Source organism: Actinoplanes regularis, assembly GCF_900188005.1.
In the GTDB taxonomy this organism is placed as follows: domain Bacteria; phylum Actinomycetota; class Actinomycetes; order Mycobacteriales; family Micromonosporaceae; genus Actinoplanes; species Actinoplanes regularis.
The window spans coordinates 1-57671 of record NZ_FZNR01000025.1 but is presented as its reverse complement, the minus strand read 5'-3'; the positions used below and the strand labels follow the sequence as shown (position 1 = coordinate 57671).

At 71.1% G+C, this 57671-nt stretch carries 48 protein-coding genes (1 of these 48 running past the window's edge); 14 read left to right on the top strand and 34 right to left on the bottom strand.

Annotated features, from left to right (window positions below; genetic code table 11):
- Positions 1 to 274: the 5' end (the start) of a heat-inducible transcriptional repressor HrcA gene (gene hrcA, locus CHC09_RS38355; RefSeq protein ID WP_089298186.1), read on the bottom strand. Its footprint begins 749 nt before the window's first position; 274 of the gene's 1023 nt are visible here — the first part of the coding sequence; it begins with the start codon at positions 272 to 274; its stop codon lies off the left edge, out of view.
- A 231-nt stretch (positions 275 to 505) separates the two neighbouring features.
- Positions 506 to 1708, bottom strand: coding sequence for a radical SAM family heme chaperone HemW (hemW, locus tag CHC09_RS38350; RefSeq protein WP_179277451.1), 1203 nt, complete (start codon positions 1706 to 1708; stop codon positions 506 to 508).
- 28 nt (positions 1709 to 1736) lie between these two features.
- Here hemW and CHC09_RS38345 point away from each other — a divergent pair, with 28 nt between their 5' ends.
- The 3 genes from CHC09_RS38345 (at position 1737) to CHC09_RS38335 (ending at position 5167) form a co-directional block, all read left to right on the top strand.
- Positions 1737 to 2504, top strand: coding sequence for an enoyl-CoA hydratase-related protein (locus tag CHC09_RS38345; RefSeq protein ID WP_089298184.1), 768 nt, complete (start codon positions 1737 to 1739; stop codon positions 2502 to 2504).
- Between the two features lie 60 nt (positions 2505 to 2564).
- Entirely contained in the window at positions 2565 to 3419 is an 855-nt protein-coding gene (locus tag CHC09_RS38340) for a hypothetical protein (protein WP_179277456.1), read from the top strand.
- A gap of 116 nt (positions 3420 to 3535) precedes the next feature.
- The gene (locus CHC09_RS38335) at positions 3536 to 5167 is read left to right on the top strand and encodes a PAS domain-containing protein (RefSeq protein ID WP_089298182.1); all 1632 of its coding nucleotides are present in this window, start codon (positions 3536 to 3538) and stop codon (positions 5165 to 5167) included.
- Between the two features lie 73 nt (positions 5168 to 5240).
- Here the strand turns inward: CHC09_RS38335 and CHC09_RS38330 are convergent, their stop codons facing one another.
- From CHC09_RS38330 to CHC09_RS38315, 4 genes are all read right to left on the bottom strand, one after another.
- On the bottom strand, positions 5241 to 5516 hold the full coding sequence (locus CHC09_RS38330; protein ID WP_089298181.1) for a GlsB/YeaQ/YmgE family stress response membrane protein: 276 nt from the start codon (positions 5514 to 5516) through the stop codon (positions 5241 to 5243).
- Between the two features lie 84 nt (positions 5517 to 5600).
- Entirely contained in the window at positions 5601 to 7478 is a 1878-nt protein-coding gene (gene lepA, locus CHC09_RS38325) for a translation elongation factor 4 (RefSeq protein WP_089298180.1), read from the bottom strand.
- A 98-nt stretch (positions 7479 to 7576) separates the two neighbouring features.
- Positions 7577 to 8308 carry an MOSC domain-containing protein gene (locus tag CHC09_RS38320; RefSeq protein WP_239138810.1) on the bottom strand — a complete coding sequence of 244 codons (732 nt, stop codon included), beginning with the start codon at positions 8306 to 8308 and terminating at the stop codon, positions 7577 to 7579.
- A 73-nt stretch (positions 8309 to 8381) separates the two neighbouring features.
- Positions 8382 to 8915 (bottom strand): DUF4240 domain-containing protein, encoded by a 534-nt coding sequence (locus CHC09_RS38315; protein WP_089298179.1) that lies wholly within the window; start codon positions 8913 to 8915, stop codon positions 8382 to 8384.
- Between the two features lie 83 nt (positions 8916 to 8998).
- Between CHC09_RS38315 and CHC09_RS38310 the strand changes: the two genes are divergently transcribed.
- Positions 8999 to 10003: a phosphotransferase gene (locus CHC09_RS38310; protein ID WP_089298178.1), complete on the top strand. Its 1005-nt coding sequence runs from the start codon at positions 8999 to 9001 to the stop codon at positions 10001 to 10003.
- A gap of 190 nt (positions 10004 to 10193) precedes the next feature.
- Positions 10194 to 10460 (top strand): 30S ribosomal protein S20, encoded by a 267-nt coding sequence (rpsT, locus tag CHC09_RS38305; protein WP_089298177.1) that lies wholly within the window; start codon positions 10194 to 10196, stop codon positions 10458 to 10460.
- A 232-nt stretch (positions 10461 to 10692) separates the two neighbouring features.
- Here rpsT and CHC09_RS48145 read toward each other — a convergent pair whose 3' ends face one another.
- The 4 genes from CHC09_RS48145 to CHC09_RS38285 form a co-directional block, all read right to left on the bottom strand.
- Entirely contained in the window at positions 10693 to 11310 is a 618-nt protein-coding gene (locus CHC09_RS48145; RefSeq protein WP_239138811.1) for a hypothetical protein, read from the bottom strand.
- Positions 11307 to 12290: a DNA polymerase III subunit delta gene (gene holA, locus CHC09_RS38295; protein ID WP_089298250.1), complete on the bottom strand. Its 984-nt coding sequence runs from the start codon at positions 12288 to 12290 to the stop codon at positions 11307 to 11309. Before holA ends, CHC09_RS48145 begins: the two co-directional genes overlap by 4 nt.
- Positions 12291 to 12536: 246 nt before the next feature.
- Positions 12537 to 14831: a ComEC/Rec2 family competence protein gene (locus CHC09_RS38290; RefSeq protein WP_089298249.1), complete on the bottom strand. Its 2295-nt coding sequence runs from the start codon at positions 14829 to 14831 to the stop codon at positions 12537 to 12539.
- A 44-nt stretch (positions 14832 to 14875) separates the two neighbouring features.
- Positions 14876 to 15652 (bottom strand): ComEA family DNA-binding protein, encoded by a 777-nt coding sequence (locus CHC09_RS38285; RefSeq protein WP_089298248.1) that lies wholly within the window; start codon positions 15650 to 15652, stop codon positions 14876 to 14878.
- A gap of 433 nt (positions 15653 to 16085) precedes the next feature.
- Between CHC09_RS38285 and CHC09_RS38280 the strand changes: the two genes are divergently transcribed.
- A complete protein-coding gene (locus tag CHC09_RS38280; RefSeq protein WP_089298176.1) occupies positions 16086 to 16859 on the top strand; it encodes a putative protein N(5)-glutamine methyltransferase in 774 nt (257 codons plus the stop codon).
- A gap of 8 nt (positions 16860 to 16867) precedes the next feature.
- Positions 16868 to 17905, top strand: a complete 1038-nt coding sequence (locus tag CHC09_RS38275) for a DUF1444 domain-containing protein (protein ID WP_089298175.1) — start codon at positions 16868 to 16870, stop codon at positions 17903 to 17905.
- On the opposite strand, the gene CHC09_RS38270 is transcribed toward CHC09_RS38275, so the two are convergent.
- The 18 genes from CHC09_RS38270 to CHC09_RS38185 form a co-directional block, all read right to left on the bottom strand.
- Entirely contained in the window at positions 17902 to 18750 is an 849-nt protein-coding gene (locus tag CHC09_RS38270; protein ID WP_089298174.1) for a DegV family protein, read from the bottom strand. The two genes, CHC09_RS38275 and CHC09_RS38270, sit on opposite strands and share 4 nt — an antisense overlap.
- Before the next feature lie 34 nt (positions 18751 to 18784).
- A complete protein-coding gene (locus tag CHC09_RS38265; protein WP_089298173.1) occupies positions 18785 to 19195 on the bottom strand; it encodes a hypothetical protein in 411 nt (136 codons plus the stop codon).
- 35 nt (positions 19196 to 19230) lie between these two features.
- Positions 19231 to 19863: a histidine phosphatase family protein gene (locus CHC09_RS38260; protein ID WP_089298172.1), complete on the bottom strand. Its 633-nt coding sequence runs from the start codon at positions 19861 to 19863 to the stop codon at positions 19231 to 19233.
- Positions 19860 to 20264, bottom strand: coding sequence for a ribosome silencing factor (gene rsfS / locus CHC09_RS38255; RefSeq protein ID WP_089298171.1), 405 nt, complete (start codon positions 20262 to 20264; stop codon positions 19860 to 19862). Before rsfS ends, CHC09_RS38260 begins: the two co-directional genes overlap by 4 nt.
- A 40-nt stretch (positions 20265 to 20304) precedes the next feature.
- Entirely contained in the window at positions 20305 to 20910 is a 606-nt protein-coding gene (gene nadD / locus CHC09_RS38250; protein ID WP_275407963.1) for a nicotinate-nucleotide adenylyltransferase, read from the bottom strand.
- Between the two features lie 14 nt (positions 20911 to 20924).
- Entirely contained in the window at positions 20925 to 22427 is a 1503-nt protein-coding gene (locus tag CHC09_RS38245; protein WP_089298170.1) for a hybrid sensor histidine kinase/response regulator, read from the bottom strand.
- A gap of 64 nt (positions 22428 to 22491) precedes the next feature.
- Positions 22492 to 24984, bottom strand: a complete 2493-nt coding sequence (pepN, locus tag CHC09_RS38240) for an aminopeptidase N (RefSeq protein ID WP_089298169.1) — start codon at positions 24982 to 24984, stop codon at positions 22492 to 22494.
- Positions 24985 to 25063: 79 nt separating this feature from the next.
- Entirely contained in the window at positions 25064 to 25513 is a 450-nt protein-coding gene (locus CHC09_RS38235; protein ID WP_089298168.1) for a GNAT family N-acetyltransferase, read from the bottom strand.
- A 57-nt stretch (positions 25514 to 25570) separates the two neighbouring features.
- Positions 25571 to 27067 (bottom strand): GTPase ObgE, encoded by a 1497-nt coding sequence (gene obgE / locus CHC09_RS38230; RefSeq protein ID WP_089298167.1) that lies wholly within the window; start codon positions 27065 to 27067, stop codon positions 25571 to 25573.
- Positions 27068 to 27147: 80 nt separating this feature from the next.
- Complete coding sequence (rpmA, locus tag CHC09_RS38225; RefSeq protein WP_089298166.1) at positions 27148 to 27405, bottom strand: 50S ribosomal protein L27; 258 nt, start codon at positions 27403 to 27405, stop codon at positions 27148 to 27150.
- Positions 27406 to 27413: 8 nt separating this feature from the next.
- Positions 27414 to 27728, bottom strand: a complete 315-nt coding sequence (gene rplU / locus CHC09_RS38220; protein ID WP_089298165.1) for a 50S ribosomal protein L21 — start codon at positions 27726 to 27728, stop codon at positions 27414 to 27416.
- A gap of 160 nt (positions 27729 to 27888) precedes the next feature.
- Entirely contained in the window at positions 27889 to 28410 is a 522-nt protein-coding gene (locus CHC09_RS45775; protein ID WP_143232814.1) for a hypothetical protein, read from the bottom strand.
- A gap of 109 nt (positions 28411 to 28519) precedes the next feature.
- Positions 28520 to 31642, bottom strand: a complete 3123-nt coding sequence (locus CHC09_RS38210) for an Rne/Rng family ribonuclease (RefSeq protein ID WP_089298164.1) — start codon at positions 31640 to 31642, stop codon at positions 28520 to 28522.
- Positions 31643 to 31772: 130 nt separating this feature from the next.
- Positions 31773 to 32507 carry a TIGR03936 family radical SAM-associated protein gene (locus CHC09_RS38205; RefSeq protein WP_089298246.1) on the bottom strand — a complete coding sequence of 245 codons (735 nt, stop codon included), beginning with the start codon at positions 32505 to 32507 and terminating at the stop codon, positions 31773 to 31775.
- A gap of 52 nt (positions 32508 to 32559) precedes the next feature.
- On the bottom strand, positions 32560 to 34503 hold the full coding sequence (locus tag CHC09_RS38200) for a TIGR03960 family B12-binding radical SAM protein (protein ID WP_089298163.1): 1944 nt from the start codon (positions 34501 to 34503) through the stop codon (positions 32560 to 32562).
- A gap of 21 nt (positions 34504 to 34524) precedes the next feature.
- The gene (locus CHC09_RS38195) at positions 34525 to 34869 is read right to left on the bottom strand and encodes an STAS domain-containing protein (RefSeq protein WP_089298162.1); all 345 of its coding nucleotides are present in this window, start codon (positions 34867 to 34869) and stop codon (positions 34525 to 34527) included.
- Positions 34866 to 37361 (bottom strand): SpoIIE family protein phosphatase, encoded by a 2496-nt coding sequence (locus CHC09_RS38190; protein WP_089298161.1) that lies wholly within the window; start codon positions 37359 to 37361, stop codon positions 34866 to 34868. The genes CHC09_RS38195 and CHC09_RS38190 overlap by 4 nt, the downstream gene beginning before the upstream one ends.
- 29 nt (positions 37362 to 37390) lie before the next feature.
- Positions 37391 to 38188, bottom strand: a complete 798-nt coding sequence (locus tag CHC09_RS38185) for an alpha/beta fold hydrolase (protein ID WP_089298245.1) — start codon at positions 38186 to 38188, stop codon at positions 37391 to 37393.
- Positions 38189 to 38424: 236 nt separating this feature from the next.
- On the opposite strand from CHC09_RS38185, the gene CHC09_RS38180 reads away from it, so the two are divergent.
- Entirely contained in the window at positions 38425 to 39624 is a 1200-nt protein-coding gene (locus tag CHC09_RS38180; RefSeq protein ID WP_143232813.1) for a hypothetical protein, read from the top strand.
- 3 nt (positions 39625 to 39627) lie between these two features.
- Here CHC09_RS38180 and CHC09_RS38175 read toward each other — a convergent pair whose 3' ends face one another.
- On the bottom strand, positions 39628 to 40296 hold the full coding sequence (locus tag CHC09_RS38175; protein ID WP_089298159.1) for a lysophospholipid acyltransferase family protein: 669 nt from the start codon (positions 40294 to 40296) through the stop codon (positions 39628 to 39630).
- A gap of 141 nt (positions 40297 to 40437) precedes the next feature.
- Positions 40438 to 43548, bottom strand: coding sequence for an isoleucine--tRNA ligase (gene ileS, locus CHC09_RS38170; protein WP_089298158.1), 3111 nt, complete (start codon positions 43546 to 43548; stop codon positions 40438 to 40440).
- Positions 43549 to 43954: 406 nt separating this feature from the next.
- Between ileS and CHC09_RS38165 the strand changes: the two genes are divergently transcribed.
- The 4 genes from CHC09_RS38165 to CHC09_RS38150 are packed head-to-tail and all read left to right on the top strand — an operon-like array spanning position 43955 to position 47522.
- Entirely contained in the window at positions 43955 to 44965 is a 1011-nt protein-coding gene (locus tag CHC09_RS38165) for a helix-turn-helix domain-containing protein (RefSeq protein ID WP_143232812.1), read from the top strand.
- A gap of 30 nt (positions 44966 to 44995) precedes the next feature.
- A complete protein-coding gene (locus tag CHC09_RS38160; protein ID WP_089298156.1) occupies positions 44996 to 45973 on the top strand; it encodes an ABC transporter ATP-binding protein in 978 nt (325 codons plus the stop codon).
- Positions 45974 to 45975: 2 nt separating this feature from the next.
- The gene (locus tag CHC09_RS38155; RefSeq protein ID WP_089298155.1) at positions 45976 to 46740 is read left to right on the top strand and encodes an ABC transporter permease; all 765 of its coding nucleotides are present in this window, start codon (positions 45976 to 45978) and stop codon (positions 46738 to 46740) included.
- Complete coding sequence (locus CHC09_RS38150; protein ID WP_089298154.1) at positions 46737 to 47522, top strand: ABC transporter permease; 786 nt, start codon at positions 46737 to 46739, stop codon at positions 47520 to 47522. Before CHC09_RS38155 ends, CHC09_RS38150 begins: the two co-directional genes overlap by 4 nt.
- A gap of 38 nt (positions 47523 to 47560) precedes the next feature.
- Here the strand turns inward: CHC09_RS38150 and ndk are convergent, their stop codons facing one another.
- Positions 47561 to 47989 carry a nucleoside-diphosphate kinase gene (gene ndk / locus CHC09_RS38145; protein ID WP_089298153.1) on the bottom strand — a complete coding sequence of 143 codons (429 nt, stop codon included), beginning with the start codon at positions 47987 to 47989 and terminating at the stop codon, positions 47561 to 47563.
- 149 nt (positions 47990 to 48138) lie between these two features.
- On the opposite strand from ndk, the gene CHC09_RS48620 reads away from it, so the two are divergent.
- Positions 48139 to 51762 (top strand): VOC family protein, encoded by a 3624-nt coding sequence (locus tag CHC09_RS48620; RefSeq protein ID WP_143232811.1) that lies wholly within the window; start codon positions 48139 to 48141, stop codon positions 51760 to 51762.
- 453 nt (positions 51763 to 52215) lie between these two features.
- On the opposite strand, the gene CHC09_RS38120 is transcribed toward CHC09_RS48620, so the two are convergent.
- The 3 genes from CHC09_RS38120 to CHC09_RS38110 all read right to left on the bottom strand — a co-directional run bounded on the left by CHC09_RS38120 (position 52216) and on the right by CHC09_RS38110 (position 56649).
- Positions 52216 to 52614 (bottom strand): DUF4233 domain-containing protein, encoded by a 399-nt coding sequence (locus CHC09_RS38120; RefSeq protein WP_089298148.1) that lies wholly within the window; start codon positions 52612 to 52614, stop codon positions 52216 to 52218.
- Positions 52611 to 53936, bottom strand: coding sequence for a bifunctional folylpolyglutamate synthase/dihydrofolate synthase (locus tag CHC09_RS38115; RefSeq protein ID WP_089298244.1), 1326 nt, complete (start codon positions 53934 to 53936; stop codon positions 52611 to 52613). Before CHC09_RS38115 ends, CHC09_RS38120 begins: the two co-directional genes overlap by 4 nt.
- A gap of 73 nt (positions 53937 to 54009) precedes the next feature.
- Positions 54010 to 56649 (bottom strand): valine--tRNA ligase, encoded by a 2640-nt coding sequence (locus CHC09_RS38110; protein WP_089298147.1) that lies wholly within the window; start codon positions 56647 to 56649, stop codon positions 54010 to 54012.
- Between the two features lie 74 nt (positions 56650 to 56723).
- On the opposite strand from CHC09_RS38110, the gene CHC09_RS38105 reads away from it, so the two are divergent.
- On the top strand, positions 56724 to 57458 hold the full coding sequence (locus tag CHC09_RS38105; protein ID WP_179277450.1) for a hypothetical protein: 735 nt from the start codon (positions 56724 to 56726) through the stop codon (positions 57456 to 57458).
- The last annotated feature ends 213 nt before the right edge of the window (positions 57459 to 57671 follow it).

The following is a 57671-nucleotide window of genomic DNA, read 5'->3' as shown; positions in this document are numbered from 1 at the left end:
CCCGGCGCTCGGCCGGGCTGAGCGGCTTGATCCGGGTGAGCCGGTCGACGAAGAGCCGATAGCCGGCGTCGGTGGGCACCCGGCCGGCACTGGTGTGCGGCTGCCGGATGTAGCCCTCCTCCTCCAGCACGGCCATGTCGTTGCGCACCGTGGCCGAGGAGACGCCGAGCTGGTGGCGCTCGACCAGCGCTTTACTGCCGACCGGCTCGCGGGTCTTCACGTAGTCCTCGACGATCGCCCGCAGAACCTCGAGCTTGCGGTCATCCAGACTCATATGACCCCTCCCTCTGGCACTCCCGCGGACAGAGTGCCAGTCTACGTCGCCGCTGCCTGCAGCGCGATGATCGAAAGGACGGACCGTCCGGCGGTTCTAACGGTGGCGGATCCACCGAGACAGCCAGGACGGAACCGAAACAGTACGGCCAACCGCCGCAACCGGCCATAGCGACCGGCAGAACCGGGCGATAACGGCACATTGGCGGATCATCCGGCGCCACCCGTGGCGTCAGGCGATGACGTCGCGGATCACCGCGTCGGCCAGCAGCCGCCCCTGGAGGGTAAGCACGAGCCGGCCGGCCCGGTAGGCCTCCGGTTCCAGCAGCCCGTCCGCCAGCGCCCGGGCGGCGGCCGCGGCGTCGACCCTCGCCAGGGCGATGCCGTCGCGCAGCCGGACCCGGAGCATCACGTCCTCGACGTGCCGGTCCTCGGCGGTCAGCAGCTCCCGGCCGTGACCAGGGGAAACACCGTCGGCAAGGCGTTGCGCGTACGCCGACGGATGCTTCACGTTCCACCAGCGCACGCCACCGACGTGGCTGTGCGCGCCGGGGCCGAGACCCCACCAGTCCGCACCGGTCCAGTACAAGAGGTTGTGCCGGCACTCCGCGTCCCGCCTCGCCCAGTTGGACACCTCGTACCACTGGAAGCCGGCGGCGGCCAGCGCCTGCTCGGCGGCCAGGTAGCGGTCGGCCGCGACGTCGTCCTCCGGGTACGGCAGCTCGCCGCGGCGCATCCGGACCGCCATCCGGGTGCCGTCCTCGACGATCAGGGCGTAGGCGCTGACGTGGTCCACCCCGGCGTCGATCACGGTGCGCAGCGAGCGCTCGAAATCTTCCGCGGTCTCGCCCGGCGTCCCGTAGATCAGGTCCAGGTTGACATGCTCGAATCCGGCGTCGCGGGCCTCCTGGGCGGCCTGCGGAGCCCGGCCCGCGGTGTGCTTGCGGTCCAGAACCCGCAGTACGTGCTCGGCCGACGACTGCATGCCCAGGGAGATCCTGGTGAATCCGGCGCTTCGCAGCTCGCGCAGGTAGCTCGGCGAGACGGACTCCGGGTTCGCCTCGGTCGTCACCTCGGCGTCGGCGGCCAGTCCCCAGGTCCGGTCGACGCCCTCCAGGATCGTGCCGAGATCCCGGGCGCTGAGCAGGGTCGGCGTACCGCCGCCGACGAAGACCGTGTCGACCCGCCGGGGCTGGATCACCTTGGCCGCCAGGTCCAGCTCCCGCAGCACGGTCGCCGCGTACTCGTCCCGGCTCGCACCGCCGCCCAGCTCGGTCGCGGTGTACGTGTTGAAGTCGCAGTAGCCACACCGGCTGGCGCAGAACGGCACATGGACGTAGACCGCGAAACCGTTCCCGCCGACATCGCGGGTGGCTTCATCGGGAAGGGACCCGTCCACGGGAACGGGTTCACCATCAGGGAGTGCGCCGGCCATCCACCAAGTCTGCCTTAAGGTGCCGGACATGGATCTGGTCCGTACCGTCACCGAGGCCGGGGTGACCTCCCTCACGCTGGACAGCCCCGCCAACCGCAACGCCCTGTCCCGCGCCCTGATCACCGAGCTGCTGACCGCGCTCGCCACCGCGGCCGACGACCCCGCGACCCGGGTGGTGGTGCTCTCGCACACCGGCCCGGTCTTCTGCTCCGGCGCCGACCTGAAGGAGACCGCCGCCACCAGGCCGGGCGAGCGCCTGCCGGTCGAGCTGATGGCCGACCTGCTCGCCGCGATCTGGGAGCTGCCCAAGCCGGTGGTGGCCCGGATCGCCGGGCCGGCCCGGGCCGGTGGGCTGGGGCTGATCGGCGCCGCCGACATCGCGGTCTGCGCGCGATCGGCCACCTTCGCGTTCACCGAGGTGCGGCTCGGGGTGATCCCCGCGGTGATCAGTGCGACCGTGCTGCCGCGGCTGGCGCCACGGGCCGCCGCTGAGCTCTACCTGACCGGCGACGTCTTCGACGGGGCCCGGGCGGCGGAGATCGGACTGGTCACGGCCGCCGTGCCGGATGCCGAGCTGGACGCGGCGGTGGACGGATACTGCGCTTCGCTGATCCGCGGCGGGCCGCTCGCGCTGGCCGGCACCAAGGAGCTGCTCCGGCGTACGCGGTCCGAGTCGATCCGGTCCGAACTGGCCGATCTGAGTGACCGTTCAGCCGGATATTTCACCTCGGCGGAGGGGCGTGAGGGCGTTTCAGCACGTCGGGAGAAACGTGACCCGAACTGGATCCCGGCGTAGCCTCGATGATCTTCGTGCACTCGTTGTCTAGGCTTGGCGTCCAACGTCGAAGGAGGTGGGATACGAGTGAAATCAGTCATCGGGGTGTTCGCCTCCCTCGTTCTCATCGCCGTGGTCAGCGTGGTCGTCGTCCTGCATCGGAGCGGGGGCGGGATCAAACTGCCCCGGATCGGCCCGGAGTGCACGGTGCGCGCCGATGGCGAGGTCACTCTCGACTCGGTGCAGATGGCCAACGCGGCGACGATCACCGCGGTCGGTGTCCGTAAGGAGATGCCGGAGCAGGCGGTGGTGGTCGCCCTCGCCACCGCCTTCCAGGAGTCCAAGCTGGAGAACCTGGACGACGGCGACCGTGACTCGGTCGGCCTCTTCCAGCAGCGACCCAGCCAGGGCTGGGGCACGATCGAGCAGATCAAGGACCCGAGGTACGCGGCCGGCAAGTTCTACACCGCCCTGAAGAAGGTGAAGGGCTGGGAGAAGATGCGGGTCACCGACGCGGCGCAGAAGGTGCAGCGCTCGGCGTACCCGAACGCGTACGAGAAGTGGGCCGACGAGTCCCGGGTCCTGGCCCGCGCGCTGCTGGGCAAGGCCACCGGCGCGGTGGCCTGCACGGTCACCGGCGCCCCGGTGATCCGCGGCACGGACGCGGCGGCCGCCCTGATGGCCGGGCTCAAGCTGGACTGGGGCAAGAAGCTCGACTTCGCCAGCGAGGAAGCGGCCGGCCTGACGGTGTCGGTCAGCAACGTCAGCTCCGGCTGGCGGTACGCACACTGGCTGGTCTCGCACGCCTCGGCGACCGGACTCGAACGGGTACGTTTCGGCGACCTGGAGTGGCACGCCCCGGAAGGAAAGTGGCAGCAAGTAACCACGGCCGGCGAGCGCGACAACGGCCGAGTCGTCGCTGAAGTCTTCAGCTGACCACCACTGTCCGCAACTTTCGGTGACTAGTGGTAGTTGCGACCGCGTCTACCGGAAATCGCGCTGCGTATACCTCGACATGGACAGTCCGCAACCTCCCTGGTACTAAGTAGAGCGTGTTCTGGGGAGCGCTTGAATGGATCCTGCTGGGAGCGGGAGGCGTCGGCGCGATCGTCTACGGTGTGCGCCGCCATAGACCGGCGCGGAAGGCCCCGTGGTGGCTGCTCGCCGGTTCCCTGGCGGCGCTGGCCGCGGGCGACGCCAGTTACGCGTACCGCCAGATGGGCCTGGCGGACACGTTCTACCTGATCATGTTCGGCCTGACCGCCCTCTGCCTGCTGCAGTTCACGCGGGGCGGCCCGCTGCTCGGTGACCGGGTCCGGCTGATCGACCTGCTCGCGCTCGGCTGCTCGACGCTGCTGATCGTCTGGGTCTTCGTGATCGGCACGGACGGCCGGGTCGACATGGTCTCGCCGGCCGACGTGATCGGTGACCTGCTGCTGATCGGGGTGGCCGGCCGGCTGGTCGCCGCCGAGCGCCGCAACGTCGCGGCCTGGCTGCTGCTCGCCGGTGCGCTCGGCCTGCTCGCCGGTGACGTCGGCTATCCGCTGGCCCGGGGGCCGCTCACCGAGTCCGCGTACGTGGTGCTCTACACCTGCTGGGGCCTGGCCGCGCTGCACCCGTCGATGGCCCGGCTGACCGAACCGGCTCCGAACCGGCACAGCCCGTGGAAGGTCCGGTGGGCGGTCCTGCTGGCCGTCTCGGCCGCCGGACCGCCGACCGTCCTGTTGATCGAGGCGCTGCGCGGCGAGGTCGAGGACGGCCTGGTCATCGCCGTCACCGGTGTGCTCACCCTGCTGCTGACCATCACCCGGCTCGCCGACTCGATCCGCCAGCACAGCCAGGCGCTGACCCGCGAGCACGGCCTGCGCACCGCGACCGCGGCGCTGGTCGCGGCCGCGGACCGGCCGGCGGTCGACGCGGCGGTGCGGGCGGCGGTTGCCCAGCTCCTGCCACCCCATTCGGTACGCCGGGTCTCGCTCGCCGAAGAGCTGTCCCCCACCGAGCTCCCCCCGACACCGGTCGGCCCGGCCGCTCGCAGCTGGTGGCTGAAGGCCGCCGACCCGGACGATCGGACCCTGGTCTGCCCACTTCGACCGGAGCCGCTGGACGTGGCCCGGCCCAGCGGCGGGGTTCTGATCATCACCGGTCGGCGCGAGGCCCTGGTGGCCGGGCACGACGCGCTCGAGGTGCTGGCCGGCCAGGCCGCGCTCGCCCTGGATCGGATCAGCCTGGTCGAGGCGGTCGGTCGCCGGGACAGCGACCTCTACCTGCGTGCTGTGATCCGCAACACCGCGGACCTGATGGCCGTGATCGACGCCGACCAGCGAATCCGGTACGCCAGCCCGGCGCTGCGCGACCTGTTCGGGCAGGACGAGTTGCCCCCGCTGGCCACTCTCGACGAACTGCTCCACCCGGACGACCGGGCCACGGTGCGCGACGCGCTGCGTTCGCGTGGCGACGGCACCGTGCACTGTTCCCTGCAACGCGCCGACCTGACCCAGGTGCTGATCGAGCTGACCTATCGCGACCTGCGCGAGGACCGGCTCGTGCAGGGTCTGGTGGTGACGATGCGCGACATCAGCCGCAACCACGACTCGGCGGAGCGCCACCCGCACGCGGAACAGGGCGGCGAGATGCCGGCCTGGGTCAATCGCCGCAGCGCGCAGCAGCGTTTCCGCTATTGATAAACCCATTTCCCGTACGACACGAAAGGCGCCGGGCCTCGTGAGGAGATCCGGCGCTTCTCGATTTCCGGTGTTATCGGGTGAGGCCCCGTCGACCGGTCACGCCCACGGTGAGAGCGACACCGATCGCGGCAAGCACGACCTGGAAGAACAACTCGATCCAGTCGAAGCCCTTGGTGTCGGCGACACCGAAGGCCCGGGCCAGCACCGTGCCCAGCAGAGCCGCAACAACACCGATGACCATGGTCAGCCAGATCGGGATGTTCTGCTTGCCGGGTACGACCAGACGACCCAGCGCACCGATGATGAGACCGACGATAAGCGCGGTGATGATGCCGGTGACGGTCATTTGGGTTCCTCCTAGGGGGCGTGCTTCGTTCGGTTGCGTCCGTCGAGCCCCAGAGTTCCCGACCCCTCGAGAAATCAAACCGCCCTATTTTTTGGCGCCCTTCGGCTCCGCCGCCTCGGAGGTGGAGAGCGCGGCGATGAAGGCCTCCTGCGGCACCTCGACGCGGCCCACCATCTTCATCCGCTTCTTGCCTTCCTTCTGCTTCTCGAGCAGCTTCCGCTTCCGGCTGATGTCACCGCCGTAGCACTTCGCCAGCACGTCCTTGCGGATCGCGCGGATCGTCTCGCGGGCGATGATCCGGGAGCCGATGGCCGCCTGGATGGGCACCTCGAACTGCTGCCGCGGGATGAGTTTCTGCAGCTTGGCGGCGATCGTCGTGCCGTAGGTGTAGGCCTTGTCCTTGTGCACGATGGCGCTGAACGCGTCCACCGGCTCACCGTGCAGCAGGATGTCGACCTTGACCAGGTCGGCGACCTGCTCACCGGAGGGCTCGTAGTCGAGCGAGGCGTACCCCTTGGTCTTGCTCTTCAACTGGTCGAAGAAGTCGAAGATGATCTCGGCGAGGGGCAGCGTGTAGCGCAATTCCACACGTTCGGAGGACAGGTACTCCATGCCGAGCAGCGAGCCACGGCGGCTCTGGCACAGCTCCATGACGGCGCCCACGTACTCGTTCGGCACCAGGACCGTGGCGCGCACCACCGGCTCGTGGATCTCGGCGATCTTGCCGTTGGGGAACTCGCTCGGGTTGGTGACCACCGCCTCGTTCCCGTCCTCGGTGACCACCTGGTAGACCACGTTCGGCGCGGTGGAGATCAGGTCGAGACCGAACTCGCGCTCCAGTCGCTCGCCGATGATCTCCAGGTGCAGCAGGCCGAGGTAGCCGACGCGGAAACCAAAACCGAGCGCCGCCGACGTCTCCGGCTCGTAGGTGAGCGCGGCGTCGTTGAGCTTCAGCTTGTCGAGCGCGTCCCGCAGCGCCGGATAGTCCGAGCCGTCGATCGGGTAGAGACCCGAGTAGACCATCGGCTTCGGGTCCTTGTAGCCGCCGAGCGCTTCCTTCGCCGGACGGTTGTTGCCGGTGACGGTGTCACCGACCTTCGACTGGCGGACGTCCTTCACGCCGGTGATCAGGTAACCCACCTCGCCGACGCCGAGCGCGCCGGCCTTCTCCATCTCCGGCGAGGCGACGCCCAGCTCCAGCAGCTCGTGCACGGCACCGGTGGACATCATCTTGATCCGGTCGCGGGCCTCGATCCGGCCGTCGATGACCCGAACGTAGGTCACCACGCCCCGGTACACGTCGTACACCGAGTCGAAGATCATCGCGCGGGCCGGGCCGTTCGGGTCGCCGACCGGCGGCTTGAACTGCCGGACGATCTCGTCGAGCAGGTGGCCCACGCCGACGCCGGTCTTGCCGGAGACCCGCAGCACGTCCGAGGGCTCCACACCGATCAGCTTCGCCAGCTCCTCGGCGTACTTCTCCGGCTGCGCGGCAGGCAGGTCGATCTTGTTGAGCACCGGGATGATGTGCAGGTCGTTCTCCATCGCCAGGTACAGGTTGGCGAGGGTCTGCGCCTCGATCCCCTGCGCGGCGTCGACCAGCAGAACCGCGCCCTCACAGGCGGCCAGGCTGCGGGAGACCTCGTAGGTGAAGTCGACATGGCCCGGTGTGTCGATCATGTTGAGGACGGCGGAGTCGCCCTGCAGGTCGCCCTCGCGCACGGTCCACGGCATGCGGACGGCCTGCGACTTGATGGTGATGCCGCGCTCGCGCTCGATGTCCATCCGGTCCAGGTACTGAGCGCGCATCTGGCGCGGGTCGACCACCCCGGTGATCTGCAGCATCCGGTCGGCCAGCGTCGACTTGCCGTGGTCGATGTGGGCGATGATGCAGAAGTTGCGGATGCGGCTGGGATCGGTCGATCCGATCACATTCACGCCGGGGTCGAGCGGTCCAGGCACGGTCGTCCGTTCTTCTCGGGCTTGCTGGTCGGGTTCTGCGCGGCCGGCTTGCCCGCCGGCATAGCCCTATCGTCCCACGCCCGGATGGGCAAGTCCGATCACACCCGTTCGAGCGGCTCATGCGGACCCGGCGGAAGCTCGACGGCAACCGGATCCCCGGGACGAACCGTCCCACCGTGCAGCACAACGGCCATCACGCCGGCCCTGCGCACGACGTTCCCGTCCTCGTCCTGCCCGAGCACCTCCTTCAGCAGCCCCGGCCGGAATCCGTTGATCTGCGCGCACGGATTCCGCAGCCCCGCCAGGACCACCGCCGGCCGCGCGTCCTCCCCGGGATCCCGCTCCACGACCGCCGCGACCGCCGCCGCCGCTCGGGCCGTGGGCTCGTCCAGCTCCGCCGCCGCGGCCGCCACCAGGACGGCACGCACCGGGTCGGCACCATTCCCGGCCGCGCCCGCGCTCTTGCGCGGGCCGAAGCGCAGGACCGTGCCGCGTGGCAGGGCGAGCAGGTCGATCCCCCGGGTCGTGACGTTCTCCCCGATGCCGCCGGCGGGCACGTCGAAGCCCTTCCCCGCCACCTCGTCGAAGAGCTCGGCCTGGATCAGGTGCACCTGACGCAGGTTCGGCTGGCTCGGATCCGCCCGCACCCGGCTCCGATGCCGCACGTTGACCCCGGCGTGGATGTCCCCCTCCACACCCAGGCCCGCCACCAGGACGATCTCGTCCCGGTTCGGCTTAGTGAACGTGTAGGCGTCGTTCCGGCTGACCGCGACGACTGCTCCAGGCGCGCTCATGCCGCCGCCGACCGATTCGCTCGCAAGCTCGCTCATGCCCCGAGTCTCACCAACCGCCGTCGCCCTACCCAAACCGGTTCCCAGCCCGTGGCCGGCACGGCCTGCCGGATCAGTCCGGGGGCTCCAGGAACAGGGCGGACAGCCGCGGCAGCCGGCGCCGCATCTCGTCCTCGTCGTCGAAGTCCCACAGGTCGGCCACCTCCGGCCGGGTCCGTGGTCGCTCATCGGCCGGCAGCGGCTCACCGGTGGCCCGCGCATAGGCCTGGGCCGCGATACCCAGCACCTCCTCCGCCTCGAACACCGCGCCGGTGCTCGCCGCCTCCTTGATCACCACCACGTTGGCCAGCACGTCGGGTGACTGGACCGCGGCGGCCACCGCTTTCCGCCCGTGCGCGATCAGCCAGCCCCGGAAGGCGTCGAAGCCCGCCTCGTCGGCGCCGCTGTTGATCAGGTAGGCCGCGGCCCAGAGGTCCTCCGTCCCGGAGGCCACCATCACCTTGTCCAGGTGGCGGCCCCAGGCGACGATCTCCTCCGGATCGCGCGTGGCCAGATCGGCGACGGCGCGCTCGGCCACCTCGGCGGGGGACGCCGGCCGCGAGGCGGTCGCGCGGTCGATGACCGCCCAGAAATCGTCGGTTCGCATGCACGCGATCCTGCCAGTGCCGTACGACAGTTTTCCGGCGACACGGTCGCAGCAGGTCCGGTCACCGACGGCAGGATGGGCTCATGCGGCCGATCACCCTGCCCGACGTTCCGTACGACTCCACCGCCGTACGCCCACAGTGGTCTGATCTGCCGGCAACCGTGCGCGAAGCGATCGCCGCGCACCTCGGCGCCCCGGTCTCCGCCGCGCGCAGCGCCGGCGGCGGGTTCACCCGGGCCTTCGCCGCTGTCGTCCAGACCGAGGCCGGGACCAGCGCGTTCGTGAAGGCGGCAGCGCTGAGCGACCCCACCTCCCAGTGGTACGCCCGGGAGGCCGCCATCACCGCGGCTCTGCCACCGGAGGTGACAGCCGCCCGCCCGCTCTGGACGATGACCGAATCTGATTGGTTCGTGCTGTGCCTGGAGACGGTCGACGGCCGCCTCCCGGCACTCCCCTGGTCCCAGGCCGATCTCGACACCACCCTGCGCACCTGGTCGGCCGCGGCCACCGCGCTCGCCTACCCGTCCCCACAGCTGCTCGCCGCCGGCCTGCCCAGCCTGCCGCGGATCCTGCGCGACGAGATGTCCTGGTGGTCGCTGATCGCCAAGCGCCGCGAGCCGATGCCGGAGCCGGCCCGGCAGACGATCGCGCCCAGCCGGCTGTCCGAGCTGGCCGGGCTGGAACGCGCACTGCCCGAACTGGCCGCCGGGGACGGGATGCTGCACGGTGATCTGCGACTGGACAACGTGCTGATCGACCGGGACGGCCGGGCCTGGCTCTGCGACTGGACCTGGCCGTGTCTCGGCGCGCCCTGGTTCGACACGGTCACACTGCTGGTCAGCGCGTACGCCAGCGGCCTGGAGACGGACGCGGTGCTGCGGGCCTGGGGAGCGCCGGACGAGGGTGTGGACGGCGCGTTGGCGGCGCTCTCCGGGTATTGGCTGGTCAGGGCCGGCGGAGGGCCGAGCAGTGCCTCCCCGCACAGCCGCCAGCACCAGCGTTTCAGCGGCCTGCAGGCGCTCGCCTGGCTCGCCGAGCGCCGGGGCTGGGACACCACGCCCGAGAAGCGCCGCTGGCTCCGCCGCTGACCACGCGGCCGCCGCGTGATCGGGCGCGGGCAGCGGAGCCGTTTTGGCGGCTCGGAGGCGTGCTGGTAATCTGATACCTCGCGTGTGGTGACACGCTGTTGTTTCCTGTACCGGCCTGGCCGGGTGAGACGGCCGCGCGGTACCCATTCGTTGAGACCATTTTCCGAACTAGTCAGGACAAGGCTGTCGCGTGGCGAACATCAAGTCCCAGATCAAGCGCAACCGGCAGAACGAGAAGGCCCGTCTGCGCAACAAGTCGGTCAAGTCGTCGCTGAAGACCGTGATCCGCAAGCTCCACGAGGCGAGCGACACGGGCAACGTCGAGACGGCGACCGCCCTGCTGCGTGACGCCTCGCGTCAGCTGGACAAGGCTGTCAGCAAGGGCGTCATCCACAAGAACCAGGCGGCCAACCGTAAGTCGGCCATCGCTAAGAAGATCGCCTCGCTGTCCGCCTGATCCTCTCGGATCAAATCGGCGGCCGCACGGCCGCTGGCTCCGCCCGCCGGCGGGCGGGCAGAACGAGCAAAAACCGGGCATCGCGGGACCCTCACGGTCCACGCGGTGCCCGGTTCGTTTTCATTCAGGGGTACGACCTACGCCTGCTCGCCCGCGGTTACGCGTCCCGCTCCCACCGCCGGAAAGGGTCCCCGTCACGGAGACCCTTCAGCGAACCGTACAGCGCAGCCGACTACTCGTAGCGCCGCATCGCGGACTGCCGCGCCATCTGCTGCCGCACGTCGAGGTCCTCCGTCCACGGCCGCCGCACCGGCGCGGTGTTCACCACCGGCCCCATCGGCTGCTGCTGCTCAGCCCCCGCCGGGAATCGAGCCTCCGGTGGCGCCTCGACCGCTCGCCCCGACCGCCCGTACCCGTTCTCCTGGGGGAACCAGACCACCCCGGTCGACCGTGCCCCGGTTTCCACCGGCGGCGGCGCCGGCGACGCCGCCCGCGGCGGCGGCCAGTCCTCCGCGTGCCCGCCGGTCCGGGGCCGATGGGTGTGCCGCTCGACCAGCTCGGGCCGGTGCACCGCAGCCCGGGCCGCGACCGGCTCCGCCGCCGGCGGGGTCAGCCACCCGGCCACCAGGTCGTTGAACTTCACCATCGCCGCCACCGCCATCGGCAGCACCAGCACACCCCACCAGCTCACCAGCTCGGCCAGGGCGAGCAGGGCGCCGAGCGCGACCGCGCCCTCCAGGAAGACGAAGCAGAGCAGCCCGCCCGGGCTGAGATGGCGCAGGCGCAGCATCCGGGCGTACAGCGGCTGATGTGCCGCGCCCGCCCGCCGGGACCGAACCGTCCGGGTCATCGAACTCCACCGCCTCGCCGTGCCGCCGCGACCGCGGAGACGGCCCGCTCCAACGCGTACCCACGATCCTCGGCACCGCCCTTGACCGCCGCGTTGCAGTCGGCGGCCGCGCGCATCGCGTCGACCAGGCCCTCGGGCGTCCAGCCGCGGCTGCGCTCCTGTGCCTTCTGGATCTTCCAGGCCGGCATGCCGAGCGTGCTGGCCAACTGGTACGGATTCCCCTTGCCGGCCGACGCCACCCGCGCCACGGTCCGCACGCCGTCCGCCAGGGCATCCGAGATCGGCACCGGATCGACGCCGACGTGCAGCGCCCAGCGCAGCGCCTCGAGCGCGCCCGGCAGGTCGCCGATCATCGCGGCGTCCGCCACCGTGAAGCCGCTGACCTCGGCCCGTCCCTTGTAGTAGCGGGCCACCACCGCCTCGGTCACCTTGCCGTCGGTGTCGGCGAGCAGTTGCGAGCAGGCCGCGGCGATCTCCCGCAGGTCGTTGCCGACGGCGGCGAGCAGCGCGGACGCGGCCGCCTCGTCGCATCGGCCGCCGGCCCGGCGGAACTCGTCGCGGACGAAGCCGATGCGCTCCCGGTCGTTCTTGAGTTTCATCGCCGGGATGACGGTGGCGCCGGCTTTGCGCAGGCCGTCGGCGAACGCCTTGCCCTTGGCCCCGCCCAGGTGGGTGACGATCAGCGTGACGTCCGGGTCGGGACTCTTCGCATACGCCAGCAGGGCGGCGGCGAGTTCCTTGCGCGCGTCCTGGCCGTTGCGCAGCGCCAGCACCCGGTGCCCGCCGAACAGTGACGGGCTGAGCATCTCGGCGACCTCGCCGGCGGCGAGCTGGCCGGCTTCGTAGTCCCGGACATCCGCGCCGGGGTCGGCGGCTCGGGCCGCCTCCACCGCCGCGGCGACGGCACGGGCGGCGAGCAGTTCCTCATCACCTTGGACGAGCAGCAACGAGGGTGGTGGCGCGGCGTTCACGCCCGACATCGTCGCACGTCCGACCGACAGTCCGGCGAGGCTCACTCTTTGGCGCAGCCGCACCGATCACTGAATGCGAAACCAGACATATAGCCACGCAAGCATGCTTCGCCTGCCCTGACCTGCGACGTCGAAGCGGTTCGGGCCGGACGATCCGCGAGCGAGCGACCGATTCGTACAATAAGAAAATATCGAGCGAACCGGGCATGTCGCCCGTCGCGTCGCTCCCGACCTGGTTCCCGGCTCGCCAAAAGATCATCCGTCCGGTGCTCCCCTCGCGGCCACCGCCAAGCCACCACCGGCGACCGTCACAGCGACGTCACCGGATCGGTCGGTACGCATCACCCGGGCGCCGTCACTCTCCAACCGGGCGATCAACGACGCGTTCGGGTGACCGTAGTCGTTGCCCACCCCCACCGAGACCAGCGCCACCGCCGGATCCACCGCGTCCAGCAACTCCGTCGACTGAAGCGCGCTGCCGTGGTGTGCCACCTTCAGCACATCCGCCCGCACCGCCGCCACCCCGAGCCGCCCCACCAGGTCGTTCTGCTCCTCGGTCTCCGCGTCGCCGAGCAGCAGCACGGTCCACCCGGCGAGCGTGGCGCGCAGCACCAGCGAGTTGTTGTTCGGATCCGAGTTGGTCCCGTGCAGCGGTTCCAACGGCGCGAGCGCGTCCAACCGCAGGCCGCCCACCTCGTAGACCCAGCCGGGTCCGACCGCCCGCGCCGGCGTCCCCGCCCTCCCGGCGACCTGCGCGACCTGTTCCCGGCCGCCCTCCGGCTCGGGCCAGTCCGGCGCGACGACCAGCGCCACGGCCCGCCCCCGGAAGATCCCGTCCACCCCACCGATGTGATCCGCGTGATAGTGACTGACCACGAAGAGCACCACCTGCCGGATCCCGAGCCGACGCAGGCACCCGTCCACCGGGTCCGGTTCCGGGCCGGCGTCGACCACCACCGCGCGCCCGCCACCCGCCGAAAGCACGATCGCGTCCCCCTGCCCCACCGAGCAGGCCACCACCAACCAGCCGGGCGGCGGCCAGCCGGAGGCGAGCAGGCGCACCGGCAGCGCACCGAGCACCGCACCCGCCGCCACCACGGCGGTCAGCCGGCGGACGACCGCCCGCCGGGCCGTGATCAGGAACACCACCGTGAGCCCGGCCAGCAGCAACGCCCCGGGCACACCGTCCGGCCAGGGCAACGCACCGGCGGGCACCCGTGCCCCGGTCCGCGCGACCAGCACCAGCCACTCGGCCGGCCAGTGACCGCACCAGGCGGCGAACTCGGCGCCGGCCGGCCACACCGCGGAGAGCAGCGCCGCGGCCACCCCGAGCAGCGTGGCCGGGGCGATGGCCGGCACCACGACCAGGTTGGCCGGCACCGCGATCAGGCTGACCGTCCCGGACAGCCCGGCGATCACCGGGCCACAGGCCACCTGCGCGGCGGCCGGCACGGCCAGGGCCTCGGCCGCGCCCGGCGGCCAGCCACGGGCTCGCAACGCGTCCCGCCACACCGGCGCGAGCAGCAGCAGGCCACCGGTGGCGAGCACCGACAGGGTGAACCCGGCGTCGGCGGCCAGCTCCGGGTCACCGAGCAGCAGCACCGCGGCCGCCGCGGCCAGGGCCGGAACCGCGGCCCGGGGCCGGCCGGAGGCGAGCCCGACCAGCCCGATCGCGCCCATCGCCGCGGCACGCACCACGCTCGGCGACGGCCGCGCCAGGATCACGAAGCCGACCAGCGCCACCCCGCACACCGCCGCGCTGAGCACCGGGCCGGCCCCGAACCGCCGCACCACGAACAGGATGACGCCCAGGATGATCGCGACGTTCGAGCCGCTCACCGCGTTCAGGTGGGTCATGCCGGTGGCCTGGAAGTCGGCCTCCAGGCTCGGGTCGAGCCGGCTGGTGTCGCCGACGACCAGGCCCGGCAGCAGACCGCCGGAGTCGTCCGGCAACGGTTCACAGGCCCGCTGCAGGCCGGCCCGGAGCACCCCGGCGGCGCGCTGCGCCCAGGACGGCGCACCGACCAGGCGGGGCGGTTTCCGCACCGAGACCACGGCCGCCCGCAGGTCACCCGGGCGCGGCGGCATCAGTTTGCCGGTGGCGATCACATGCTGTCCGGGCAGCAGACCGCGCCATCCCGGATCACCGCTCAGCACCAGCGCCCGCGCGGAGAGCCGGACCGGGTCCCCGCCATCCACCCGGCGCACCCGTTCCAGCTCCACCGCCACCAGGTAGGCCGGCGGACCGGCCGTCCCGCGCAACGCCCGCGGGTCGTCGCGGACGACCGCCCACACCTGCACCGGATCCCCGGACTCGGTGAGGGCCACGAGCGGCCGGGCCTCCCGCACGCTGACCCGAGCCGCCGTCGCCACGGCCCCGCACCCGGCCCCGAGCGCCAGCGCCACCCCGATCCACCGCAGCCCGCGCGCCCACGCCGCCCCGGTCAGGGCGCAGACCCCGGCGAGGAGCAGCGCCGCACCGCCGACGAGCAGCCCGTGCCACGCGGACAGATGCAGCGCGGCCAGCCCGGCGAGCCAGACACCCACCATGAACCCGGCGAGCCGCAGGTCCGGCCGCGCGCGTGCGGGCGGGCTCACACCGTCACCAGCTCTTTCAGCTGCTCATAGCGGGAGTCGCCGATGCCGTCCACCTTGCGCAGGTCACTGACGGCCCGGAAACCGCCCTGCGCGTCCCGGGCGTCCAGAATCCGTTGCGCCAGCACCGGCCCGACCCCGGGCAGCGAGTCCAGGTCGGCGAGTGTCGCGGTGTTGAGGTTGATCAACCCGCCGGTCGAGGCGGCCGGCCCGGGAGCCGGCACTGTCCCGGGCGGCGCCCCCACCATGATCAGCTCGCCATCGGTGACCTTGCGAGCCAGGTTGAGGCTCGCCACATCCACTCCCGGCTCGGCCCCGCCCGCCGCGGTCAGCGCGTCGGCCACCCGGGCGCCGGGCGCCAGCCGGACCAGCCCGGGCCGGCGCACCTTGCCCCCGACCGCGACCACGATCTCGGCCGGCACGCCGCCGCTCGCCGTACCGACCCGGGAGTCCGTGCCGCCGGTGCCGCCGGCACCTCCGGCGGCCGCCGGGGTCCGCTCGCCGCCCGGCACGACCGGATCCACCCGGGGCCGGGATCGCCAGGCCAGAAACGCCGCGACCAGCACGACCACCACCGCGACCGCGGCCAGCGCCCGCACACCGGGCCGCCCGGGGTCAAAGGCGTGCAGCCATTTCCGCGGGCCGCCGTCGTCGTCACCGAAAGCGCCCTTGCCCGCAAGCGCGGGCTCCGGGGATGCCGGCTGCTCCTCGAACTTCCAGGCATACCGCTCGTCGAACGGCTCCGCCCAGCCCGGCGAAGCAGGCCGCCCAGGCACCGCGGCACCCACCCCGGAAGCAGCGAAGCCCCCGGGAATTCCGGAAGGCACCGGAAGGCCACCGGTCCCGTCAGATCCGCCAGACAGACCACGCCCACCACCCCTCGAATTACCCGTTTCATCCCCGGAACGAGTGGCTCGGTGGAGACCCCGCGCGGGATCGCCCGGATCGTCGATCTCCGACCAGGCCGGAACGATGTCCGACCACAGCAGTGGCCCGCCATCGCCGGCCAGCTCACCCCGGAACGACCGCGTCGCGGGCCGCCCGTCGTGCAACGCCCGCATCCGGGTCGCCACGACGTCGTCGGTATCCTTCGCCTCTCGCACGGGATGGAGTCTGTGACTTCCGCCCGGACGAGACCGGCTCCCCTGTGGACGGCCCGGCACTGTGGACGCCGCCCACGATCTTCCCGGATCTGCTAAAGGACGGCGTGTGACCAGAGAAGAGGCGATCCTCCGGCTCCGCACCGCCGGCTGCGTGTTCGCCGAGGACGAGGCCGAGGTGCTGGCCGAGGCCGCCGCGGGCGGGACCCCTCTCGACGTGCTGGTCGGACGCCGCTGCGCCGGTGAGCCGCTGGAACAGGTGGTCGGTTACGCCGATTTCTGCGGCGTCCGGGTCCGCCTCCGCCCCGGCGTCTTCGTCCCCCGCGTCCGCAGCGAGCTTCTGGTCCGATTAGCCATCGAAAGGGTGAAAGAAGAGCGCGATCCACTGGTGGTGGATCTCTGCTGCGGCTCCGGCGCGCTCGGCCTAGCCGTCCGCCATCAGGTCCCCGGCATCACCCTGCACGCCGCCGACGTCGATCCGGTCGCGGTCGCCTGCGCTCGCGACAACATGGAGACCGGCGCTGGGACGACCGTCCACCAGGGCGATCTCTTCGCCGCCCTGCCCCCGCGACTGCGCGGCCGGATCACGGTCCTGCTGGCCAACGTCCCCTACGTCGCGACCCGTCACCTGGCGTTCCTCCCCACCGAGGCCCGCGACCACGAGCCCCGGACCGCCCTGGACGGCGGCGACGACGGCCTGACCGTCTTCCGCGCCGTGGTGGCGCAGGCCCGGGACTGGCTGGCGGAAGGTGGGCTCCTGCTCTCCGAGATCACTGCGGCCCAGATCCAGGCCGCGATCACCGTCGTCGATGGGAACGGATTGACGTCTGCCGTCCTCAGCGATGATGATCTCGACGCCCGTGTGATCACCGCGAGACGATAGGCAGCGCCGTGGGGCTGTTCCGCAGGGTCGCCCGCGCCCAGCTGGCCCGCCGGGTCATCCGGCGTCTGCGCCGCGCCGGGATCCCGGGCGCCCGCTACAACTCGGCCGGTTTCGAGGTCTGGTTCAGGGTGCCCGGCGACACCGAGACCACCATCCTGCCGCTCGCCCCCTTGCTCGGCCGCGGTCGCAGCGAGTTCGGCGGATATCTGGCGGACGTCCTTCGTACCAGAAATCTCCCGGCGGACTGGGCGGACGCCGCGCCGATGCTGCGCCCGGTGTTACGCGGCGCCGCGCCGGGCGCGCCGCTGCACCGCCCGGCGTTGCCGTTCCTGTCCGAGTTCGTCGTGGTCGATCATCCCGAGACCATCACGTACGTCACCCCGGCCCAACTGGCGACCTGGAACGTGACCGCCGACCGGGTGTTCGGCACCGCCCGCGCGAATCTGCCCGGCGCGGTGCTGCACGGCAATCCCACGGACCGGCCGGTCGTGGTGCGATTCGTCGACGACGGAAACTCCTACTGGACCTCGCACCTGCTGCTGCCGGGCTGGCTGGAGCGGCTCACCGGGCAGGTCGGCGGCCGCCCGGTGGCGTTCGCCCCGGAACGCGGAACGCTGCTGGTCACCGCGGACGGCACCGACCTGCTGCCGGCGCTGTTCGCGCAGGCCGAGGAGATCTACGCGAAGTCCTCACGGTCGCTGACCCCGATGGCGTACGTCAGTGACCAGGACGGCCGCACGATCCCCTACCCGGCGCCGCCCGGCCACCCCCTGCATCACCCGGTGTCCCGGGCCGAACGGATCCTGGCCGTCGAGGAGTACCGGCAACAGGCCGCGAAGCTGCCCGGCGCCGCCGAGGTGCGGCTGGTCGGCTCGGACCGGGACGGCTGGCGCACCCAGGCGCTGTGGGGGCGGAACACCCCGGTCCTGCTGCCGGCCGCCGACGAGGTGCTGGCCGGCGACCGGATACTGCTCTGGAGCGACCTGGACCTCATCCCGGTGGAGGAGCTGAACCCGCCCCGCTGGCGTGCGCTGAGCTGGCCCTAGTCACGGCGGTGCACGATCACACCGGCCAGGCCCGGCCCGGTGTGCGCGGCCACCACGGCACCCACTTCGGTGAGATAGCAGTCCCGCAGCCGGTCACCGAGCCGCATGGTGATCGCGTCGACCAGCGCCGTCGCCCGTTCCGGGGTGCCCAGGTGGTGCACCGCGATGTCGGCCTCCCCCGGCCCGGCCGCCTCGACCGCGAGGTCGACCAGCCGGCTCAGTGCCCGTCCGGCCGTACGCACCTTGTCCCGCACGACCACCGCCCCGTCCGCCACGTGCAGGATGGGCTTGACCGAGAGCGCGGTCCCGACCAGCGCCGAGGTCGCCCCGATCCGGCCCCCGCGGCGCAGGAACTCCAGCGTGTCCACGTAGAAGTAGGTGCTGACCCGTTTCGCGTGGTCGGCCGCGACCCGTCGTACCGCGTCGAGATCCTGGCCCCGCGCCGCCGCCGCGGCGGCGGCCAGCGCCGGGAAGCCCAGACCCATCGCCGCGGTGCCGCTGTCCACCACCTGAACCCGCGGGCCGACCTCGGCGGCGGCCAGTTGGGCGGCCTCGAACGTGCCGGAGAGCTTGGCGGACAGGTGCACGGAGACGACGCCGTCGGCCCCGCCGTCCAGCAACCGCTGGTAGACCTCGACGAACTGGGAGGGGGCGGGCCGGGAGGTGCTCACCGAGGAGCGCCGGGCGCCGAGCGCCCGGGCGACCTCGGCCGGGGAGATCTCCAGGCCCTCCAGACCGTCCCAGCCGTTGATCACGACGGTGAGCGGCACGATGGTCAGCTCATATCGCCCGTTCAGCTCGGCGGGCAGATAAGCCGTGGAATCGGTGACGACCGCGATGGTCATGCACGAACTCTACTGATCGAAAGCCCGTTCGGGATCAGCCCGGGGTGACCGAGGACACCAGGAACGGCTCACCCTGCTGGCAGGTGGACATCATGCCGGGCTGTGGCGTCCCGGTCACCTGCACCTTGCTGCCGACGGCGGCGGCCGCGCGCAGCGTCTCGTCCTTGAAGACGAGCAGGTGGGTGGTGGCCTTCTCCTGCAGAAGCAGGCAGTTCGGCTCCACCCCGGCGGTGACCGTGCCGGAGATGGTGGTGGTGCCGGCCGCCGGCTTTCCGGTCTTCGTGGTCTCCGGGACGCCGGACGGCGACGGCTCGGCAAAGAACGAGGGCACGGCGCCGGACGGAATCGAGCCGGACGAGGTTGACCCGGCGCCGTCCTGCGAGTTCGCGCAGCCGGCGACGAGCAGCAGGAACAGGGCGGCGGGTACGGCGTTTCGACGGATCATGGTGGTTGGACGCTCCCAGTCACTGGTCGGTTCCGTCAGACCGCCGGGGGAACCGGCTGTTCGGCGTGGGCACCCACGTTGTAGGCCCCCAGCTGCCACCCCGGCCCCTCGTCGTGGGTCAGTTCGACCCAGTGGCAGTTCTGCAGCGCCCGCAGGGTACGCATCTGCTCGCGAGGCCAGCCGAGCAGATGCCCGAGGCCCTGACGGGCTGCCGCGCCGTGGGTGGCGACCACCACGACGCCGCCGGGCGCCAGGGCAGACGCGTCCTGGAGCGCGTCGCTGACCCGTTTGCCCAGATCGTCGAGGGTCTCCACGTCACCACCGACAACGTCGGCGCCGGCTTTCCAACGGGCGAACTCGTCCGGCCGGGTGGCCGCCACCGTCGCCGTGGTCAGGCCCTGCCAGGCGCCGAAGAACCGCTCCCGGAGCCGCTCGTCGTAGCTGACGGCCTGCCCGGTCAGCGCCGACAGCGCGGCCGCCGTGTCGGCGGCGCGCCGCAGATCGCTGGCGACGATCGCGTCCGGACGCGTCGTCGCCAGCAGCCGCGCCGCCTCCGCCGCCTGCCGGTGGCCGAGTTCGTTGAGCGGCACGTCGGTCTGCCCCTGGACGCGGTGGCTCGCGTTCCAGTCGGTGTTGCCGTGCCGCCAGACGATCAGGCGGGTGGTCACTGCAGGTCGGTGCCGGCCGCGCCCGCGTCGACCATGTCACGGTCGACGAACGGGATGGTCGGGCAGTCCTTCCACAGCTTGTCGAGGGCGTAGAACTCGCGCTCCTCGCTGTGCTGCACGTGGACCACGATGTCGACGTAGTCCAGCAGCACCCACCGGCCCTGCCGCTCGCCCTCCCGCCGGACCGGCTTCGCCTTCTCCGGCAGGTTGACCAGGGCTTCCTCGATGGCGTCGACGATCGCCGTGACCTGGCGCTCGTTGGACGCGGAGGCGATGACGAAGGCGTCGGTGATGTAGAGCTGATCGGCGACGTCGATGACGGAGATTTCCTGCGCCTTCTTGTCGGCGGCGGCCTGCGCGGCCGTCATCGCCAGTTCCAGGGCGCGTTCAGTGACGGGCAAAAGAGTCCCCTCGGTCGGGTTCAGTGACTGGTCAAGTCTCTCACGCGAGTCCGGCAATCCCCGAGTCCCGATAGAGGCCCCGCTTGTTGATGTACTGCACGACACCATCCGGGACCAGGTACCACACCGGGAGACCGCTGGCGACCCGCTGGCGGCAGTCGCTCGACGAGATCGCCATCGCCGGCACCTCGACCAGGGTCACCCGGTCGGCCGGAAGGTCCGCGGCGGAGAGTTCGAAGCCGGGCCGGGTGACGCCGATGAAGTGCGCGAGACCCAGCATGGTCAAGGCGTCCCGCCACCACATGATCCGGGCCAGCGCGTCGGCGCCGGTGATGAAGAAGAGCTCGGCGGACTGGCCGTAGACGGCCCGCATGTCGCGCAGGGTGTCGACGGTGTAGGTGGGCCCGTCCCGGTCCATGTCCGCCCGGCTGACGTGGAACCGCGGGTTGGAGGCGGTGGCGATCACCGTCATCAGGTAGCGGTCCTCGGCGGGCGAGACCTTGCCCTTCTCGTACGGCTGCCCGGTCGGGACGAACATCACCTCGTCCAGTTCGAAACGGGCCTGCACCTCGCTCGCCGCGACCAGGTGGCCGTGGTGGATGGGATCGAACGTCCCGCCCATGATCCCGATCCGCCTGCCCGACACCCGGAAAGCTTAGATCAGCCGTCCAGGCGTTTCCGTACGGCCATCAGCAGGTCATCGGCCGTGAACGGCTTCTCCAACAGCGCGACACCCGGATCCAGGGTGCCCTGGGAGGCCAGAATCGGCTGTGCGTAACCGGACATGTAGAGCACCCGGGTGTCCGGCCGCACCCCGGTCAGCGTCTCGGCCAGTTCCTTGCCCAGCATCCCGGGCATCACCACGTCGCTGAGCAGCAGGTCGATCTTCCCCGGGAAACCGGCCGCCACCTGTAGCGCCTGTGTGCCGCAGTCCGCGGAGAGCACCTGGTATCCGGCGCCGGTGAGGATCCGGCCGGCCACGTCCCGCAGCCCCGCCTCGTCGTCCACCACCAGCAGCATCTCGCCGTGTCCCAGCGGGGCGGCCGACGTCTCCTCGGCCTGCTGGGGCACCGTGTCCGCGCCGGCCGGCAGCAGCACGGTGACCGTGGTACCCAGTCCCGGCTCGCTGGCCAGGCTCACCTCGCCGCCGGCCTGGGTGATGATGCCGTACACCGTGGCCAGGCCGAGCCCGGTGGCCTCGCCCTTGCCTTTGGTGGTGAAGAACGGGTCGAAGGCGCGCTCCAGCACGTCCGCGGTCATGCCGCGCCCGGAGTCGGAGATCCGCAGCCGGACCTGGTCGCCCATCCGGTGGCTGTCGATCACCAGGTTGCCGCCGGACGGCATCGCGTCCCGGGCGTTGGTCGCCAGCTGGACCAGCATCTGTTCGAGCAGGCCGGGGTCGCAGGTGACCGACGGCAGGTCCCGGCCGGGCCGGAAGAGCAGGGTGATCTGTTCGCCGAGCGCCCGGCGCAGCGTCTCCTGCAGGTCGCCGATCGTCGCGTTGAGGTCGAGCGGCTGTGGGCGCACCACCCCGCGCCGGGCGAAGGCGAGCAGTTGCTGGGTGAGGTCGGTGCCGCGGGTGCCGGCCCGGACCACCTGCTGGGCGTCGGCGGCGATCGCCGAAAGGTCCGGCTCGGGCGACTCGGCCTCCTCGATCACGAAGTTGGCGTAGTTGAGGATGACGCCGAGCATGTTGTTGAAGTCGTGCGCGATGCCGCCGGCCAGCTGTCCCAGGCTCTCCAGCCGCTGGCTGCGGTGCGCGTGCGCCTCGGCCCGCAGCCTGGCCTTCTCCTCCTCGGTCCGGAGCCGCTCGCTGATGTCCCGGACCACCGCGACCGCGAGCCGGCCCTGTGGGGTCTCGACGATCGTGGTGGACGACTCGATCGGGAACTCGGTGCCGTCCCGGCGGCGGGCGCTGGTCACCACGGTGCCGATCGAGCCCGGTGGGTCCGAGTCGATCAGCCGTTGGCGTCCCGGCACCAGTGCCTTGGATTCCTCGGTCAGGAGCAGATCGACCGGACGGCCGACCAGCTCGGCGCTGGACCAGCCGAACATCTGTGCGGCCCGATCGTTGGCGAGCACGATCCGCGCGTCGTCGAGGACCAGGATCGCGTCCGGTGCGGCCTGCAGCAGGCCGCTGGACAGTTCAGCGGACCATTCCACGCATTCACCCCCGTAGCACCAGGCTACGGGGTTGAGCCCCACAAAACCGGAATTTCGCCCGAGGTCACTCGCGCGCCAGCAGCGCTCGCCGCATGTCGTCGTCGTTGTCCTGCACGACCCGGCGCAGCAGCGGGTTCACCTCCGGCTCGGCCAGCAGGCCGGCCGCCGCCCGCCGGGTCGAGGCCGAGACCATCACCGCCGGGTACGCCGCGGCCAGGGTCTTCTCCGCACTCATCCCGGACCGGATCCGCAGCATCTCCGGCATGTCCGTGAAGTACCGCGCCACGTACGGCTCCAGCAGCTCTCGCTGCTCGGGCTGCCAGAACCCGCCCGCGGTGAGCTCGACCAGCCGGTTGGAGAGCGAGGCGTCGCCGACGACCGCCGCCCACGCCGCCTCCTTGGCCGCGGGGTCGGGCAGCGCGGCACGGCACCGGGCCGCCCACTGCTCCCCGGTGGCCGTACGGTCACCGGCCAGCTCCGCCTCGATCGCGTCCACGCCGGCCGCGCCGAGCACCGCCAGCCGGTACAGGATCAGCCAGCGCAGGTCCTCGTCGAGGACCAACCCGTCCGGCAGCCCCTCGCCGGCCAACCAGCCGGCCAGCCGGCCGGTCTCGACGGTGGCGCCGATCAGCCCGCGGGCCGCGATCAGCTGCCGCGAGCCGCCGGCCGGGGAGGCGGCCAGCAGCCGGTCGGCGGCCTGGGCCAGAAGCTCAAGGGCGGCCGGGCGGGTCTCCTCGGTGGCGTACCGGTCGACCAGGCCCCGGGTGGCGCGCAGCACGTCCTCGACGATCACCGTCTCCGTCTCCACCGGCAGCGCGGCGAGCACCAGGGTGACCAGCTCGGCGACCGGGCGTTCCCCGTCCACCACGGCGTCCAGGGTCGCGGCCCAGATGACCGCGCGGGCCAGCGAGTCCGTCAGCAGCGGCAGCAGCAGCGGAACGGCCGCGGCCGACCGGTCGTCCAGGCGGATCTTCGCGTACGCCAGATCGCCGTCGTTGAGCAGCAGCAGGTCGGCGGCGCGCACCCCGGCCAGCTCGGGCAGCACGGTCCGCCCGGTCGCGTCGAGCTCGGACTCGATCAGCTCGCGGCGCACCACGGCACCGTCCACGTGGTCGTAGAGCCCGACGCCGATCCGGTGCGGGCGCAGCGTCGGGTACCCGTCCGGCGCGGTCTGCACGATCGTCACCTCGCGGTACACGTCCCCGTCCCGCTCCACCTCGAGCCGCAGCGTGTTCACCTGGGCCCGGCGCAGCCACACCTCGGCCCAGCCGGAGAGGTCCCGGCCGCTCGCCTTGGAGAGCGCCCCGAGCAGGTCGGCGAGGGTGGCGTTGCCGAACGCGTGCGCCTCGAAGTGCATGTTGACCCCGGCCAGGAACGACTCGTCGCCGAGCCAGGCGACCAGCTGCTTGAGCACCGAGGCGCCCTTGGCGTACGAGATCCCGTCGAAGTTCATCAGCGCCTGGTCGGTGTCGGCCACCTCGGCCGGCGCGACCGGGTGGGTCGACGGCCGCTGATCGGCGCGCAGGCCCCAGGCCTTGCGCTGCATCGCGAACGTGGTCCAGGTGCCGGTGAACCGGGTCGCCTCGGCGGCCACCCGGGAGCCCAGGTACTCGGCGAACGACTCGTTCAGCCACAGGTCGTCCCACCAGGCCATGGTGACCAGGTCGCCGAACCACTGGTGGGCCATCTCGTGGGCGATCACGCTGGCCCGGTGCTCGCGCTCGGTCTCCGTGATCGTCGAGCGGGGCACGAACTCGTCGCGGAACACCACCAGGCCCGGGTACTCCATCGCGCCGAAGTTGAACTCCGGGGCGAAGGCCTGCTGGTAGTGCCCGAACGGGTACCGGATCTCGAACATCTCGTGGAACCGGTCCAGGCACTGCTTGGTGACCTCGAAGATCTCCGCGGCCTGCGCGTCCAGCTGCGCGGCGAGCGTGGCCCGGATGTAGAGCGCCAGCGGGAGGCCGTCGTGCTCGTCGGTGCGCACGTGCCAGGGTCCGGCGATCAGGCTGGCCAGGTAGGTGGAGATCCGCTCGGTGGGCGCGAACTCCCAGCGCCCGCCGTCGCGGGAGACCAGTCGCCCGTTGGTGGCGACCGTCCAGTCGGCCGGGGCGGTCACGCTGACCCGGAACGACGCCTTCAGGTCGGGCTGGTCGAAACAGGGCAGCACCCGGCCGCCGTTGTTGATGAACAGGTGCTGGTAGAGGTAGACCGAGCCGTCAGCGGGATCGGTGTACCGGTGCAGACCCTCGCCGTTGTTCGAGTACCGCATGGTCGCGTCGACGACCAGCTCGTTCTCCTCGGCAAGGCCGCTGAGCACGAGCCGGCCGTCGGCGGCCGCGGAGGGCGGCACCGGCTCCCCGTTCAGGGTGATCGAGGCGATCTCGGCCGGCTCGAACTCGAGGAACGTCGCCCGGCCCGGGCGGGCCCGGAAACGGGTCACGGTACGAGCCCGGAAGGTCTCACTGTCCCCGGTGACGTCCAGGTCGACGTGGTAGCTCTCGACGTCGACGAGGGACGCCCGCTCGGCGGCCTCGGCACGGGTCAGGGTCGGCATGACGACAATCATGCCGGTACCCGTTCCCGGGCCGTGCAGGCACGTCCGTGATCCCTTGCCAGGCCGCGCCGCGATCGGGCTACTGGACCAACGCGGGCAGCCGCTTCGCGAAGCAGACGCTGCCGGGGTCGCCGGCATGATCCCCGAACGCGGGGATCTGCCGGTAACCCGACGACTGGTAGAGGGCGATCGCCGCAGGCAGGTGGAGGTCGGTCGCCAGCTGGATGACCGGGCGGCCCACGGCGAGCGCCTCCTCCTCGACCGCCACGATCATCTGCCGGGCCAGGCCCCGGCCGCGGTACGCCGGCCGGACGTACATCCGCAGCATCTCCGCGACCCCGTCCTCGAGGGCCTGCCAGGCGGCGCAGGCGACAGCCCGGCCGTTGACCACGCCGATCAGATACTCCACGTCATCGTGCGGTTCGAATATCCTGCCCGTACCGGCACCGGCCTCGGCCAGTTCGCGCTGCTGAGCAGTCACGAGAGCGGCGAGCTCGGGGTCCAGGGCGGGACGCGATTCGATCAGCACAGACGTGACTGTAAGTGATCTCCCTTTCCTCAGGGTTGCGCAAACCTGGCCTATGCCCTATTCGTCGGTGTCGTCCTCGTCGGTAACCAGCACCGGGACCTGCGAGTTCGCGACGCTGGAGATCGTGCCGTCGGCGGCCATCTGCACCACCTCGTCCTCGAAACGGACCCGGCGGGACTTGCGCGCGGCGAGCCGCTGCGCCGCGCTGGGCCGGGTGTCGAGCTCCTCGAGGCGCGAGTCGGTACCTCGCGGGCCGGAGACGAACTCGCCCGCGTTGGGCTGCCAGTCGAACTCGCGGGTCCCGATCCGGACCGGGTCGCCGGCCCGGGCGCCCAGCTTGCCGAGCTTGTCCTCCACGCCGAGCCGCTCCAGCCGGTCGGCCAGGTAGCCGATGGCCTCGTCGTTGTCGAAGTTGGTCTGCTTGATCCAGCGCTCGACCTGGCTGCCACGGACCACGAACACGCCGTCCGCGTCCTGCTCGATGGTGAAGCCGGTGTCGTCCACCGCGCGCGGGCGCAGCACGATCCGGGTCGCCTCGACCACCGGCTTGGCGGCCCGGTTCTCGGCGACCAGAGCGGCCAGCGCGTAGTTGAACTCCTTGAGCCCCTCGCGGGTGACCGCGCTCACCTCGAACACCCGGTAGCCGCGGGCCTCCAGGTCGGGGCGGACCATCTCGGCCAGGTCCCGGCCGTCCGGGATGTCGATCTTGTTGAGCACCACCATCCGGGGCCGGTCCTCCAGGCCGCCGTAGGCGCTCAGCTCGGCCTCGATCGCGTCGAGGTCGGCCAGCGGGTCACGCTCGATCTCCGGCGTCGCCGCGTCCAGCACGTGCACCAGCACCGAGGTGCGCTCGATGTGCCGGAGGAACTGCATGCCCAGGCCCTTGCCGGTGGCCGCGCCGGGAATCAGCCCGGGCACGTCGGCGATGACGAACGTCTCCTCGCCGGCCTGCACCACACCCAGGTTCGGCACCAGGGTGGTGAACGGGTAGTCGGCGATCTTCGGCTTGGCTGCGGAGAGCACCGAGATCAGCGACGACTTGCCGGCCGACGGGAAACCGACCAGGCCGACGTCGGCGACGCTCTTCAGCTCGAGCACCACGTCCAGCCGGTCACCCGGCTCGCCGAGCTCGGCGAAGCCCGGCACCTTGCGGCGGGTGTTGGCGAGCGCCCGGTTGCCCCGGCCGCCCCGGCCACCCCGGGCCACCTCGTACTCCGTGCCGATGCCGACCAGGTCGGCCAGGACCTCGCCGTCGGCGGTCTGCACGACGGTGCCGTCCGGCACCTTGAGCACCAGGCCCTTGCCGTTCGCCCCGTCCCGGTTCGCACCGGCGCCACCGCCGCCGTTGCTCGCCTTGATGTGCGGGTGGAAGTGGAAGTCCAGCAGGGTGTGCTGCTGCGGGTCCACGACCAGCGTGATGCTGCCGCCGTGCCCGCCGTCACCACCGTCCGGTCCACCCAGCGGCTTGAACTTCTCCCGGAGCACGGAGACACAGCCGTGCCCGCCGTCACCCGCCTGCAGGTGCAGCACGACCCGGTCGACGAACGTGGTCACTTCAGCTCTCCCCTTACCGGCTTCCAGAAAAACAACAGCGGGCCGCGGACCCGAGGGTCCACGGCCCGCTGCGGAAAAACTTACTCCGCGACCGGAACGATGTTCACGGTCTTGCGGCCACGCTTGGTGCCGAACAGCACGTTGCCCGCGGAAAGCGCGAACAGCGTGTCGTCCTTGCCCCGGCCGACCAGGTCACCCGGGTGGAACTTGGTGCCGCGCTGACGGATCAGGATCTCGCCGGCGTTGACCAGCTGACCGCCGAACCGCTTGACACCAAGCCGCTGAGCGGCGGAGTCACGGCCGTTACGCGAGCTTGAAGCACCCTTTTTGTGGGCCATGGCTGCACCTACTTCCCGCTGGTGATGCCGGTCACCTTGACGCGGGTCAGCGGCTGACGGTGCCCCTGGCGCTTGTGGTAGCCGGTCTTGTTCTTGAACTTGTGGATCCGGATCTTCGGACCCTTGGTGTGCTCGGCAATCTCGCCGGACACCGTAACGTTGGCAAGCTTGGCCGCGTCGGTCACCAGGTTGTCACCGTCGACGAGGAGGACCGCGGCGAGCGTCAGGGCGTCGCCGGGCTCACCCGTGAGCTTCTCGACCTCGATCACGTCGCCCTCGGCAACCTTGTACTGCTTGCCGCCGGTCTTGACGATCGCGTACATAAGACGCGGACTCCCTGAGACTTACGCAGCCAATAGCAGCTGCTTGGCGGATACTGCTTGAGATCCCGGCGGCGCCGGCTAAGCCGCGCGCACGGAACAGGCGCCGAAAAAGCGCCGTCGGCAAGCCTACTTCATCGGCGCGCCGGGAACCAAAACGGGGTTAGTTCTTGCCGCAAACCTGGTCCAGGGTGGCGTGCAGGTTCGCGAGTTTCTCGGCGTCGAGCTTGGCGATGTCACCCTTCAGGGCGGTCACCTGGGCGCCCATCGTGGCGAGCGCCTTCTTCAGCGCCGGGTCGGCCGCCAGCTTCGACATGTCCAGCAACGCGTACGCGTAGCCGTCCACGTCCCGGGTGACCTTCTCCTGCGCCCGGCTCTTGGCCTCGGCACCCTGAGCGGCGGCGCCGATCAGGTTCTTGTAGTCGGCGGCGAAGTTGGTGCCGAAGTTCGTACTGGTCCGCGCAGCCTGCCCGCAGATGGCCTCGGTGTCCGCGGAGAGCGCGGCGTCGGCGGAGGCGGCCACGGCGGGGTCGGCGGCCCCGGCGGGACCGGCAGCCGCGGTGGTCCCGGAGGCGCCGGTGGCCGGGGTGGGCGCCGCGGTGGTGGACTCCTGGTCGGAGCCGGAGCAGCCGGCGGCGAGCAGGGCGAAAGACAGCGCGGCGGCGGCCGCGACATGGCGTCGCATGGGGATCTCCTCGGGGGACGGGGATCGATCCCGACGAGGGTAACGGAAAACCCGGTCCGGCAGTTAACTTTCTTAACAGCTAACTACCGGCCGGGTCTTCTCGGTTCACTCAGGGACGGGTACGGCGGCGTGCCCCGCTCCGGCGAGACCGGCGGCGGCCGTTACCGGCACCCACCGACTCGTCGTCGCTCTCCTCCGTGTCCTCGTCCTCGTCCACGGCGTCCGGGTCGCCGGTGCCGGCCAGCCGCATCGGCTCCGCTTCGGTCGCCGGGTACTCCACGCCGTTGAACTCCGGCGTCTCGTACCTGCTCAGGTCGTACCCGCTCATGTCGTATTCGTCGTCGTCCGACGTGGTCAGCACCGGCTGCGCGGGCCGGACGATCCCGGACCCGACCACTCCGGAGCCGGACACCGCCGCGGGAGGCGGCGTCACCGGAGCCGGCGCGACCGGAGCCGGCGGTACCTCGGCCACCTCCGCCACCGGGCCGGGCTCCTCGGCCACCACCGCGGTCGGGACCTCGACGGCCTCGACCTCGGCCGGCTGGGTGTCCCCGCCACGCCGCCGCCGCGACCGCCCGCTGGTGGCCGGCTGCGCCGGCGCCTCGGTACGAACCGGCGCCGCGACCGCCTTCACCTGCGTGCCGCCGCCCGCGCCACCACCACCGCCGCCGTTGGACCGCTTCTCCGGCACCGGCTCGGCGTGGATCGTCACACCGCGACCCTTGCAGTGGTCACAGGTCTCGCTGAACGCCTCGAGCAGCCCGGCACCGATCCGCTTGCGGGTCATCTGCACCAGGCCGAGCGAGGTGATCTCGGTGACCTGGTGCTTGGTCCGGTCCCGGCCCAGGCACTCGGTCAGCCGCCGGAGCACCAGCTCCCGGTTGCTCTCCAGCACCATGTCGATGAAGTCGATCACCACGATGCCGCCCAGGTCGCGCAGCCGCAGCTGGCGCACGATCTCCTCGGCCGCTTCCAGGTTGTTGCGGGTGACCGTCTCTTCCAGGTTGCCGCCCGCGCCGGTGTACTTACCGGTGTTGACGTCGACCACGGTCATCGCCTCGGTCCGGTCGATCACCAGGTGGCCGCCGGAGGGCAGGAAGACCTTGCGGTCCAGACCCTTGAGGATCTGCTCGTCGATCCGGTGCTCGGCGAAGACGTCGCCCACGCCGGTGTGCCGGTGCAGCCGCTCGACCAGGTCCGGCGAGACCGAGTGGAGGTAGTTCTCCACCTCGCCGTACGCCTGCTCGCCCTGCACGACGAGTTCCCGGAAGTCCTCGTTGAAGAGGTCCCGGACCACCCGGATGACCAGGTCGGGCTCCTCGGAGAGGGCACGCGGGGCGTTGCCGTCGGTGGTCCGCGCCTGGATGTCCTCCCACTGCGCCTGCAACCGCTTGACGTCCCGGGCCAGTTCGTCCTCGCTGGCGCCCTCGGCTGCGGTCCGGACGATAACGCCCGCGCCGTCCGGTACGAGCTTCTTGAGGACGTCCCTGAGCCGCTTGCGCTCGGTGTCCGGCAGCTTGCGGCTGATCCCGGAGGCGTTGCCGTTCGGCACGTAGACCAGGTGCCGGCCGGAGAGCGCGATGTGGCTGGTCAGCCGGGCGCCCTTGTGCCCGATCGGGTCCTTGGTGACCTGCACCAGCACCGAGTCGCCGGAGCGCAGCGCCTGCTCGATCGAGCGGGCCCGGCCCTCCAGCCCGGTGGCGTCCCAGTTCACCTCACCGGCGTAGAGCACGGCGTTGCGGCCACGGCCGACGTCGACGAAGGCGGCCTCCATGCTCGGCAGTACGTTCTGCACCTTGCCCAGGTACACGTTGCCGACCATGGTGCCGGAGGTGGCCCGGGCGACGTAGTGCTCGACCAGGATGCCGTCCTCGAGCACGGCGATCTGGGTCCGGTCGCTCTTCTGCCGCACCACCATGACCCGGTCCACCGCTTCGCGACGGGCCAGAAACTCCGACTCGCTCAGGATCGGCGGCCGGGTACGACGCTGCTCGCGACCGTCCCGGCGGCGCTGGCGCTTGGCCTCCAGCCGGGTCGAGCCGGAGACGCCCTGCACCTCATCGGTGCGGCGGGGCTCACGGACCCGGACCACGGTGTGCACGCCGTCCTCGATGCCACCGGTCTCGGCGTCTCCGCCGGAACCCTTGCGGCGACGACGGCGACGACGACGGGTGACGCCGCCCTCGCCCTCCTCGGACTCCTCGTCCTCGGACTCCTCGTCGGCGGAGGCCTCGGGTTCGCCCTCGCCCTCCTCGGACTCCGGCTCGCCCTCCTCGGACTCGTCGAACGGGCCCTTGCCCCGGCCACGGCCACGGCGACCACGACGGCGACGCCGGCGACCGGCCTCCGTGTCGTCCTCGGACTCCTCTTCGAGGCCCTCTTCGGCCTCTTCGTCGGCCTCTTCGAGCACGGACTGCTCGGCCTCGGCGACCGCCGGCTCGGCGGGCTGCTCCTCCGCGGCGCCACGCCGGCGACGCCGGCTGCGCCGGGTGCCCTCGGCGGGCTCCTCGGCTCCCTCGACGACCGCGGCCTCGGCGGGCTCGACAGCCGCCGCGGCCTCGGCGGGCTCGGCCACCGCGGGGGCGGCCGCCAGCGGGTCGGTGACCGGCCGGCGGCGCCGGCTCACCGGAGCGGCCTCGGTCGCCTCGGGCGGCATGAAGAGCACCGCCGGCGGCAGTGCGGCGCGGCGGGCCTTGGCGGACCCGGCGGGCCGCTCCTCGACGAAGTCGTCGTCCAGCGGGAGGATCCCGACCACCGGCGCCTCTTCGGCGGCGACGACGGGAGCCTCCTCTTCCTCCTCGGCCGGTTCCTCGGGCACCGCCACCTCGGCGGCGGGCACGGCGGGGACCGGCTCGGGCGGGGAGATCTCGAGCTGCTCGACGGGCGCCTCGGCGACCGTCTTCCGGCGGCTGCGGGTCGCCTTCTTCACCGGGGCCGGAGCCTCCGCGGCCGGCTCCTCAGCGGTCTCCGCGGCCTCTGCGGGCGCCTCGGCGACAGCCTTCCGGCGGGTGCGGGTGGCCTTCTTCACGGGGGCGGCAGCCGGAGCGGCAGCCTCCTCCGAAGCGGTCTCGGTGGGAGCCGCGGCCTCCTCCGCCGGAGGTGCCGCCGCTTTACGACGCGGGGCTCGCGTCCGACGCGCCGGGGTGGTAGCGGTTTCAACGGGCGGAGAGACTGCTCCGTCCCGTTCACCGCCCTGTTCTCCCAAGTTGACTGGGGGCTCGTTATCGAGCATGGGCGCTCTCCAGTTCTGGCGACCCCGGGCGCGGGTGAGCGCTGCCACGCAGGATCGCTGCAAGTATTTCGGGCCGTCCGTGACGGACGGGCTGCCGAAGTCTGTCAATGGACTCCGACCGGATCCCCGGTCAGTGCCCGCCGATGCCGACGCCCTCGCGATCCGCCTCCAACGGATCGACGATCTCCCCCTGCGCGGTGAGTGTGCCCTGGGCCAGCCGGGTCACCCTCGGGGGCACCGGCGGCTCCAGGCCGGCCACCACGCGCAGGCCGGAGAGGACATCATCGGGCCGCACGGCGGGCGTTACCTGCCGAACGACAAGGTCGATTATCGCACACGGTACTCCACCGGTCCTGGAAGGTAGGTCCGGCTCTTCTTCCACCGTGCACCGAGCCACCGCGGCACGCGCGTCGAACGAGCGGCGACCCTGTTTGGTCATCCGCTCGACCAGCACCTCGGGCGCCGCGAGGAAGGCGGTCACGGCGTCCTGGGCGACGGCCGGCTCGACGCCGGGCAGCTCGATCCGCCAGTGCGAGGCGTCGATCCGGTCGGCGAGGCTGCCCTCGCCGGCCCGCACCGCTTCCAGCACGTCCAGGCCGGGCGAGAGCGCGGCGTCCAGGGCGACCCGCAACTGCTCCGGGTCGACCACGGCCTGCAGGCCGATCTCCAGGTACTCCGCCTCGCTGCCGACACCGGTCGGGGCGGCACTCGCGTACGAGATCTTGGGGTGTGGGGTGAAGCCCTGCGAGAAGGCGATCGGTACACCGGCACGGCGCAGCGCGCGCTCGAAGGCACGGGCGAAGTCCCGGTGCGAGGTGAAACGCAGCGGTCCGCGCTTCGCGTAGCGAAGGCGGATCCGCTGCACGACCGGGGCCTGACCGCCCACGGGTTGGTTCTTGGGGGGAATCGTCCTACTCCTAAGCGGGGACCCGCAGCCCGTTCACCGGGGTCAGGGGAAGAAGCTTCTTACCGGTCGGACCGATCTGGATCTCGGTGTCCATCGCCGGGCACACGCCGCAGTCGAAACACGGCGTCCAGCGGCAGTCGTCCTGCTCGAACTCGCTCATCGAGTCCTGCCAGTCCTGCCAGAGCCAGTCCTTGTCGAGGCCGGAGTCGAGGTGGTCCCAGGGCAGGACCTCGGCCTCCTCGCGCTCCCGGGTGGTGTACCAGTCGAGGTCGACGCCGAACGGCTCGAGCGCCTCGGCGGCGGCCTCGACCCAGCGGGCGTACGAGAAGTGCTCGGACCAGCCGTCGAACCGGCCGCCCTTCTCCCACACCGTGCGGATGACCGCACCGACCCGGCGGTCGCCGCGGGACAGCAGGCCCTCGATCAGCGACGGCTCGCCGTCGTGATAGCGGAAACCGATCGCCCGGCCCAGCGAACGGTCACTGTTGATCGCCTGCTTGAGCATCTTGAGGCGGCCGTCGATGACCTCGGGGGTGTCCATCTTCGCCCACTGGAACGGGGTGTGCGGCTTGGGCACGAAGCCGCCGATCGACACCGTGCACCGGATGTCCTTGGTGCCGGCGGCCTCGCGGCCGGCCCGGATCACCTCGTGCGCCATCTCGGCGATCTCGAGCACGTCCTCGTCGGTCTCGCTGGGCAGGCCGCACATGAAGTACAGCTTCACCTGCCGCCAGCCGTTCGAGTACGCCGTCACGACGGTCCGGATCAGGTCCTCCTTGGTCACCATCTTGTTGATGACCTTGCGGATCCGCTCCGAGCCGCCCTCGGGCGCGAAGGTGAGACCGGTGCGCCGACCGTTACGGGACAGCTCCTGGGCCAGATCGATGTTGAACGCGTCGACCCGGGTGGACGGCAGCGACAGCGAGACGTTGGTGTCCTTGTACTGCTCGGCCAGGCCGGAGCACATGTCGCCGATCTCCGAGTGGTCTGCGCTGGAGAGCGAGAGCAGACCGACCTCGCTGTAGCCGGAGAACTCCAGCCCCTCCTTGACCATCTGGCCGACCGTGGTGATCGACCGCTCCCGCACCGGGCGGGTGATCATGCCGGCCTGGCAGAACCGGCAGCCCCGGGTGCAGCCGCGGAAGATCTCCACGGCGTACCGCTCGTGGACCGTCTCGGCGAGCGGGACCAGCGGCTTCTTCGGGTACGGCCAGGCGTCCAGGTCCATCGTCGTGCGCTTGGCCACCCGGAACGGAACGTCCGGACGGTTCGGCACGACCCGCTGGATCCGGCCGTCGGGCAGGTAGTCGACGTCGTAGAAGCGCGGCACGTAGATGCTCTCGGTCCGCGCCAGGCGCAGCAGGATCTCGTCCCGCCCGCCCGGGCAGCCCTCCGCCTTCCAGTCCCGGATGATCCCGGTGATCTCCAGGACCGCCTCCTCGCCGTCACCGAGCACCGCGGCGTCGATGAAGTCGGCGATCGGCTCCGGGTTGAAGCTGGCGTGGCCGCCGGCCAGCACGATCGGATGCTCGACCGTGCGGTCCTTGCTCTCCAGCGGGATCCCGGCCAGGTCGAGCGCGCTGAGCATGTTCGTGTAGCCGAGCTCGGTGGCGAACGACAGCCCGAGGACGTCGAACGCCTTGACCGGGCGGTGCGCGTCGACGGTGAACTGCGGGACGCCGTTCTCCTTCATCAGCGCCTCGAGGTCCGGCCAGACCGAGTACGTCCGCTCGGCGAGCACGTCCGGCTGCTCGTTGAGTACCTCGTAGAGGATCTGCACGCCCTGGTTGGGCAGGCCGACCTCGTAGGCGTCCGGGTACATCAGCGCCCACCGGACGGCGGTGGCGTCCCAGTCCTTGACAACGGCGCCGAGCTCGCCGCCCACGTATTGGATCGGTTTGCTGACCCGGGGCAGTAGCTGCTCGAGCTGCGGGAAGACGGAACTGACGCTCATGGGTCTCCAGCGTACGCGAGACTAGCGGCCGAGTTCCTCGGCGGCCCGGTCCAGGTCTATCGCGAAAAGGTCAGTCCGGAACGCACAGAGCTGCAGAGTCATCCGGGCCGGGCCGCGCTCGCCGACCACCAGCCGGATCGGCTTGCCGCGCTCGTCCAGCTCGCCGACGATCAGGTCGAGCAGGCGCACTCCGGCGCTGTCCAGGAACGAGACCGCGGTCAGGTCGATCAGCACCGCGTCGGCCAGGGTGGTCCGCGCCACTATCGCCCGGCCGATGTCGTGGGCGTTCGCCAGGTCGATCTCCCCTTTGAGGTGGACCGTCTCGGCGACTCCCCGTCTGGAGAACGTCACCCACTGGTCGGTCATTCGGCTTCCCCTCGGTGGCGGCGCATCGTCACGGTGGTCCCGTCGCCCCGGTCGAACAGCACCTCGTCCATTGATTCCTCGATCAACCTCAGGCCACGCCCGCGGGAGTGCCCGGGGCCACGCCAGGTGCCACGGTCGGCGACCCGGACCTCGACCGCGTCGTCGGTGATCGTGGCGGACACGTCCACCACACCGAACGGGTCCTCCCGGTACCCGTGCTCGATCGAGTTCGCCACCGCCTCGGAACAGCCCAGCAGGACCGCGTCCATGCAGTCCGCGTCGACCCCGTGGCCGGTCAGCCAGGCCCGCATGTCCGAGCGGAGCAGGGCGATCTGCAGCGGGTCCGCGCCGAGCGTGCGTTCCAGCCGCTCCTCGGCACCCAGGGTCAGGCAGAGCAGGCAGACGTCGTCGCCGTGCTCCCGGCCCACCATGGTGTCGGCCAGGGCGGCGGGAAGGCCCTTCAACGGCGCGCCGCGCAGCCGGCTGAACTCCCGGTTGAGCACCTCGAAGCCCGAGTCGAGGGGCCGGTCCCGGCGCTCCACCAGCCCGTCGGTGTAGAAGAGCAGGCGACTGCCCGGGGTCAGGCGCAGCCGCTGCTCGGTGCGGCGCCGGTCGCCGGCGCGCGTGCCGATCGGGCCGGAGCGGCCCTGGAGCAGGAACTCGGCGGGGCCGGCCGGCTGGTGCAGCAGCGGTGGCAGGTGGCCGGCGCAGGCGTAGACCAGCTCACAGGCGTCCAGGTCGACCTCGGCGTAGACGACGGTGGCCATCCGGGCCGACTCGACCCGCTGGCAGAACCGGTCCAGCCCCTCCAGCAGCCGGGCCGGTCCGTTGGACGCGTTCGCCAGCGCCCGGATCGCGCTGCGCAACTGGCCCATCGTGCTGGCCGCCTCGAGGCCCCGGCCGACCACGTCGCCGACCACCACGGCCAGCCGGTTCGGGGTGATCAGGAAGGCGTCGAACCAGTCGCCGCCGACCTCCAGATCCTGCCCGGCGGGCTGGTAGTGGGACTCCACCGCGAAGCGCGGGTCGCCGGAGGGCACGTCGGCGGCGAGCAGGCTGCGCTGCAACGACCGGGCGATGGCGCGTTCCTGCTCGTAGAGCCGGGCGTTCTCGAGCGCCAGCCCGGCGCGCCCGGCCAGGGCGACGAGGAACGCCCGCTCCGCCTCGGCGCCGCGCCGGTCGGCGGCCATCCGCAGCGAGAGGGTGCCGAGCACCTTGCCACGCGCGGTGAGCGGCAGGACCGTACAGCCCAGCCGATCGCTGTCGGTGGCGTAGACCGGCGTCACCGAACGTGTCGCCTCGGCGATCCGGGCGGCCAGCAGGTCCTCGTCCGGCGCCGGACCGCCGGCGTCCTCGCGCAGCCCGGCCGGGCCCACGTGCAGCCGTACCGTCGCCCAGTCGGCGATCTCCGGCACCATCCGCTCCACCAGCCGGCGGCTGCGCTGCAGCAGCCGGTGCTCCTCGTCCAGCGCCCGGGTGGTGCCGGCCAGAAAATCCGCCCGCTCCTCACGGCGGCGGGCGTCGTCGTAGAGCCGGGCCCGGTCCAGCGCCTGCCCGGTCTGCTGGCCGAGCAGCCGGATCACCCGCAACTCGCCGTCGGTCAGTTCGCGCTCCTCGGCGAAGCTGAACGCCAGCACGCCGAGCACGGAGACCCCGGACTGGTCCTCGGCCGGCCCGGTGGTCAGCGGCAGCAGCACCACGGTCCGCCGGCCGGAGCGGGCCATCGACTCGGCCAGGTCCGGGAAGTGCGCGGCGGCCTCCGCCAGGTCGTGCACCACGTGCAGGTCGCCGCGGCGGGCCACCTCGGCCACCGCGCGCCGGGACGAGCGCGGCATGTCGTCCCAGTTGCCGGTGGTCGGATCGGTGGAGGCCACCGCGACCAACTGGTCGCGCTCGGCGTCGACCAGGTAGATGCTGGTGCTGGTGGCCTGGAAGGCCGGCTCCGGCGCCCGCACCACCGCCTCGGCCACCTCCGCCTCGGTGGGCGCGGCGGCCAGGTCGGCGACGATCTGCTGCAGGACCTGGACCCGCTTCTCCGCGGCCTCCGCGGTGCTCCGGGCGGCCAGCAGTTCGCCCTCGTAACTGCGCCGCTCGGTGGCGTTGAAGACCGTGGTCCGGATCACCCGCGGCGCCCCGCCGACACCCCGCTCGAGCACCGAGTTCACCAGTACGGGCACCCGGGAGCCGTCCGCGCAGACCACGTCGAGCGCGATCTCGTGCACCTCGCTCTGCATCGTCAGCAACGGCGCGTAGTGGGTCTCGTGGTAGATCTGGCAACCGGGAGTGAGCAGATCCCGGAACCGACGGTGACCGACGAGCGCCGCCCGTTCGTACCCGGTCCAGCTCAGGAACGTCTGATTGACCCGGACAACGGTGCCGTCCGGAAGCGTCGTCAGGTAGCCGCAGGGTGCGTGTTCGTACAGGTCCTCGGGATCATCGTCCCAGGGCAGTCGCAGCTCCTGTGTCACGTCCGGCCTATCGGATTCACTCACGCCACTGCTCCGCCGATCATGCCCGCTGTCTACAACCAGGACTTGATGGCGTCAACCGTCTCCTGTGGAGCGCTCAGGTTCGGGCAGTGACCGGTCGCGTTCAGCGCCGTGAAACTGCTCTGCGGAGTGTGCTTGTGGACGTACTCACCGACCGCGTTGGGCGCGATCACGTCGTCCGAGCACTGCAGCACCAGCGAGGGCACCCGCATTCTCGGCAGATCGGCCCGGTTGTCGGAGAGGAAGGTCACCCGGGCGAACTTCTTGGCGATCGCCGGATCGGTGCGGCAGAACGAGTTGGTCAGCTCCTCACCCAGCTCCGGACGGTCCGCGTTACCCATGATCACCGGAGCCATCGCGCTGGACCAGCCCAGGTAGTTGCTGTCCAGTGAGGTCAGCATCTGCTCGATGTCGGCCCGGGCGAAACCGCCGACGTAACCGTCGGCCTCGTCGTCGATGTAGCGCGGCGACGGCCCGATCATCACCACGCCCGCGAATCGCTCCGGCTCGCGGACCGCGGCGAGCAGGCCGATTATCGAGCTCACCGAATGGCCGACGAGGAGCACGTCACGCAGGTCGTGCTCGGTCACGATCTCCAGGATGTCGGTGGCGTAGCCGTCGAGGGTGCTGTACTTGGCGTCGTCGTACGCCGACAGGTCGGACTTCCCGTTGCCCACGTGATCGAAGAGCACGATCCGGTGCGTGCCGGCGAACGCCGGAGTGACCTGCCGCCACATGTTCTGATCGCATCCATACCCGTGCGCGAAGAGCATCGGCTGCCCGGATTCCCGGCCGGACATCGTGACGGCGTTCCTCTGCGTGGTGATCATGCGGTACACGCCCTCCTCAGTGCACAGATTCAATCGATGGCTAGTCGTGACAGGCGTCACCCGGACAGCCGGATGTGAGGTCCGGGTAACCATACGACTCCGGAGCGTTTCGCACATCGCCCCCGTTGTCCGCCATTCGCGTTCGCTGACCGGATTCGACTTCCGCATCCCCTTGGCACACCGTGCCTAACCTGGTTGAGGACGTCCCGCCGACCGGCCGAAGGAGATCGACGACAATGGCTGACACGGAGCCGGGAGCCACCCCTCCGGCCACCGGAATGCCCGACCCCACCCGCGTGTCCGATTCCGCCGACGAACCCCCGACCGGGGTGTTGCCGTCGCGCTGGAGCGGGATGGCGCCGGTGCCGGAGACCGAGCCTCGGAAGTCGCTGTGGGGGCGCCTCGTCGACCGGGTGAACGGGCAGCCCGAACCGGAGCCGGACGACTGGGCGACGACACCGGCGGTGGACCCCTGGGCCGGACAGGACACCCCGGTCTGGCCCATGGTGGTCCCGCCCACGGAGCATTTCGCGCCGATCGAGTCGCCGGCGACCCGGATCGATCCGCCGACGGCGGCACCCACGCGTCAGGAAGCACCCGGGAGACCGGAGTTCCGGGAGAAGATCCTGGCGTTGCTCGACGCGCTCGCGGTGAAAGCGACGAAAACGGTCGAGAGTCGACCCGCACCCGCACCCGTCGCCGCTCCGCCGAAGGCCCCGATCACTACGGCACCCCCGCGGCCACAGCCTGGCTGGTTCCGAAAGTCGGCGCCGACGCCCACCCCGAACCGCCCGCCGGTCCAGCCACGGCCACCGGTTCAGCCACACCTGCCGCAAGCGACCCGGCCGCCGGTCCCGCCGCGCCCGCGTCGCCGACACCGCCGCCTCCGGCGTCTGCTTCTGATCATCGCGATCCTGGTCGCGGCCTGGTTCGCCGCCCCCGTGGCGTACGACCGATGGCCCGCCCTGGCCCAGTTCCCGGCCACGGCCGAGCTCCCGGACCGGGTCGGCGACCTCCGCCTGCGCGCCGACGACGCCAGCCGGCGGGCCGTCGAGCGCCTGGCCGACCAGCTCACCGAGGCCGGCGCCGACGGCCAGGCGTTCGCCGGCGTCTACGGCGACGACGGCGGCAAGCGGGTCACCCTCTACGGCGTCACCGGCTGGCGCTTCACGCCGGGCTCGGACGTCCGCGGCCAGTTGGACCGGATCTCCGGCGACACGAAGCTGACCGGCCTCCAGGACTTCCCGATCGACGAGGCCGGCGCCTACGAGAGCTGCGGCGCCGGGCGACTGAACGGGACGTCGACGGTGATCTGCACGTGGGCCGATCACGGCAGCATGGCCACCGTGCTGCTGACCCGCCGATCGGTGTCGGAGAGCGCGGAGCTGGTGGCCCGGCTGCGGACGGCGGTGCTCACGCCGAAGTTCGGCGCGTGAGCGTCACTCCTCGCGCTTCGGCGCGTACCGCGGCACGTACTCCTGGCCGGTGAGTTTCTGGATCTCGCTCATCACCTGGTCGGTGAGCTCGCGCAGCGCGGTCCGGTCGTCGGACCGCCCGACGGTCGTGATCGGCGCGCCGAACTTGACCGTGACCGTGCCCCGCATCAGTTTCGGGACGACCCGGCCGATCGGCTGCACGACCTCGGTGCCGAGCATGCCGACCGGGATGATCGGGACGCCGGCCGCCACGGCCAGCCGGGCGACGCCGGTGCGGCCACGGTAGAGCTTTCCGTCCGGCGAGCGGGTGCCCTCCGGGTAGACCGCGACCAGGTCACCGGCCTCGAGGGCGGGGATCGCGGCGTCGAACGCGGTGAGCGCGGCGCGACCGCCGGCCCGCTCGACCCGGATCGCGCCGAGCCCCTCCATCAGCTTCCGCGAGAAGAAGCCCTTCACGCCTTTACCCACGAAGTAGTCCGATTTGGCCCAGAACGCCAGGTGCCGGGGCACCGCCGCGCCGAGGAAGAGCTCGTCGGCGACCGAGAGGTGGTTACCGGCGAAAATCGCACCGCCGGTCTTCGGCACGTTCTCAATGCCTTCGATACGTGGCTTCCATCCCACCATCAGCGCATTGCCGACAGTGAGCTTGCCGATCGAATAGATCAGCGGCAACTCGTCCTCCGATAGACCAGGTACAAACAGTGATGGGGGGTGAGGAGAGGTTATCGGACGCGGGCCCGCGATGGACTATTGATCTTGCCGCCGGCCCGGACATTCGTCGCGTCGGGCGAATATCCGGGCCAGTCGGAAATGTCACACGGCGGTGACCGCGACCGTCATTTGCTCGCCGTCGCCGACCTCGCCGGCGAAACCGGTGACGTCCCCGAACGTCAGCGACGTGGCCAGCGTCTCACCGGCGACGAAATCGCGGTGCGCCTCGACCGCCGCCTGCACGGCCGGCGACGCGGACAGCACCAGCGCGATCCGGTCCGACACGTCCAGATCGGCCTCGCGGCGCGCCTGCTGCACCACCCGGATCACGTCCCGGGCCAGCCCCTCGACGGCGAGCTCGGGAGTGACCGTGCCGTCCAGCACGACCACGCCGCCGCCGGCCGGCAGCGGGGCGGAGTTCTCCGCGTCCGCGGCGACCAGCTTCAGCTCGTACTCGCCCTCGGCCAGGGTCACCCCGGCCGCGACCGGCGCGCCGTCGACCAACTCCCAGTCACCGGACTTGACCGCCTTGATCACCTGCTGGACCTGCTTGCCGACCCGGGGGCCGAGCGCCCGCGGCACGACGGTGAGCACCTGCTGGCAGTACGCCGCGACGTCGTCGGTGAAGACCACGTTCTTGACGTTGACCTCGTCCTTGAGCAGTTCGCCGAGGTCGGCCAGGGAGGCGGCGTCCGGCGCGGCGACGGTCAGGGTGGCCAGCGGGAGCCGGACCCGCAGGCCCTTCGCCTTACGCAGGGACAGCGCAGCGGAGGCCACGTCCCGGATCGCGTCCATCGAGGCGACCAGGTCGTGGTCGGCGGGGAACGCGTCCGCCGCCGGCCAGTCGGTCAGGTGCACCGAGCGGCCGCCGGTCAGGCCCCGCCAGACCTCCTCGGCGGTCAGCGGCGCGAGCGGCGCCACCACCCGGCAGAGCGTCTCCAGCACGGTCGCCAGGGTGTCGAACGCGTCGGCGTCCCCCTCCCAGAAGCGGTCCCGCGAACGGCGCACGTACCAGTTGGTGAGGGCGTCCAGGTAGGCCCGCACCGAAGCGGCCGCACCGGAGATGTCGTACTCGTCCATCTTGCGCTCGACGTCGGCGACGAGCTCACCCGTCTTGGCGAGCACGTAGCGGTCGAGCAGATGCTGCGAGTCCGTCCGGATCGTCGCCACGTAGTTCGAGGCGTTCGCGTAGAGGCTGAAGAAGTACCAGACGTTCCAGAGCGGGAGCAGGACCTGCCGCACCGAGTCCCGGATCGCCGTCTCGGTGACCGGCATGTCCCCGCCCCGGAGCACCGGCGACGACATCAGCATCCAGCGCATCGCGTCCGACCCGTAGGAGTCGAAGACCCGGTACACGTCCGGGTAGTTGCGCAGGGACTTCGACATCTTGCGCCCGTCCTCGCCGAGCAGGATGCCGTGGCTCAGGCAGTTCCGGAACGCGGGCCGGTCGAACAGGGCCGTGGCCAGCACGTGCATGGTGTAGAACCAGCCGCGGGTCTGCCCGATGTACTCGACGATGAAGTCGCCCGGGTAGTGGTGCTCGAACCAGTCCTTGTTCTCGAACGGGTAGTGCACCTGCGCGAACGGCATCGATCCGGACTCGAACCAGCAGTCCAGCACCTCGGGAACGCGCCGCATCACCGATTTGCCGGTCGGGTCGTCCGGGTTGGGCCGGGTCAGCTCATCGATGTACGGCCGGTGCAGATCCTTGACCGAGACCCCGAAGTCCCGCTCGAGCTCCTCGTAGGACCCGTAGACGTCCACGCGAGGGTACGCCGGGTCGTCCGACTTCCAGACCGGGATCGGCGAGCCCCAGAACCGGTTCCGGGAGATCGACCAGTCCCGGGCGTTCGACAGCCACTTGCCGAACGAGCCGTCCTTGATGTGCGCCGGCGTCCAGGTGATCTCCTGGTTCAGCTCGACCATCCGGTCCCGGAAACTGGTCACCGCCACGAACCAGGACGACACCGCCTTGTAGACCAGCGGGGTGTCGCAGCGCCAGCAGTGCGGGTACGAGTGCGTGTACCCGTCGTGCCGCACGACCGCGCCACGCTCCTTGAGCACGGCGATCACCGGCTTGTTGGCGTCGAAGACCTGCACGCCCTCGAAGTCCGGCACCAGCGAGGTGAACCGGGTCCGCTCGTCCACGGTGACCACGGTCGAGATGCCGGCCGCGTTGCAGGCGTTCTGGTCGTCCTCACCGAAGGCGGGCGCCATGTGGACCACGCCGGTGCCGTCCTCGGTGGTCACGAAGTCGGCACCGAGCACCTGGAAGGCGTTCGGCCCGGCCGGCTCGACCAGGTAGTCGAAGAGCGGGGTGTAGCGGCGACCGACCAGCTCGCTGCCGCGGACCACGCCGACCTGCTCGTACCCTTCGAGCTCCTTGGCGTAGGCGGCCACCCGCCCGGCACCGACGATGAGCTTCTGCCCGGACTCGTCGGCGAGCACCGCGTACTCGATGTCCGGGCCGACGGCCAGCGCCAGGTTCGACGGGAGCGTCCACGGCGTCGTGGTCCAGACCGCGATGTCCTCACCGCTGTCCAGGCGGAAGCGGACGGTCAGCGCCGGGTCGGTCCGATCGCGGTAGACGTCGTCCATCCGCGTCTCGGTGTTCGACAACGGGGTCTCACACCGGTAGCAGTACGCCAGGACGCGGAAACCCTCGTACACGAGGCCCTTGTCGTGCAGGGTCTTGAACGCCCACATGACCGACTCCATGTAATTGGGGTCGAGGGTCTTGTAGTCGTTCTCGAAGTCCACCCACCGAGCCTGGCGGGTGACATACCCCTCCCAGTCCTTGGTGTAGGCGAGCACCGAGGTCCGGCAGGCCTCGTTGAACTTGTCGATGCCCAGCTCGACGATCTGCGCCTTCGTGGTGATGCCGAGCTGCTTCTCCGCCTCGACCTCGGCGGGCATGCCGTGCGTGTCCCAGCCGAAGCGGCGTTCCACGTGCTTGCCGCGCATCGTCTGGTAGCGCGGGACCAGGTCCTTGACGTAACCGGTGAAGAGATGGCCGTAGTGCGGCAGGCCGTTGGCGAACGGCGGGCCGTCGTAGAAGACGTACTCGTTGTCGCCGTTCTGGCCGGTCGGCCGCTGCTCGACCGAGGCCTCGAAGGTCCGGTCGGCCGCCCAGTGCTCGAGAACCGCGCGCTCGACCGCGGGCAGGTCCGGAGAGGCCGGGACGCCGGACGCGGCAGTGTGCTGGGGATACATGGTGCTCCTCAAACAGTCATCGCCTGACTGCGAGGACGAGCGCTTTCACGCCCGCGGTACCACCTCGCTTGACCTCCCCGTCCGCCGGAGAGGCCCGCTCATTCGCCGGCCCGCGCGCGTGCCGATCCGCCCGGTTCTACTACGGCTTCTCCGTCGAGAAGCCGGTTCTTCCGGAGGCTCCCCGGTGATGGCCGGTTCATCGCCTGCGTCCCGACAACGATACCGGCCACGGCCGGATTCCCCCATCCGCATTCCCCGGGTCGGGATTTTCAAGATCAAAACCATGCGGAGGGTACGACCGGCGGAGTCCCGCCCCCAGGCCTCGCGGCCCAAGCCCCCACCACCCCCACGCGACAGCCACCGTCGATCACCACGCCCGGACCGGCCACTCCCTAAACTCCACCCTGTGATCCGGATCGAACTCGACGAGCCCGCGCTCGCCCGCACACGGATCGCGATCAGCCCGCTCACGGAGCTCGTCTGCAGCCTCTTCCTGCTGCGCCGCCAGGGCGAGACCCCATGGCCGTACACCTCCTGGGCAGTCCGCGCCCGGAAGGTCCTCCGGACCGATCCGGCGACCGCGCCCCTCGCCCTCTACTTCCGCCTGCACCGCAGCTACCCGGACTTTCTCGACCCCGTTCCGGAGGAGCCGGCACCCACCTTCACCGATCAACTCGAGCAGCTCCGCCGGACACCGGCCGAGGTGATCGACGAACAACTGGCGAAGTACCACCCGGACGGCGACCTCCCCGCCGACCTGCTGCCGTTCCGCGACGACCGCCAGGCCGCACTGGACCGGCTCGCCACCGCTCTGGCCGCCTACTGGAACGCGGCGATCGCACCGCACTGGCCGGCCATGCGCGCCGCCCTCGACGAGGAGGTGCTGCTGCGCGCCCGGGCGCTGGCCGCCCACGGGCCGGACGCGCTGCTCGCCCGCCTGCACGATCGGATCCGCTGGGAGCCCCCGTTCCTCACCCTGGTCAAGGAGCACGACCACACCTTCGCGGCCCTGGACAAGCGCCTGCTGCTGATCCCGCTGATCTTCTCCCGGGGTGCGCTCTGCTGCTCCACCGATCACCCCGATGTGGTGGCGGTGAGCTACCAGTCCCGGGGATCGGTGGTGCTCGCCGACTCCCCGGTGCCCGCGACCGGCGACGACCGGCTGGCCATCCTGGTCGGCCGGGGCCGGGCCGCCGTGCTGCGCGCACTGACCACCCCGGCCACCACCAGCTCCCTGGCCACCGCGCTCGGGCTGGCCCCGAGCACCATCTCCGAGCACCTCTCCGCGCTGCTCGCGGCCGGTGTGGTGCACCGCCGCCGGGTCGGGCGCCGGGTGCTCTACGGCCTGGAGCCGGCCGGGACCGCCCTGATCAGCCTGATCGGCAGGGATTCGGGAAGAACCGAATTCGTTTCCTGAAACGGACTTCTACCCCTAGTTTCCCCGGACATGGGAAGCGAATACGCCATCGAGGCGGAGGGCTTACGCCGCGTCTACCGGACCCGGACAGGCTGGCTGCGGCCCCGCCGGGAGATGGTGGAGGCGGTCCGCGGGGTCGATCTCACGGTCCGTCGCGGTGAGCTCTTCGGCCTGCTCGGTCCGAACGGCGCGGGCAAGACCACCACTATCAAGATGCTCAACACGCTGCTGATCCCGACCTCGGGCACGGCCCGGATCAACGGGTTCGACGTGGTCCGGGACACCCGCGAGGTGCGGCGCCGGATCGGGTACGTCTTCGGCGGCGACCGGGGCCTCTACGACCGCCTCTCCGGGCTGGACAACCTGCGCTACTTCGCCGAGCTCTACGGCGTCCCCGCGCGCGACCAGAAGCGCCGGATCGCCGAACTGCTGGAGCTGGTCGGCCTCACCGGCCGGGAACGCGAACCGGTCGACGGCTACTCCCGGGGCATGCGGCAGCGGCTGCACATCGCCCGTGGCCTGCTGCACCGGCCGGAGGTGCTGTTCCTCGACGAGCCGTCGATCGGGGTGGACCCGGTCGCCGCCCGGGAGCTGCGGCAGACCGTGGCCGGGCTGGCCGCGAGCGGCACCACGGTGCTGCTGACCACCCACTACATGGCCGAGGCGGACGAGCTCTGCGACCGGATCGCGGTCATCGCGGACGGCCGCATCCAGGCCCTCGGCACCCCGGCGGAGCTGCGGCACCGGGCGGACGGGCGGCGGGTCGTCGAGATCGAGGCGTACGGCGTGCCGGACACCGCGGTCGCCGCCCTGCGCGACCTGCCCGGGGTTCGCGAGACCGCGCTGGAGGAGCGGGGCGCGCTGCAACTGCTGACCGTGCAGTCCGACGCGCACGTGGACGTCCAGGGCGACGTGCTGCGGGAGCTGGCCGGAATCCGGCTGGGCCGGGTCAACAGCCGCGAACCCACCCTGGAAGACGCGTACGTCGCGATCGTGAACGCGTCGTGAGCATGTTGCGCACCCTGCTGATCGGCACGCTCCTGCACGCGAAACACCTCAGCCGCTCCCCGTTCGAGATCGCCCTCGCCCTGGTCATCCCGCTGGTCCAGGCGACTCTGGCGGTCTACCTCTTCCGTGCCGGCGACGAGCCGCACCGCCTGTTGGAGGCCGCGGTCGGCGCGGGCCTGATGGGCATCTGGTCGTCGGTGCTCACCGGCTCCGGCGGCGCCATCCAGCGACAGCGCTGGCACGGCACCCTGGAAATGATCATGCTGGCGCCCCGCCACCCGGTGCTGATGATCCTGCCGATCACCGCCGCGAGCGCGGTCACCGGCACGTACTCCCTGCTCGCCACGCTGCTGTGGGGCCGGCTCATCTACCGGATCCCCCTCGACTTCCGCCATCCGGTGGCGTTCCTCGTCGCCGCGGTGGTCTGTGTCGTGGGACTGAGCATGTTCGGGCTGCTGATGGCCTCGACCTTCGTCCTGCTGCGCAACGCCAACGCCCTGGCGAACCCGCTCGAATACCCGATCTGGCTGCTCTCCGGGATGCTCGTGCCGATCGCCACGCTGCCGTCCTGGACCGTCCCGATCGCGGCCGTCCTGCCCACCACCTGGGGTGCCCGGGCGCTGCGCGAGGCCACCAGCGGTGGACCGGTCTGGCCCTCGGCCGGCGTCTGCCTGGCCATCAGCGCGGCCTGCCTGGTGCTCGGCGCGCTCTTCCTCGTCTCCTTCGAACGCCGCGCCCGCGCGGCCGGAACCCTGGCGCTCTCATGAAGACACTGCGACTGATCGGCATCGGCGGCGCGCTCGCCTACCGGGCCCTCTTCAACTGGACCACGCCCGCGATGTACGTGGGCACGCTGCTCGCCGGGCCCACCTTCCAGCTGCTCTTCTTCGCCTACCTGGGCCGGCAGTTGCAGGTGGCCGACGACCGGTTCTTCATCGTCGGCAACGCCGTGCTGGCGGCCTCGACCGCGGGGGTCTTCGGCGGCACGATGGCCGTCGCCAACGAGCGCCGCTACGGCACGCTCGGGCACGTGCTGCTGTCGCCGCGCAGCCGGACCGTCATCTTCTGGGGGCGGGTGCTGCCGTACGCCGGGAACGGCCTGCTGATCACGGCGTTCACCCTGGGCATGGGCGTCCTGCTGCTGGGCCTGCGGCTACCGCTCGACGCGCTGCCCGGCCTGGCGCTGGCGCTCGCGGCGGGGTCACTGGCCTGCGGCTTCTTCGGGCTCACCCTGGGCGCTCTGGGACTGCGATTCCGGGACGTCTGGGTGGTGTCCAACGTCTCGGCCAGCCTGCTGCTCTTGCTGACCGGCGTGAACGTACCCCGGGAAGGTCTGCCGGCGTGGATGATCAGCGTCGGACAGCTCCTGCCGATCACCCACGCGGCGGAAGCCGCCCGGCGGTTCGCCGCCGGGGAGGGTCTGTCCGCGGCGGCACCCCAACTCGGTTGGGAGTTGCTGGTCGGCGCCGGATACGCGCTGCTCGCCGCCGCGTTGCTGCGAATCTTCGAGGCGGAATCGCGGCGCCGGGCCAGCCTGGAGACTCTCTGAAGGCCGAGAGCCCCCGCCATCGGTTGGGGAAACGCCGCTCAGAGGTTGGGGAACCAGAGCGCCAGCTCACGCTTGGCGCTGTCCGGCGAGTCGGAGGCGTGCACCAGGTTCTCCCGGTTGGACAGCGCCAGGTCGCCGCGGATCGTGCCGGCGGCGGCCTTGCGGCCGTCGGTCGCGCCGATCATGGCGCGGATCACGCTGATCACCTCGTCACCGGAGATCACCGCGGCGGCGAGCGGGCCGCTGGTCATGAAGTTCTTCAGCGGCGGGTAGAACGCCTTGTCCACGTGCTCGGCATAGTGCTGGTCGGCCAGTTCGCCATCCATCGTGCGCAACTCCAGCGCCTCGACAACCAGGCCCTTACGCTCGAAACGCGACAGGATCTCGCCGAGCAGGCCACGACGGACCGCGTCAGGCTTGATGAGCACGAGTGAACGCTCGGTAGCTGGCTCGGTGTTGCTGGACACGTGGGTTCCTCCGGAGGGTGACAGGCCGACACGCCTGATGTTCAGCCTATCGGTACCTCCGACGCGGCGAGCAGCGATGCCCGGACTGCCGCACTTTCGCGGAGTGACCGGCGGGCCATAACCTGACGGGAACAACCGGGAGGTCCACAGTGGCGAACCAGGCCGGCCGGCCCATCGCCCCGGCACGCAAGTTGGTGGCGGCGGTCATGGGCACGCTCGCGGTCTTCGTGATCTTTGTCGGGCTCGGCATGTCGAGCTGGGCGGTAGCGATCTTCGGCCTCGTCGTGCTGGCGCTCGCCATAGCGCTCGCGATGGTGAGCAACGTGCGCAGAGGTGGGCGCGCGGTCGTGGCCGGCACCGCGGAGATCCTGGACATCACCGCCCCGCCGGTCGCCGGCGCGTACGGCCGCGCCGAGATCCGGGCCATCGTGGTGGCGCCCGGCCTGGGCACCTTCGACAAGATCATTCGGGACGGCCGGGTGCCGGTCGCGAAGTGGCCGCTGATCGGCTCGACCGTGCCGATCACCGTCGACGTCGACGACACCCGCCGGGTCCGGGTCAACTGGAAGGACGCGCCCGATGTCGGCGCGGCCGGCGACCCACCCCAGCCCGCGCCCGCGCAGCCCGACCTCGACGAGGATCCCGAGGAGGCGGAGGACGACGACGTGCTCGGCGCGGTCGCCCCCGGCCCCTGGGAGAACCGGCCCGAGGACTGGAGCGCCGAGGAGCCGGTCACCGAGCCCGAGGAGACCCGCGTGACCACCCCGGTGGTGGTCCGGGACACTCCGAACGGGCCGATCCTCGAGGGTCAGCTCGTCGGCAGCGAGGAGCGGGCCACCCCGCTGCCACGCCGCGCCGGCAGCAGACCCCACCCGCACCCGACCGGCTTCGACTCGGCCGCCACCGATCCGGTCGGCTTCGACCCCATCGACCTCGACCCCCCGACGACCGGCCCCTCCACGGCAGGTTCCTCGTCTGACTCCGCCGCGGGTCAGTCGTCCGGTTCCACCACCGGCTCCGCCGGGAGTTCATCCCCCGGCTCCGCCGCAGGTTCGTCGTCCAGCTCCGCCGCGAGTTCGCCGCCCGGTTCCGCCGCCGGTTCGTCGCCCGGTTCCGCCGCGAGTTCGCCGCCCGGTTCCGCCGCCGGTTCGTCGCCCGGTTCCGCCGCGAGTTCGCCGCTCGGTTCCGCCGCCGGTTCGTCGCCTGGTTCCGCCTCCGGCCCCGCCGCGAGTTCGTCGTCCGACTCCGCCTGGAGTCCGGCCGCGTCGGCCGCCGGAAGTGCCACTGACACCGCCGGCCAGGCGGGCGCCGCGCCCCAGCCGGCCCAGGCCGATTCGCCCGCACCCACACCTGGCACTTCCACCCGTTTCTCGTCGAGCGAGGATCTCCAGGACCCGGCCGGCACCGACCGCCCCGGATCGGGAACCTCCTCGGAGGACTGGCCCTCCGTCGACTACCCACCGCCGCCCGGACCGGCCACGGCCGGACGCCGCTCCAGCGACTCGGATTCGTTCGACTTCCCGCCCCCGCCCGGCCCCGGCTCCTCCAGGTCGACCGACTTCGACTACCCACCGCCGCCGGGCCCAGGTTCCTCCGCCAGGCCGGCCGACTTCGACTATCCGGCGCCCCCGGCCCCAGGCCGCTCCAGCTCCGCCACGCTGGCCGGGTTCGACTTCCCGCCCCCGCCGCGCCCAACCACTTCCAGCCCAACGCCGTCCGGCCACCCGGCATCGTCGAGCCCGGCAACGTCCGGCCCGGCGACGTCCAGCTATCCGGCAACGTCGAGCCCAGCAACGTCCAGCCACCCGACATCGTCCGGCCCGGCAACGTCCAGCTATCCGGCAACGTCGAGCCCAGCAACGTCCAGCCACCCGACATCGTCCGGCCCGGCAACGTCCAGCTATCCGGCATCGTCCAGCTCGGCGACGTCCAGCTATCCGGCAACGTCGAGCCCAGCAACGTCCGGCCAAGCGGCATCGTCCGGCCCGACCTCATCCGGCCACCCTGCGTCGTCCAACCCCGCGACATCCGCATATCAGTCGACCGGGAGCGGTCCTACGGCCGGCGCGTTCGCCGCCGGCATGGCGACCGGAGCAGCCACGTCCACCACACGCACCGCGACGGCCCGCCCACCCGGCTCCCGTCCCAGCCCCAAACCACGGTCCAGCGCCGGCACCGTGACGGTCTCACCACCGACCCCCGCGGTGAGGCCGCAGACCACCCCTGGCCGCCCGCCCATGCAACGGCCCCCGACCGAACCCAGAACCGACCCCGATCCGCTGATCGACCTCTCCCTCGACGAGCCGGCCCCGGCGCCAACCACGCTCCAGCCGGAACCGAAATCCACCCACTCCGGCCGCACCCGCTTCGTCACCCAGCCCAGCGACGCCGAAGCCACCGCCCCGGCGACCACGGGCGCACCCACCGACACACCGGACCGTCCCGCCTCGGCGGATTCCTCCGAAGCCACGCCGTCCACCCCAGCCACGGTCGCTTCCTCTCGTCCGGAACCCACCCCGGCCACCTATCGGGTCCAGCTCACCCCGGAGCCGACCTCCGCGTCGGTTTCCCCGACCCCGCTCACACCCCCACCAACCGCCCCCGCACCGGACCGGCCGTTCCCCACCGCACCTCCACCAACCGCCCCCGAGCCGGACCGGCCGTTCCCCACCGCACACCGGCCAACCGCCCTCGATCCAGACCGGCCGTTCCCCATCACAACCCCAGCGACCGCCCTCGAGTCGGAGCGGCCGCTCCCTACCGCGCCCCCACCGTCCACCCCGCGTCCAGCTGGCCCGTTCCTCCCGCCAGACGACATCGATCTCCCGCTGGAGGACAGCCCCGCACCCGCCCCGAAATCCACCTCCGTAGCCGCTACGGCAGAGCCCACCCCGGAACCGGGCCTCACAACCACCACGAAAGCCACCCTCCGGCCGGGCCCCACAGCCGTCACGGAAGAGCCCGCCGCGCAACCCGGGCCCACAGCCACCACGAAAGCCACCCCCCGACCGGCCCCCACAGCCGTCACGGAAAAGCCCGCCGCGCAACCCGGGCCCACAGCCACCACGAAAGCCACCACGCAACCAGGCCCCACAGCCGCACACGAACCCACCCTGCAACCCGCCCCCAGGGCCACCGTGGAAGCCACCCCGCAACCGGGCCCCACAGCCGCCACGGGAGAACCCACTCCGGAACCCGGCCCCACGGCCACGACGGAAGCCATTCCGCACCCGGGACCCACAGCCGACAAGACACCCGCCTACTCGCCCGGCAAACACCCCACCGGAAGCCCTTGGGGCGATTTCTCCGGCCGCCAGGAACCGGACGAGCATGCCGCCGACGTGATAACCGCCTACCCCAGCGCCCGCACCGGCCCAGCCAGCGCGATCCACGGCGTAGGCATCACCATCCTGGTCACCAACCTGGAACGCTCGATCGCCTTCTACCGCGACACCCTCGGCTTCTATGAGATCGACACCGGTGACGGCAGCTCGGTGCTGGCCTCCGGCGACACCCGGGTGGTGCTGCGCACCGTCTCGAACCTCTCCTCCGAGGCCGGCCGCCTGATCTACCTCAACCTGGAGGTCGGCGACATCGAAGCGGTCCACGACGAACTGAAGGCGAAAGGCGTCAAGTTCGTCCACTCCCCACGCCCGGTGAACCGCGGCGACAAGCTGGAACTCTGGTCCGCCACCTTCCGCGACCCGGACAACCACAACATCGCCATCACCCAGTGGCGCGCCATCCGCCCAGACCTCGAGCCGGAGCCCTGACCACCGACACCCCGGACCCCAAAGCCGAGGTCCGACCGCTGACGTTTCCATCCGCCTCCGGCCCCGAGCCGGAGGCCCCAAACGCTGACGTCTCGCCTACTCGCGGATCCTGAGACGGCAGACTCAAACGCTGACGTCTCATCCACTCACGGTTCCTGAGCCGGCAGACCCAACGCTGACATCTCGTCCACTCACGGACCCTGAGCCGGCAGACCCAACGCTGACATCTCGTCCACTCACGGACCCTGAGCCGGCAGACCCAACGCTGACATCTCGTCCACTCACGGACCCTGAGCCGGCAGACCCAACGCTGACATCTCGTCCACTCACGGACCCTGAGCCGGCGGGCCTGGCCACCAGAAACGCAATGAGGGGGAGCCACCGGAGTGGCTCCCCCTCAACACATTCGATTCCGGTTCACCGCGCTGCGGCCGACACCAAGGTCAAGCGTTCTCAGCCGAGGATCGACCTGCGGACGTACATCGCATAGGCCCACGCTAGCCCGAAGATCACCCCGAGCGCCGCCAGCGACCAGTGCAGCAGCCCGCCCGCCAGCAGGAGCGCCTGAAGCGCCGTCCCGGCACCCCAAGCCCAGCGCCGCCGCATGCATCCGGCCAGCACCGCCGCCATCACAGCCAGGACGATCACCAGCGTGATCCCCCAGGTGCCCAGGTCGCCGCCGAGGATCCGGATCGGCTGAATCGCCAGGAGCAGCACGATCGCTTCCAGAACGAGCGTGCCCGCCCCCAACCCTCGTACCGCGGCCTCGGGGTTGCGCAAACCGGACGGCCGCGCCGCGGCACCCATCTCGCCCTCCGGCGGAATCGCGTCGTTCTTCTCCGGTTCGCTCATCGCTTGAGCAGTTTCCGCGCGTCCGCGACGGTGACCACCGAGCCGGTGATCACCACCCCGACGCCGCTCAGCTCACCGGACGCGTCCTCCTCGGCAAGCACCACGGCCTCCTCGATGGCATCCGGCATGTTCTCCGCGACCGTCACCCGGTCCTCGCCGAACACCTCGACCGCCAACCGCCCCAGCTCAGCCGCCGGCATCGACCGTGGCGAACTGTTCTGCGTCACCACGATCCGGGCCACGACCGGTTCCAGCAGGTCGAGCAGCCCGGTCGCGTCCTTGTCGCCGAGCACGGCGAGCACCGCGACCAGATACCGGAAGCTGAACTCCTCCTCCAGCGCGGTAACCGTCGCGGCCATGCCGTGCGGGTTGTGCGCCCCGTCCAGCAAAATGGCCGGCGCGCTACGCACCCGCTCCAGCCGGCCCGGCGAGTCCGCCCCCGCGAAGCCCTCCCGGATGAGATCGATGTCGATCTGCTTGCCCGGCCCGGCACCCAGGAACGCCTCGACCGCGGCGAGCGCGAGCGCGGCGTTCTGCGCCTGGTGCGCGCCGAACAGCGGCAGGAAGATCTCCTCGTAGACGCCCCCGAGCCCTTGCAGGACGAGCACCTGGCCGCCGACCGCCTGGGTCCGCTGGACCACCCCGAACTCGCTACCCTCCCGGGCCACAATGGCGCCCATCTCCGCGCAGCGTTCCAGGATCGGCCGCATGGCCTCTTCGTCCTGCAACGCCGTGATCACGGTCGCGCCCTTGTGAATGATCCCGGCCTTGGCCCAGGCGATGTCCTCGATGGTGTCGCCCAGCCACTCGGTGTGGTCGAGCCCGATCGGGGTCATCACGCAGACGCCCGCGTCGATGACGTTGGTGGCGTCCTCCTCACCGCCCAGACCCACCTCGACCACCGCGATGTCCACCGGCGCGTCCGCGAACGTCGCGTACGCCATCGCTGTTGTCATGTCGAAGTAGGTGAGCGGCTCGCTGTTGCGTGCGTCGATCAGCTCGGCCAGCGGCGCGATCTCCTGATACGTCGCGACGAACCGCTCCTCCGAGACCGGCTCCCCGTCCAGGCTGATCCGCTCCCGGACCGTCTCCAGATGCGGGCTCGTGTACCGCCCGGTGTGCAGGCCGCAGGCGCGCAGCAGCCCGTCGATCATTCGCGCGGTGCTGGTCTTGCCGTTGGTCCCGGTCAGATGAATCGCCGGGTACGCCCGCTGCGGGCTGCCCAGCACGTCCATCAGCCCCCTGATCTTCTGCATGTCGAAGACCATGCGGGTGAAGCCACGCTCGTTGAGCGCAGCCTCGACCTCGGTGTACTCGCTCATGGCGCCACCTCCGCTCCGCTCCGGCGTCGCCATGAGCCATTTCCTGAGCTGATCGATTCGCTCGCAAGCTCGTTCATGCCGACGGCAGCGCTTCGAGAGCGGCAGCGATCCGGACCAGATCAGCCTCCGCGGCCGCGAGCCGGTCCTTGATCTTGGCAACGACCTGCTCCGGCGCCTTGCCGACGAACGCCTCGTTGCCGAGCTTGCCCCGGCACTGCGCAGCTTCCTTCTCGGCGGCCGCGCGGTCCTTCTCCAGCCGAGCCCGCTCGGCGGCCACGTCGATGGCCCCACGGGTGTCCAGGTCGACCGTGATCCCACCGGTCACCGCCAGGGTGGCGGTCGCGGTGAAGTCCGCGGCCGGCGCGTCGAGCCGGACCAGCGAACGGATCAGCGCCTCGTGCGTGTCGATCCCGACGTTGCCCAGCCCGGTCAGCGCGGCGGAGACCCGCTGACTCGGCTTGAGCCCCTGGTCGGAACGGAACCGCCGGACCTCGGTGACCACCTTCTGCAGCGCGGCCAGCTCCTCCTCGGCGGCGTCGTCGACCAGCGCCTGCACCGCCACCGGCCAGCTCGCCCGCATCACGGTCTCGCCGCCGGTGAGCGCGATCCAGAGCTCCTCGGTGACGAACGGAATGACCGGGTGCAGCAGGCGCAGCAGCTGGTCGAGCACGTGCCCCAGAACCCGGCGGGTGCGCGCGGCCTCCGGCGTGTCCTGCGCCAGCACCGGCTTGCTGAGCTCGACGTACCAGTCGCAGACGTCGTCCCAGGCGAAGTGGTACAGGGTGTCGCAGACCTTGGCGTACTCGTACCCGTCGAAGTGGTCGTTCACCTCGGCGATGGTGTGCTGCAGGCGGGACAGGATCCACTTGTCGATCGAGCTCAGCTCGCTCGACGGCGGCAGGTCGCCCTCGACGGTCGCGCCGTTCATCATCGCGAACCGGGTGGCGTTCCAGAGCTTGTTGCAGAAGTTGCGGGAGCCCTGGCACCACTCCTCACTGACCGGCACGTCAGAGCCGGGGTTCGCGCCACGAGCGAGGGTGAAGCGGGTCGCGTCGGCGCCGTAGCGGTCGATCCAGTCGAGCGGGTCGACCACGTTGCCGAACGACTTCGACATCTTCTTGCCGAACTGGTCGCGGACCATGCCGTGCAGGTTGACCACCGCGAACGGCTGCACACCGTCCATCGCGTACAGGCCGAACATCATCATCCGGGCGACCCAGAAGAAGAGGATGTCGTACCCCGTGACCAGCACGCTGGTGGGGTAGAACTTCTCCAGCTCGGCGGTCCGCTCCGGCCAGCCCAGCGTCGAGAACGGCCACAGGCCGGAGGAGAACCAGGTGTCCAGCACGTCCTCGTCCTGGCGCCAGCCCTCGCCGGTCGGCGGCTCCTCGTCGGGCCCGACGCAGACGACCTCGCCGTCCGGCCCGTACCACACCGGGATCCGGTGGCCCCACCAGAGCTGCCGGGAGATGCACCAGTCGTGCATGTTGTCGACCCAGGCGAAGTACCGCTTCGACAGCTCCGCCGGCTCGATCGCGACCCGGCCGTCGCGGACCGCGTCGCCGGCCGCCTTGGCCAGCGGGCCGGTGTTGACGAACCACTGCAGCGACAGCCGCGGCTCGACGGTGGTCTTGCACCGGGAGCAGTGGCCCACCGAGTGCTCGTACGGCCGCTTCTCCGCGACGATCCGCCCCTGCTCACGCAGTGCGGCGACAACCGCCGGACGGGCCTCGTAGCGGTCCAGACCCTGGAACGGACCGGGCACGGTGATCACCGCGCGCTCGTCCATGACGGTCAGGCTGGGCAGGTTGTGCCGCTGACCGATCTCGAAGTCGTTCGGGTCGTGCGCCGGGGTCACCTTGACCGCGCCGGTGCCGAAGGACGGGTCGACGTGCTCGTCGGCGACGATCGGGATGCGACGACCGGTGAGCGGCAGCTCGACCTCGGTGCCGATCAGGTGCTTGTACCGCTCGTCGTCGGGGTGCACGGCCACCGCGGTGTCACCGAGCATCGTCTCGGCCCGGGTGGTGGCGACGACGATCGAGTTCGCCCCTTCGCCGTAGCGGATCGAGACCAGCTCACCCTCGTCGTTGGTGTGCTCCACCTCGATGTCGCTGAGCGCGGTGAGGCAGCGCGGACACCAGTTGATGATCCGGTTGGCGCGGTAGATCAGCTTGTCGTCGTACAACCGCTTGAAGATCGTCTGGACGGCCCGGGACAGGCCCTCGTCCATGGTGAACCGCTCGCGGGACCAGTCGACCGAGTCGCCCAGCCGCCTCATCTGGCCGAGGATCGCGCCGCCGGACTCGGCCTTCCACTCCCAGACCTTCTCCACGAACTTCTCCCGGCCCAGGTCGTGCCGGGAGAGCTGCTGCTCGGCGAGCTTGCGCTCCACCACGTTCTGCGTGGCGATGCCGGCGTGGTCCATGCCGGGCAGCCAGAGCACCTCGAAGCCCTGCATGCGCTTGAGACGCACCAGGGTGTCCTGGATCGTGTGGTCCAGCGCGTGCCCCACGTGCAGCGAGCCGGTCACGTTCGGCGGCGGGATGACGATGGTGAACGGCGGCTTGTCACTCTTCGGGTCGGCGCTGAAGTAGCCCTCCGATACCCAACGCTCGTACCGCCGCTGCTCTACGTCGCCCGGCTGGTACTGAGCGGAGAGGCCGCCGGTGGGCCGGCTGTCGGGGGTACGGGGATCGGTAGTATCGGTCACCCGGTAAGTCTACGGATTCCCGTGCCGGACCTGGAATTCGCACTGCCACCTGTGGATAACGGTACGCTCGGCTGATGTCGGACCCCGGCCAGCAGACGCCCCCACAGGCCGCCCCTCCCGCCGATCCCAGTGGCGTCGGCTCCCCGCCCGGCTCCGAGGCGGCAGCGGAACCGATCGAGATCCAGCAAGCGCCGTTCAACCTCCTCTCCGACGACCAGGACGAGCGACCCGAAAGCGAATCCCTCACCCCGGGCCGCCGGCGGACCCGGACGATCGTGCTGAGTTCACTGCTCGCCGTCGGCGTGGCCGGCATCGGCCTGCTCGGCTGGTTCTCCTGGCAGATCAACTCGCAGCGGAACGTCGTGCTCAACCCGCCCGCACGAGTCGGCGACCTCACGCTCGACACCAGCGAGAACGCCCACGAGACCGCGGATTATCTACAGACCGCGCTCTCCGCCGAGGTCGACCTGGACAAGACTGTCGGCGCTGTCTACAACGGCGGCGGGGAGAAGGACGTCCTGTTCTTCGGCGGCACCACGGTCCTCTGGAGTCCGGAAAAGGACCTCGAGACGTCGTTCGAACTGATCTCCGATGAGCAGGGCGCGGTCACCGGCCTGCACGACGTCGACGCCGGCTCCCTCGGCGGCACAATGAAGTGTGGAACCACCAAGACCGAGAGCGGCGACCTCTCCGTCTGCGGCTGGGCCGACCACGGAAGCCTGGCACTGGCCATGTTCCCGAACCGCCCGGAATCAGAAGCCGCCCCACTGATGCGTCAATTGCGAGAAGCAATTCAAACCCGCGATTAACGTACGCCCGCCCGCGGCATTCACCACCGCACCGCCTACCCTGCCAACGCCGCCCTCAACGCTGTCGAGGGCGTGTAATCACGGTGGGACAGCGGTGTGCCGGCTTGTTTTCGGGCATAAAAAAGAAACGCCCACCCCGCGAGGGGTGGGCGTTTCTTCAAGTTAAGTCCGGCGGCGTCCTACTCTCCCACACCCTCCCGAGTGCAGTACCAT

Coding starts and splice junctions, on each gene's coding strand:
- CHC09_RS38290 (WP_089298249.1), bottom strand. CDS start 14,831: ATGGTGGGTGTCTGGCTCGCCGGGCTGGCCGCGCTGCATCTGTCCGCG.
- CHC09_RS38200 (WP_089298163.1), bottom strand. CDS start 34,503: ATGAGCGTCAGTTCCGTCTTCCCGCAGCTCGAGCAGCTACTGCCCCGG.
- CHC09_RS38120 (WP_089298148.1), bottom strand. CDS start 52,614: ATGAGCGAACCGGAGAAGAACGACGCGATTCCGCCGGAGGGCGAGATG.
- ileS (WP_089298158.1), bottom strand. CDS start 43,548: ATGTATCCCCAGCACACTGCCGCGTCCGGCGTCCCGGCCTCTCCGGAC.
- CHC09_RS38265 (WP_089298173.1), bottom strand. CDS start 19,195: ATGATCCGTCGAAACGCCGTACCCGCCGCCCTGTTCCTGCTGCTCGTC.
- hemW (WP_179277451.1), bottom strand. CDS start 1,708: ATGGCCGGCGCACTCCCTGATGGTGAACCCGTTCCCGTGGACGGGTCC.
- CHC09_RS38310 (WP_089298178.1), top strand. CDS start 8,999: ATGCGGCCGATCACCCTGCCCGACGTTCCGTACGACTCCACCGCCGTA.
- CHC09_RS38180 (WP_143232813.1), top strand. CDS start 38,425: ATGGCTGACACGGAGCCGGGAGCCACCCCTCCGGCCACCGGAATGCCC.
- pepN (WP_089298169.1), bottom strand. CDS start 24,984: ATGCCGACCCTGACCCGTGCCGAGGCCGCCGAGCGGGCGTCCCTCGTC.
- CHC09_RS38345 (WP_089298184.1), top strand. CDS start 1,737: ATGGATCTGGTCCGTACCGTCACCGAGGCCGGGGTGACCTCCCTCACG.
- CHC09_RS38210 (WP_089298164.1), bottom strand. CDS start 31,642: ATGCTCGATAACGAGCCCCCAGTCAACTTGGGAGAACAGGGCGGTGAA.
- CHC09_RS45775 (WP_143232814.1), bottom strand. CDS start 28,410: ATGCGACGCCATGTCGCGGCCGCCGCCGCGCTGTCTTTCGCCCTGCTC.
- CHC09_RS38315 (WP_089298179.1), bottom strand. CDS start 8,915: ATGCGAACCGACGATTTCTGGGCGGTCATCGACCGCGCGACCGCCTCG.
- CHC09_RS38150 (WP_089298154.1), top strand. CDS start 46,737: ATGAAGACACTGCGACTGATCGGCATCGGCGGCGCGCTCGCCTACCGG.
- CHC09_RS38155 (WP_089298155.1), top strand. CDS start 45,976: ATGTTGCGCACCCTGCTGATCGGCACGCTCCTGCACGCGAAACACCTC.
- CHC09_RS38270 (WP_089298174.1), bottom strand. CDS start 18,750: ATGACCATCGCGGTCGTCACCGATTCCACGGCTTATCTGCCCGCCGAG.
- rpmA (WP_089298166.1), bottom strand. CDS start 27,405: ATGGCCCACAAAAAGGGTGCTTCAAGCTCGCGTAACGGCCGTGACTCC.
- rplU (WP_089298165.1), bottom strand. CDS start 27,728: ATGTACGCGATCGTCAAGACCGGCGGCAAGCAGTACAAGGTTGCCGAG.
- CHC09_RS38105 (WP_179277450.1), top strand. CDS start 56,724: ATGTCGGACCCCGGCCAGCAGACGCCCCCACAGGCCGCCCCTCCCGCC.
- CHC09_RS48145 (WP_239138811.1), bottom strand. CDS start 11,310: ATGACCCGGACGGTTCGGTCCCGGCGGGCGGGCGCGGCACATCAGCCG.
- CHC09_RS38195 (WP_089298162.1), bottom strand. CDS start 34,869: ATGACCGACCAGTGGGTGACGTTCTCCAGACGGGGAGTCGCCGAGACG.
- CHC09_RS38115 (WP_089298244.1), bottom strand. CDS start 53,936: ATGAGCGAGTACACCGAGGTCGAGGCTGCGCTCAACGAGCGTGGCTTC.
- CHC09_RS38330 (WP_089298181.1), bottom strand. CDS start 5,516: ATGACCGTCACCGGCATCATCACCGCGCTTATCGTCGGTCTCATCATC.
- CHC09_RS38185 (WP_089298245.1), bottom strand. CDS start 38,188: ATGATCACCACGCAGAGGAACGCCGTCACGATGTCCGGCCGGGAATCC.
- CHC09_RS38160 (WP_089298156.1), top strand. CDS start 44,996: ATGGGAAGCGAATACGCCATCGAGGCGGAGGGCTTACGCCGCGTCTAC.
- holA (WP_089298250.1), bottom strand. CDS start 12,290: ATGTCGGGCGTGAACGCCGCGCCACCACCCTCGTTGCTGCTCGTCCAA.
- CHC09_RS38320 (WP_239138810.1), bottom strand. CDS start 8,308: ATGAGCGAGCTTGCGAGCGAATCGGTCGGCGGCGGCATGAGCGCGCCT.